Annotated in this window: 42 protein-coding genes and 1 pseudogene; 26 read left to right on the top strand and 17 right to left on the bottom strand. The window is 67.9% G+C overall.

The features are described from left to right. The first annotated feature begins 163 nt into the window (after positions 1-163). Positions 164-1,231: a 3-isopropylmalate dehydrogenase gene (leuB, locus tag BO1_RS22790; RefSeq protein ID WP_028219529.1), complete on the top strand. Its 1,068-nt coding sequence runs from the start codon at positions 164-166 to the stop codon at positions 1,229-1,231. Between the two features lie 32 nt (positions 1,232-1,263). On the opposite strand, the gene BO1_RS22795 is transcribed toward leuB, so the two are convergent. Beyond that, positions 1,264-1,524 carry a hypothetical protein gene (locus tag BO1_RS22795; RefSeq protein WP_156992366.1) on the bottom strand — a complete coding sequence of 87 codons (261 nt, stop codon included), beginning with the start codon at positions 1,522-1,524 and terminating at the stop codon, positions 1,264-1,266. 89 nt (positions 1,525-1,613) lie between these two features. On the opposite strand from BO1_RS22795, the gene asd reads away from it, so the two are divergent. The 14 genes from asd to BO1_RS22865 all read left to right on the top strand — a co-directional run bounded on the left by asd (position 1,614) and on the right by BO1_RS22865 (position 18,345). Next, a complete protein-coding gene (gene asd, locus BO1_RS22800) occupies positions 1,614-2,735 on the top strand; it encodes an aspartate-semialdehyde dehydrogenase (RefSeq protein ID WP_028219531.1) in 1,122 nt (373 codons plus the stop codon). Between the two features lie 261 nt (positions 2,736-2,996). Next, positions 2,997-5,453, top strand: coding sequence for a FimV/HubP family polar landmark protein (locus BO1_RS52275; RefSeq protein WP_043286006.1), 2,457 nt, complete (start codon positions 2,997-2,999; stop codon positions 5,451-5,453). 16 nt (positions 5,454-5,469) lie between these two features. Further along, on the top strand, positions 5,470-6,273 hold the full coding sequence (gene truA / locus BO1_RS22810; RefSeq protein ID WP_028219532.1) for a tRNA pseudouridine(38-40) synthase TruA: 804 nt from the start codon (positions 5,470-5,472) through the stop codon (positions 6,271-6,273). 140 nt (positions 6,274-6,413) lie between these two features. Then, positions 6,414-7,100 carry a phosphoribosylanthranilate isomerase gene (locus tag BO1_RS22815; protein WP_028219533.1) on the top strand — a complete coding sequence of 229 codons (687 nt, stop codon included), beginning with the start codon at positions 6,414-6,416 and terminating at the stop codon, positions 7,098-7,100. A 59-nt stretch (positions 7,101-7,159) separates the two neighbouring features. After that, the gene (gene trpB / locus BO1_RS22820) at positions 7,160-8,353 is read left to right on the top strand and encodes a tryptophan synthase subunit beta (RefSeq protein WP_028219534.1); all 1,194 of its coding nucleotides are present in this window, start codon (positions 7,160-7,162) and stop codon (positions 8,351-8,353) included. 21 nt (positions 8,354-8,374) lie between these two features. After that, complete coding sequence (locus BO1_RS22825) at positions 8,375-9,295, top strand: DNA-methyltransferase (protein ID WP_028219535.1); 921 nt, start codon at positions 8,375-8,377, stop codon at positions 9,293-9,295. A 58-nt stretch (positions 9,296-9,353) separates the two neighbouring features. Further along, a complete protein-coding gene (trpA, locus tag BO1_RS22830) occupies positions 9,354-10,169 on the top strand; it encodes a tryptophan synthase subunit alpha (protein ID WP_028219536.1) in 816 nt (271 codons plus the stop codon). A 161-nt stretch (positions 10,170-10,330) separates the two neighbouring features. Then, positions 10,331-11,203, top strand: a complete 873-nt coding sequence (gene accD / locus BO1_RS22835; RefSeq protein WP_028219537.1) for an acetyl-CoA carboxylase, carboxyltransferase subunit beta — start codon at positions 10,331-10,333, stop codon at positions 11,201-11,203. 238 nt (positions 11,204-11,441) lie between these two features. Next, positions 11,442-12,752 carry a bifunctional tetrahydrofolate synthase/dihydrofolate synthase gene (gene folC, locus BO1_RS22840; protein ID WP_028219538.1) on the top strand — a complete coding sequence of 437 codons (1,311 nt, stop codon included), beginning with the start codon at positions 11,442-11,444 and terminating at the stop codon, positions 12,750-12,752. 48 nt (positions 12,753-12,800) lie between these two features. Next, a complete protein-coding gene (locus BO1_RS22845; RefSeq protein WP_028219539.1) occupies positions 12,801-13,736 on the top strand; it encodes an SPOR domain-containing protein in 936 nt (311 codons plus the stop codon). 9 nt (positions 13,737-13,745) lie between these two features. Next, the gene (locus BO1_RS22850; RefSeq protein WP_028219540.1) at positions 13,746-14,240 is read left to right on the top strand and encodes a CvpA family protein; all 495 of its coding nucleotides are present in this window, start codon (positions 13,746-13,748) and stop codon (positions 14,238-14,240) included. 168 nt (positions 14,241-14,408) lie between these two features. Next, entirely contained in the window at positions 14,409-15,953 is a 1,545-nt protein-coding gene (purF, locus tag BO1_RS22855; RefSeq protein ID WP_028219541.1) for an amidophosphoribosyltransferase, read from the top strand. A gap of 303 nt (positions 15,954-16,256) precedes the next feature. Beyond that, positions 16,257-17,453: an O-succinylhomoserine sulfhydrylase gene (locus BO1_RS22860; RefSeq protein WP_028219542.1), complete on the top strand. Its 1,197-nt coding sequence runs from the start codon at positions 16,257-16,259 to the stop codon at positions 17,451-17,453. 7 nt (positions 17,454-17,460) lie between these two features. Continuing rightward, entirely contained in the window at positions 17,461-18,345 is an 885-nt protein-coding gene (locus tag BO1_RS22865; protein WP_028219543.1) for an MOSC domain-containing protein, read from the top strand. A 15-nt stretch (positions 18,346-18,360) separates the two neighbouring features. Here BO1_RS22865 and BO1_RS22870 read toward each other — a convergent pair whose 3' ends face one another. After that, on the bottom strand, positions 18,361-19,197 hold the full coding sequence (locus BO1_RS22870; protein ID WP_028219544.1) for an AraC family transcriptional regulator: 837 nt from the start codon (positions 19,195-19,197) through the stop codon (positions 18,361-18,363). 57 nt (positions 19,198-19,254) lie between these two features. Next, a complete protein-coding gene (locus BO1_RS22875; protein ID WP_028219545.1) occupies positions 19,255-19,596 on the bottom strand; it encodes an FKBP-type peptidyl-prolyl cis-trans isomerase in 342 nt (113 codons plus the stop codon). A gap of 312 nt (positions 19,597-19,908) precedes the next feature. On the opposite strand from BO1_RS22875, the gene BO1_RS22880 reads away from it, so the two are divergent. Both BO1_RS22880 and BO1_RS22885 read left to right on the top strand, forming a co-directional pair. Next, positions 19,909-20,670, top strand: coding sequence for a sensor histidine kinase (locus BO1_RS22880; protein ID WP_028219546.1), 762 nt, complete (start codon positions 19,909-19,911; stop codon positions 20,668-20,670). Positions 20,671-20,795: 125 nt separating this feature from the next. Next, positions 20,796-22,283 carry a hemolysin family protein gene (locus BO1_RS22885; protein WP_028219547.1) on the top strand — a complete coding sequence of 496 codons (1,488 nt, stop codon included), beginning with the start codon at positions 20,796-20,798 and terminating at the stop codon, positions 22,281-22,283. Positions 22,284-22,338: 55 nt separating this feature from the next. Here BO1_RS22885 and treY read toward each other — a convergent pair whose 3' ends face one another. The 8 genes and pseudogenes from treY to BO1_RS52295 form a co-directional block, all read right to left on the bottom strand. Further along, complete coding sequence (gene treY / locus BO1_RS22890; RefSeq protein WP_028219548.1) at positions 22,339-25,257, bottom strand: malto-oligosyltrehalose synthase; 2,919 nt, start codon at positions 25,255-25,257, stop codon at positions 22,339-22,341. Next, on the bottom strand, positions 25,254-27,581 hold the full coding sequence (gene malQ, locus BO1_RS52280; RefSeq protein WP_063744700.1) for a 4-alpha-glucanotransferase: 2,328 nt from the start codon (positions 27,579-27,581) through the stop codon (positions 25,254-25,256). The genes treY and malQ overlap by 4 nt, the downstream gene beginning before the upstream one ends. Further along, positions 27,578-29,476 carry a malto-oligosyltrehalose trehalohydrolase gene (gene treZ, locus BO1_RS22900; protein WP_028219549.1) on the bottom strand — a complete coding sequence of 633 codons (1,899 nt, stop codon included), beginning with the start codon at positions 29,474-29,476 and terminating at the stop codon, positions 27,578-27,580. The genes malQ and treZ overlap by 4 nt, the downstream gene beginning before the upstream one ends. A gap of 21 nt (positions 29,477-29,497) precedes the next feature. Continuing rightward, a complete protein-coding gene (glgX, locus tag BO1_RS52285) occupies positions 29,498-31,753 on the bottom strand; it encodes a glycogen debranching protein GlgX (RefSeq protein WP_084688124.1) in 2,256 nt (751 codons plus the stop codon). A gap of 69 nt (positions 31,754-31,822) precedes the next feature. After that, a complete protein-coding gene (gene glgB, locus BO1_RS22910; RefSeq protein WP_028219550.1) occupies positions 31,823-34,039 on the bottom strand; it encodes a 1,4-alpha-glucan branching protein GlgB in 2,217 nt (738 codons plus the stop codon). Further along, positions 34,032-37,508 carry a maltose alpha-D-glucosyltransferase gene (treS, locus tag BO1_RS22915; protein ID WP_028219551.1) on the bottom strand — a complete coding sequence of 1,159 codons (3,477 nt, stop codon included), beginning with the start codon at positions 37,506-37,508 and terminating at the stop codon, positions 34,032-34,034. Before treS ends, glgB begins: the two co-directional genes overlap by 8 nt. Next, positions 37,505-41,068, bottom strand: coding sequence for an alpha-1,4-glucan--maltose-1-phosphate maltosyltransferase (locus BO1_RS52290; protein ID WP_043285979.1), 3,564 nt, complete (start codon positions 41,066-41,068; stop codon positions 37,505-37,507). The genes treS and BO1_RS52290 overlap by 4 nt, the downstream gene beginning before the upstream one ends. A gap of 246 nt (positions 41,069-41,314) precedes the next feature. Further along, positions 41,315-41,536 (bottom strand): annotated as a pseudogene (locus tag BO1_RS52295) (DUF1345 domain-containing protein); the annotation flags it as partial. Between the two features lie 313 nt (positions 41,537-41,849). On the opposite strand from BO1_RS52295, the gene BO1_RS52300 reads away from it, so the two are divergent. The 4 genes from BO1_RS52300 (at position 41,850) to BO1_RS22945 (ending at position 46,699) form a co-directional block, all read left to right on the top strand. Next, complete coding sequence (locus BO1_RS52300; protein WP_084688125.1) at positions 41,850-42,593, top strand: sugar dehydrogenase complex small subunit; 744 nt, start codon at positions 41,850-41,852, stop codon at positions 42,591-42,593. A 244-nt stretch (positions 42,594-42,837) separates the two neighbouring features. Then, the gene (locus BO1_RS22935; RefSeq protein WP_028219552.1) at positions 42,838-44,442 is read left to right on the top strand and encodes a GMC family oxidoreductase; all 1,605 of its coding nucleotides are present in this window, start codon (positions 42,838-42,840) and stop codon (positions 44,440-44,442) included. Positions 44,443-44,464: 22 nt separating this feature from the next. After that, positions 44,465-45,868, top strand: a complete 1,404-nt coding sequence (locus BO1_RS22940) for a c-type cytochrome (RefSeq protein ID WP_174490606.1) — start codon at positions 44,465-44,467, stop codon at positions 45,866-45,868. A 96-nt stretch (positions 45,869-45,964) separates the two neighbouring features. Next, positions 45,965-46,699 (top strand): metallophosphoesterase, encoded by a 735-nt coding sequence (locus BO1_RS22945; protein WP_028219554.1) that lies wholly within the window; start codon positions 45,965-45,967, stop codon positions 46,697-46,699. Between the two features lie 162 nt (positions 46,700-46,861). On the opposite strand, the gene BO1_RS52305 is transcribed toward BO1_RS22945, so the two are convergent. From BO1_RS52305 to BO1_RS22960, 3 genes are all read right to left on the bottom strand, one after another. Further along, positions 46,862-47,572 (bottom strand): RES family NAD+ phosphorylase, encoded by a 711-nt coding sequence (locus tag BO1_RS52305; RefSeq protein WP_043286023.1) that lies wholly within the window; start codon positions 47,570-47,572, stop codon positions 46,862-46,864. A gap of 101 nt (positions 47,573-47,673) precedes the next feature. After that, on the bottom strand, positions 47,674-48,108 hold the full coding sequence (locus tag BO1_RS22955) for an MbcA/ParS/Xre antitoxin family protein (RefSeq protein ID WP_028219555.1): 435 nt from the start codon (positions 48,106-48,108) through the stop codon (positions 47,674-47,676). 1,081 nt (positions 48,109-49,189) lie between these two features. Next, complete coding sequence (locus BO1_RS22960; protein ID WP_028219556.1) at positions 49,190-50,041, bottom strand: LysR family transcriptional regulator; 852 nt, start codon at positions 50,039-50,041, stop codon at positions 49,190-49,192. Between the two features lie 115 nt (positions 50,042-50,156). Here BO1_RS22960 and BO1_RS22965 point away from each other — a divergent pair, with 115 nt between their 5' ends. Continuing rightward, the gene (locus tag BO1_RS22965) at positions 50,157-50,540 is read left to right on the top strand and encodes a tautomerase family protein (RefSeq protein WP_028219557.1); all 384 of its coding nucleotides are present in this window, start codon (positions 50,157-50,159) and stop codon (positions 50,538-50,540) included. A 96-nt stretch (positions 50,541-50,636) separates the two neighbouring features. Here the strand turns inward: BO1_RS22965 and ppk2 are convergent, their stop codons facing one another. Both ppk2 and BO1_RS22975 read right to left on the bottom strand, forming a co-directional pair. After that, complete coding sequence (ppk2, locus tag BO1_RS22970; RefSeq protein WP_043285986.1) at positions 50,637-51,767, bottom strand: polyphosphate kinase 2; 1,131 nt, start codon at positions 51,765-51,767, stop codon at positions 50,637-50,639. A gap of 204 nt (positions 51,768-51,971) precedes the next feature. Then, complete coding sequence (locus BO1_RS22975; protein ID WP_028219559.1) at positions 51,972-52,190, bottom strand: YdcH family protein; 219 nt, start codon at positions 52,188-52,190, stop codon at positions 51,972-51,974. Positions 52,191-52,433: 243 nt separating this feature from the next. Between BO1_RS22975 and BO1_RS52310 the strand changes: the two genes are divergently transcribed. Next, complete coding sequence (locus tag BO1_RS52310; RefSeq protein ID WP_052409561.1) at positions 52,434-54,005, top strand: CHAD domain-containing protein; 1,572 nt, start codon at positions 52,434-52,436, stop codon at positions 54,003-54,005. 90 nt (positions 54,006-54,095) lie between these two features. Continuing rightward, positions 54,096-55,061 carry a TOBE domain-containing protein gene (locus BO1_RS22985; RefSeq protein WP_028219560.1) on the top strand — a complete coding sequence of 322 codons (966 nt, stop codon included), beginning with the start codon at positions 54,096-54,098 and terminating at the stop codon, positions 55,059-55,061. Positions 55,062-55,115: 54 nt separating this feature from the next. Here the strand turns inward: BO1_RS22985 and BO1_RS22990 are convergent, their stop codons facing one another. Then, the gene (locus BO1_RS22990) at positions 55,116-55,826 is read right to left on the bottom strand and encodes a phosphatase PAP2 family protein (protein ID WP_028219561.1); all 711 of its coding nucleotides are present in this window, start codon (positions 55,824-55,826) and stop codon (positions 55,116-55,118) included. Positions 55,827-56,100: 274 nt separating this feature from the next. Here BO1_RS22990 and BO1_RS52315 point away from each other — a divergent pair, with 274 nt between their 5' ends. Both BO1_RS52315 and BO1_RS23000 read left to right on the top strand, forming a co-directional pair. After that, entirely contained in the window at positions 56,101-57,306 is a 1,206-nt protein-coding gene (locus tag BO1_RS52315; protein WP_043285988.1) for an extracellular catalytic domain type 1 short-chain-length polyhydroxyalkanoate depolymerase, read from the top strand. A 139-nt stretch (positions 57,307-57,445) separates the two neighbouring features. Next, positions 57,446-57,625 carry a DUF3563 family protein gene (locus BO1_RS23000; protein ID WP_028219562.1) on the top strand — a complete coding sequence of 60 codons (180 nt, stop codon included), beginning with the start codon at positions 57,446-57,448 and terminating at the stop codon, positions 57,623-57,625. Positions 57,626-57,671: the final 46 nt, after the last annotated feature.

Genomic DNA, 57,671 nt, shown 5'->3' on the forward strand with positions numbered 1-57,671 from the left:
CTTGCGGCCCGCCGCGAAAACAAGTTAAGGCCAAAGAGCAATAGCACCGAAGTCCCGAGCGCAAGACCCCAGGCGCGAGCCTGTCCAAACAACCCAAATCGAGCATCGGCGCGCAAAGCGCACCCCACCCCACCCAACACAACCCCTATCGAGGAATCAAGAGATGAAGATTGCAGTGTTGCCGGGCGACGGCATCGGTCCCGAGATCATCAAGGAAGCCGTCAAGGTCCTCAACGCCCTCGGCGAGAAGTTCGAGCTCGAAGAAGCGCCCGTAGGCGGCGCAGGCTACGAAGCAAGCGGCCATCCGCTGCCCGAAGCGACACTCGCGCTCGCAAAGGCCGCGGACGCGATCCTCTTCGGCGCCGTGGGCGACTGGAAGTACGACAAGCTCGAGCGCGCGCTGCGCCCGGAGCAAGCCATTCTGGGCCTGCGCAAGCACCTGGAGCTCTTCGCGAACTTCCGCCCGGCGATCTGCTACCCGCAACTCACGGGCGCTTCGTCGCTGAAGCCGGAAATCGTCTCGGGCCTCGACATCCTGATCGTGCGCGAACTCAACGGCGATATCTACTTCGGCCAGCCGCGCGGCACGCGCGAGGCGCCGGACGGCAACTTCAAGGGCGCGCGCGAAGGCTTCGACACCATGCGCTACGCGGAGCCCGAAGTGCGCCGCATCGCCCACGTGGCCTTCCAGGCCGCCCAAAAGCGCCAGAAGAAGCTCACCTCGGTCGACAAGGCCAACGTGCTCGAAACCTCGCAGTTCTGGAAAGACATCATGATCGATGTCTCGAAGGAGTACCCGGACGTCGAGCTCTCGCACATGTACGTCGATAACGCAGCCATGCAGCTCGTGAAGGCGCCCAAGGCGTTCGACGTGGTCGTCACCGGCAACATGTTCGGCGATATCCTCTCCGATGAAGCCGCCATGCTCACGGGCTCGATCGGCATGCTGCCCTCGGCCTCGCTCGACAAGAACAACAAGGGCCTGTACGAGCCCTCGCACGGCTCGGCACCCGACATCGCGGGCAAGGGCATCGCCAATCCGCTCGCGACCATCCTCTCGGCCGCCATGATGCTGCGCTATTCGCTCGGCCGCGCCGAGCAGGCGGAGCGCATCGAGAACGCGGTGAAGAAGGTGCTCGAACAAGGCTATCGCACTGGCGACATCATCACACCGGACTGCAAGCAGGTCGGCACGGCAGCAATGGGCGACGCAGTGGTCGCGGCGCTGTAAAGCTGTCGTAAAAGGGTACGCTTGGGCAGTATTCAGGCGTGCCCTTTTTTCAGATGTCCCGAGCAATGTTTTGAGATGCGCGCGGATGCAAGGCGCGCAGCGGCGGCGCGGCCAAGGCCCGTCGCAAATAACGGAAAATGCGGGTAAGCCCCGCGCGAAATTACGGTTTTCGTGTATATTGTCCCGATGGCGACGATCCCCCAGATCACTTCTGTTTCGAATATCCACGGCACGGCCCGTGTGATTACGCTCGCCATCACCACGAAAACGATTATTACCAAAACGATCATCACTCGTTGATCGCTCGTCGTGCCCGCTCATCTTCCCCGCGCGGCCACGCCGGGCGAGCGAAGCGGGGAAGTGTCCATTTCAAGGGTTAATCATGAACGTAGGTCTCGTAGGTTGGCGCGGCATGGTCGGCAGCGTGCTGATGCAGCGCATGCAGGAAGAACGCGATTTCGACCTGATCGAACCGGTGTTTTTCAGCACCAGTAACGCAGGCGGCGCAGCGCCGTCGTTCGCCAAAAACGAGACGAAGCTCAAGGACGCCAACAGCGTCGACGAGCTCAAGAAGTGCGACATCATCATTACCTGCCAGGGCGGCGACTACACCAACGAGGTGTATCCGAAGCTGCGCGCGGCAGGCTGGAACGGCTACTGGATCGACGCGGCCTCGGCGCTGCGCATGAAGGACGACGCGGTCATCATCCTCGACCCGGTCAACCTCGACGTCATCAAGGACGCGCTCGTCAAGGGCCAGAAGGATTTCATCGGCGGCAACTGCACGGTCAGCCTCATGCTGATGGCGCTCGGCGGCCTGTTCCGCGAGAACCTCGTCGACTGGATGACGGCCATGACCTATCAGGCCGCTTCGGGCGCGGGCGCGCAGAACATGCGCGAGCTGCTCGCGCAAATGGGCGCGCTCAATGCGGCGGTCGCGACCGACCTCGCGAACCCGTCGTCGGCGATTCTCGACATCGACCGCAAGGTGCTCGCCACCATGAACAGCGACGCCATGCCGACCGCCCATTTCGGCGTGCCGCTCGCGGGCTCGCTGATCCCCTGGATCGACAAGGACCTCGGCAACGGCATGTCGAAGGAAGAGTGGAAGGGCGGCGCCGAAACCAACAAGATCCTCGGCAAGCCGGCCATGGGCGAGCCGGGCTCGATTCCGGTCGACGGTCTGTGCGTGCGCATCGGCGCGATGCGCTGCCACTCGCAGGCGCTCACCATCAAGCTCAAGAAGGACGTGCCGCTCGACGAGATCGACGGCATCCTCGCCTCGGCCAACGACTGGGTCAAGGTCGTGCCGAACCAGCGCGAAGTCTCGATGCGCGAACTGTCGCCGGCAGTCGTCACGGGCACCCTCTCGGTGCCGGTCGGCCGCCTGCGCAAGCTCGCGATGGGCGGCGAGTATCTGTCCGCCTTCACGGTCGGCGACCAGCTGCTGTGGGGCGCCGCCGAGCCATTGCGCCGCATGCTGCGCATTCTGCTCGACAAGTGAATGAATTAAACTACGCGCCTGATGACGCGTAGACAGGGTGATAAAAGCGCCGCGCCTGTCGCGGCGCTTTTTTATTTCCGGTTGATTTCCGGAAACTGGCGATGGCCAGTGCGCCCGCACGCAACGAATTTCCGTTTCATCGACTGCCGCGCGAGCGGTGTGCCAGGGCATCTGATGATCGTTCGATTTGATTCCGTTAACAACCTGAATTTGAAGGCGCGGCGTATCGCCGTTGCCGTTTCTGCCGCGGCGATGGCCGCCATGGCCGGTACCGCCGGCGTGGCGCACGCGCAAGGCGGCGCCAAGACGGCAACAACCGCGGCAACAACCGCTGCGCCTGCAGCGGCTCAAGCAATGGCGCAAGCAGCGACGAGCGGTGCGGCCGCTGCCGCTGCCGCGTCGGGCGCTTCCGCCGCCGCCGCGGCGCTGCCCGTGATCGGCCAGTACACCGTCCGCGCGGGGCAGTCGCTGCACGATGTGGCCGTCGATGTCACGCAGTCGCACGACAAGACGGTGCTCGCGCGCGCGAGCCAGGCGCTGTTCGAAGCGAATCCCGCGGCGTTCATGAAACACGATCCGAGCCGCCTCCGGGTGGGCGCCGTGCTGAACGTGCCGGGCACGCCCGATATGGCCAGCGCCGCTGCCGCTGCTTCGGCGCCTGCGGCAGGAGCTTCGGCAGTGGCGCCTGCCGCTGCGGCGAGTGCTCCGGCTGCGGCGCCTGGCGCTGCCCTGGCTTCTGGTGCCATGGGCGCCAGTTCCGCGATCCATGCCGCGGCCACTGCGGCTGCTTCCGCTAGCGCTGCAGCAGGCGCAAGCGCCGGCACGGCAGCGAATGCCGGCGCGGTCGCGGCGAGCGCTGCGGCTGCTGCGTCGGCGTCCATGGAGGCCGGTGCGAGCGCGGCGAATGCGGTGGCGGCGTCCGGCGCTTCGGCCGCAGCGAACGCGAGCGCGGCGCCCGCATCAGCTAGTGACGCCCATTCGTGGAGCGGCGCCATCCAGGCCGCACCGGCCGCAGGCGCGGCATCGGGTGCATCCGCCACGCCGGGCGCGGCGGCATCGGCGCCCGTCAAGGTGTCGAGCCTGCAGCAGTTGCTCGCGCTCAAGAATCGCGTGCTGATGGCGTTGCAGCAGCACGGCATCGGCAAGCAGGCGCCAGTGGCCGGCGCTCCGGCCGGGACGGCGGGTGCGCAGGGCGGTGCCGCCGCGGGTGGCGCGGCGCTGGGCGCAAATGGCGCGCAGCCTGAAGTCTCGCCGGTGACGCTGGGCGTTGTGGCTGCGCTCGTGCTGGCTTTCGTCGCGCTGATCGTGCGCCTGCTCATGCGCAAGCGCCGCAAGCTGGCGCCTGCGGCCGATGCCGCCAACGCGCGGGCGCTGGACGTGCCGCCTTCGTCCGCCGTCTCGACCGCCACGCCAACCCCCGCGCCCCCGCCGGCGCGCGAGGATGCACCGGTGCCGCCCGAATCGTTCGCGCAGCCGGCTGCGCCGTTGTCGGCCGGCGCGGTTGCAGCCACCGCAGCCGCCATGGAAGCCGCCAAGGCCGCCGAGGCGGCCAGGGTACAAGCCGAGGCGCCCCCGCACGACGCCGCGCTCGACCGCGCCACGGATGCCGCGAGCCTGTCGGCCGCCGCCGAACTGGGCGGCGAGGCGCTGCCTCCGCTGGGGTTCGAGGCGCCGCACGGCGCCGCGCAGGACGGTCCCGCGGAACTGCGCGCGGACCGCGTGGAGCACGGCACGCACCCGCACGGCGTCGAGCCCGGCGAGCCGCAATCGCTCGCCGACGCAACCGATGCCGCGAGCTTTGCCGCCGCAGCGGAGCTGGGCGCGTCCGCATTGCCGCCCGAAGGGCTGGCGGGGCTGCGCACCGTGGGCGAAATGGAGGAGCTGGCCCGCCAGGCCGAAGCGCAGGACCAGGCCGAAGCGGAGGACCAGGCCAAGGCCAAGGCTGATGCCGCACACGAGGCAGCCAATGCCGAACCACGCCCGATCGAACTGACGATCCCGGGCGCCCCGGCCGAACCGCACGTGCCCGTCGCCCACGAGCCCCCGGCGCCCGACGCGCCGACCGAACCTGAGGCGCCTGCTGAGACCGCAGCGCCGCATCTGCACGCGCCCGCGATCCCGGGCGACGAGGCCGCGCCCGAAGCGTCGCCAGAAGCGTTTGCAGCACCCGCTGTCCCACTAGAACAAAAAGTAGAAATGCCCCATCAGGAAGTACCGAAGCTGGAAGTCCCGCAGGAGTTTCCGAAGTCCGCCGTCGACGCCCTTGGCGGCCTCGACATGCCGCTGCCGCCGCGCGTCGAAACGCCCGAGCCCATGCCCGGCATGCCGATCTCGACGGAGCCGGTCGCGACGCCCGAGACCATCGCGCGTCAATCGCTGCCATTTGTCCTGCCGCCCGTGCCGCCGGCCGGCGAGGCCATCGAAGCAGGCACCGCGGGCGCAGGGGCGATCGCGGGCCTGGGCGCGCCGCGCTTCGGCGCGCTCACGCTCGATTTCGACCTGAATCTGCCGGCCGATTCGGCCGAGCCACTGCCGGTCTTCACGCCCGATCAGCTCTCGCGCATCGCCCGCAACAAGCTCGACCTCGCGCACGAGTACATCGCGCTTGGCGACCTGTCGGGCGCCCGCACGCTGATCAACGAAGTGATCGAGTCGAACGACCACGCCACGCGCGCCGACGCGCAGGCGCTGCTGTCGACGCTCTCGCCGCTGTCCTGACGCCGACGCCCGCCATATGCGTATCGCGCTAGGAATCCAGTACGACGGGGCCGCGTTCTGCGGCTGGCAATCGCAACCGCACGGCAAGACGGTGCAGGACGCGCTCGAACGCGCGCTGCGCGAGTTCGCGACCGTGCCGCTGCCCACGGTCGTGGCGGGCCGCACCGACACGGGCGTGCACGGCCTCGGCCAGGTCGTGCACTTCGACACCGATCTCGACCGCGCGCCGTTTTCGTGGGTGCGCGGCACCAACGCGTTTCTGCCATCGACGGTAGCCGTGCAGTGGGCGCAGCCGATGCCCGAGGCGTTCCACGCGCGTTTTTCGGCGTTCGAGCGCACGTACTATTACGCGCTCTACGTGAACGCGGTGCGCTCGCCGATGCTGGCGGGCCGTGCGGGCTGGATCCACACGCCGCTCGACGTCGACGCGATGTGCGAGGCCGCTGCCTGCCTGATCGGCGAGCATGATTTTTCGGCGTTCCGCTCGTCCGAATGCCAGTCGAAGACGCCCGTGAAGCACCTGTATCAGATCGACATCCGGCCCCTCGGCGATTTCATTCACTTTCGCTTCCGCGCGAACGCCTTTCTTCACCACATGGTGCGCAACCTGATGGGCTGCCTCGTGGCGGTGGGGCGGGGCCGTTATCCGGCCGCGTGGATGGCCGAGGTACTGGCCGGGCTCGATCGCACGAAGGCCGCGCCGACCTTCATGCCGGATGGCCTGTATCTCGCGCAAGTAGGCTATCCTGATGAGTTCGCAGTACCTGCGGCGCATACGGCGAGTGTGCCGTGGAGCACGGTCTGGACCGACGCCCCCTGACGTCGCCCGCATCCGGTTCCAAAATTACGCAATTGCGCCGTAAAGCGGCGCGAAGATCGTGCAAAAAGCGTCGTGCAGCGCCGAGCAAAAGCCGCCGCGCAAAACCTGAAACAGCCAGACAAGCCATCGAGCCTCAACCCATGACGCCAGCCGAGCAACCTGCCACCGCCGCCACGCACCGCACGCGCATCAAGCTGTGCGGGCTTTCGACGCCCGAGGCGGTTGCGCACGCCATCGACCTGGGCGCCGATGCCATCGGGCTCGTGTTCTATCCGCCGAGTTCGCGCTCGGTGAGCGTGGCCCAGGCCGTCGAGCTCACCCACGACATTCCGCCCTTCGTCTCGGTCGTGGGCCTCTTCGTGAACGCCACGCCGCAATGGATCGGCGAGGTGGCGAGCAACGTCTCGCTCACGCTGCTGCAGTTCCACGGCGACGAAACGCCCGAGCAGTGCGAGTCGCTGGCCTCGGTTGCCGGTTTGCCCTGGTTGCGCGCATTGCGGGTGGCGGCCGATACTCGCGAGGCCGATTTGATAGAATCGGCAAACCGTTATTCATCAGCCAGCGGCCTGCTTTTCGACACCCATGTCGAAGGCTACGGCGGCGGCGGGAAGGTCTTCGATTGGTCACTTATCCCCGCAGGGCTCGCGCGTCGGGCCGTTTTGAGTGGTGGCTTGAACGCGCAAAACGTCAGTGATGCGATTCGCCAGGTGCGTCCGTTCGCCGTCGATGTCTCCAGTGGCATCGAGGTACCGGGCGCCAGGGGCGTGAAAGATCACGCCCGCATGGCGGCGTTCGTGCGCGCAGTGCGCGAAGCGGACGCGGGATAATTTCTTGGGCCAGCCAGCCTTTGCGCAACGCAAGGCGCCCTGGCCTCAGCGAGTGACTTATGTACAATTTGCCCGATGAACGTGGCCATTTCGGCCCTTATGGCGGCGTGTTCGCTGCCGAAACCCTCATGCAGGCGATCGACGAACTGCGCGACGCCTACGCGAAATTCAAGGACGATCCCGACTTCCGCGCCGAATATGAGCGCGAGTTGAAGCATTTTGTCGGCCGTCCGTCGCCGATTTATCACGCGCAGCGCTGGAGCGAGCTGCTGGGCGGCGCGCAGGTCTATCTGAAGCGCGAAGACCTGAATCACACCGGCGCGCACAAGGTGAACAACGTGATTGGCCAGGCGTTGCTCGCCAAGCGCATGGGCAAGCCGCGCGTGATCGCGGAAACCGGCGCTGGCCAGCACGGCGTGGCCACCGCGACCATCGCGGCGCGCTTCGGCATGGAGTGCGTGGTCTACATGGGCGCCGAGGACGTGCGCCGCCAGGCCGCCAACGTCTACCGCATGAAGCTGCTGGGCGCGACCGTGGTTCCGGTCGAATCAGGCTCGCGCACGCTCAAGGACGCGCTCAACGAAGCCATGCGCGACTGGGTCACCAACGTCGAAAACACCTTCTACATCATCGGCACCGTGGCGGGCCCGCACCCGTACCCGATGATGGTGCGCGACTTCCAGCGCGTGATCGGCGACGAATGCCGCGTGCAGATGCCGGAAATGACGGGTCGCCAGCCCGACGCCGTGATCGCGTGCGTGGGCGGCGGTTCGAACGCGATGGGCATCTTTTACCCGTATATCGAGGATAGTTCGGTGCAGTTGATCGGTGTCGAGCCCGCCGGCGACGGCATGGAGACGGGCCGTCACGCGGCCTCGCTCGCGGCCGGCACGCCGGGCGTGCTGCACGGCAACCGCACCTATCTGCTGCAGGACGAGAACGGCCAGATCATCGAGACGCACTCGGTCTCGGCGGGCCTCGACTACCCCGGCGTCGGTCCCGAGCACGCGTGGCTCAAGGACAGCGGCCGCGCGCAGTACGTGACCATCGACGACGAGGAAGCGCTCAAGGCGTTCCACGACTGCTGCCGCATCGAAGGCATCATTCCGGCGCTCGAATCGAGCCACGCGCTCGCGTACGCGGCGAAGCTCGCGCCTACGCTGCCCAAGGACAGGGTTCTGCTGGTGAACCTGTCGGGCCGCGGCGACAAGGACATGCACACGGTCGCCGAGCGATCGGGCATCCAGTTCTGAGCGCCCGGAGCGACACAAGCGATGCGTGACGAGTTCGACGAGCCGCAGATGCCGGTGCCCGTGGGCGAGGCCGGTGCCGAGGCGACCGCTTCCGTAGCGGCCGCCGAAGCGCCAGCCGAGGTGCCCCCGGTGCCTGCCGTGCCCGATGGCATCCGGCTCCTGAACCGCGATTTTCTGACCGATGCGGCGAACCTGCCCGACGCCTCGATCGATTTGATCGTCGCCGACCCGCCTTATGGGCTCGGCAAGGACTACGGCAACGACTCCGACATGCGCTCGGGCGAGGACTTCCTCACCTGGACGTACGAGTGGCTCGACCTGGCAATTCCAAAGCTCAAGGCGAGCGGCTCGCTCTATGTGTTCTGCACCTGGCAATACGCGCCCGAGATCTTCGTTTATCTGAAGTCGAAGATGACGATGATTAACGAGATCGTCTGGGATCGCCGCGTACCCAGCATGGGCGGCACGACCCGCCGCTTTACCTCGGTGCATGACAACATCGGTTTCTTCGCGGTCTCGAAGGATTATTACTTCGATCTCGATCCCGTCCGCATCCCGTACGATGCCGCCACGAAGAAGGCGCGTTCGCGCAAGTTGTTCGAAGGCAGCAAGTGGCTCGAGCTCGGCTACAACCCCAAGGACGTCTGGTCCGTCTCGCGGCTGCACCGGCAGCACGCCGAGCGCGTGGATCATCCCACCCAGAAGCCCCTTGAGATCGTCGAGCGCATGGTGCTCGCGAGCTGCCCGCCGGGCGGCCGCGTGCTGGACCCGTTCATGGGCAGCGGCACCACGGCAGTTGCTTGCGCACGTCACAAGCGCGAATTCGTCGGCTATGAAATTAACGAAAGTTACTGCGCGATCGCGCGCGAACGTGTGAGCGCGGCCGCAATGGCTGCCGCCACGCACGCCGCCGCGGCCGTGATCGATGCGGCAGGCGCATGACGCGCCCCCGCCGCCGGCTCGCGCCGCGCGGTAACGACCGAATCTGAGGACCCTTGTTATGTCCCGCATCAAAACCACGTTCGAGGCGCTCGCCGCCGCCAACAAGAAAGGCCTGATCCCGTTCATGACCGCCGGCGACCCCGATCCGGCGCGCACGGTCGAATTCATGCATGCGCTCGCCGCCGGCGGCGCCGACGTGATCGAACTCGGCGTGCCGTTCTCGGACCCGATGGCTGACGGCCCGGTGATCCAGCAATCCTCCGAGCGCGCGCTCGAGAAGGGCGTGACGCTCAAGAGCGTGCTCGCCGACGTCAAGCGTTTCCGCGAAACCGACAACCAGACGCCCGTCGTGCTGATGGGCTACGCGAACCCGATCGAGCGCATGGGCGCTGACGCATTCGCCACGGCCGCGAAGGCCGCGGGCGTGGATGGCGTGCTGGTGGTCGACTATCCGCCCGAGGAGTCGACGGAATTTGCCGCGAAGATGAAGGCCGCCGACATCGACCCGATCTTCCTGCTCGCGCCCACTTCCACCGACGAGCGCATCGCCGAAGTGGGCCGCGCCGCGAGCGGCTATGTCTATTACGTCTCGCTCAAGGGCGTGACGGGCGCCGCGAACCTCGACGTCGCGAGCATCGCGAGTAAAATCCCGGCGATCAAGGCGCGCGTGCCGCTGCCGGTCGGCGTCGGCTTCGGCATTCGCGACGCGCAAACCGCCGCCGCCGTGGCCCAGGTATCCGATGCCGTCGTGATCGGCAGCCGTATCGTGCAACTGCTCGAGCAGGCGCCGGCCGAGACCGCCGCCGAGGCGCTCACGCAATTCGTGAGCGACATTCGGACCGCGCTTGATGCGGTATCGGACAACGCGAAATGAGACTGCTGTAAAATCGCTTTTTCGCCATGCGCGGTCGGGGTCGGAACCCGGTCTATCGAGACCCGATCGAATGACGTCGCCATTGCGCCTGCTGCCATTGCAGGCCGATTTGCAACGACCGTCCGCCGCGCCCGCGCATCACGAACAAGGAATCAATATTCATGAGCTGGCTCGATAAACTGCTGCCGCCCAAGATCAAGCAAACCGATCCGAAAAGCCGCAAGAGCATTCCGGAAGGTCTGTGGATCAAGTGCCCGTCATGCGAAGCGGTCCTCTACCGCAACGACGTGGAAGCGAATTTGCACGTCTGTCCGAAGTGCGATCACCACATGCGCATCAACGCGCGCGAGCGTCTGGACGGTCTGCTCGATCCGGAAGGCCGCTATGAAATCGGCCAGGAAATCGTGCCGGTCGACGCGCTGAAGTTCAAGGACAGCCGCAAGTACCCCGACCGCATCAAGGAAGCGATGGACGACACCGGCGAAACCGACGCCATGGTCGTCATGGGCGGCGCGATCCACACGCTGCCGTGCGTGGTCGCCTGCTTCGAGTTCGCGTTCATGGGCGGCTCGATGGGCTCGGTGGTGGGCGAGCGCTTCGCACGCGGCGCGCAGAACGCGCTCGAGCAGCAAGTGCCGTTCATCTGCTTCACGGCTTCCGGTGGCGCGCGCATGCAGGAAAGCCTGCTCTCGCTCATGCAGATGGCCAAGACCACGGCCATGCTCACGAAGCTCTCGGACGCCAAGCTGCCGTTCATCTCCGTGCTGACCGACCCCACGATGGGCGGCGTCTCGGCAAGCTTCGCGTTCCTCGGCGATGTCGTGATCGCGGAACCGAAGGCGCTGATCGGCTTCGCTGGCCCGCGCGTGATCGAGCAGACGGTGCGCGAGAAGCTGCCCGAAGGCTTCCAGCGCTCGGAATTCCTGCTGCAGAAGGGCGCCATCGACATGATCGTCGACCGCCGCAAGATGCGCGAAGAAATCGCCCAATTGATGGCGTTGCTGCAGCGACAGCCCGCCGACGCGGTGGCCTGAGTCCCCGCAAGCAGCCGTTAGTGCCGCCGTAAAGGCGAAGCAGCAAAGATAATTGCAAACGTGCGGAACTCGCAGCTTCCGCGCCCTGTCAGACGCGCCGCAAGCGAAAGCAAGCGGCGCGTTGTCATTTCCGCGATAATGCCGTTTTTTCGCAGCGGCTCGCGCGCTTGAACGGCGCGCCGAACCCACGCGCCATTGCACGAACGCACGCAGTGCACGGATTTCCTGAATCGTCCCGATGAGTACTTTTCCTACCCTCGACGCGTGGCTCACGCATCTCGAAACTGCGCATCCGGTCGGCATCGACATGGGTCTCGATCGCATCCGCAAGGTCAAGGAGGCGCTGAACCTGAAGTTCGAATGCCCGATGTTCACGGTCGGCGGCACGAACGGGAAGGGCTCCACCTGCGCGATTCTCGAAACCATCCTGCTGAAGGCGGGCTATCACGTCGGCTGTCATACCTCGCCGCACCTGCTGTCGTTCAACGAGCGTGCGCGCATCGACGGCGCAGAAGCCAGCGACGCCGACCTGCTGCCGCACTTCGAGGCCGTGGAAGCCGCGCGCAACGCGTTCGCCACGCCCGTCTCGCTCACCTACTTCGAGTTCACGACGCTCGCGATCATGCATCTGTTCGCCTCGCGCGGGCTCGACGCCGTGATCTTCGAAGTCGGTCTCGGTGGGCGCCTCGACGCCGTGAACGTCCTCGACACCGACTGCGCGGTCATCACCAGCATCGACCTCGACCACACCGAGTATCTCGGCGACACGCGCGAGAAGATCGCCTTCGAAAAGGCCGGCATCTTCCGCGCCGGCAGGCCGGCGATCTGCGCGGACCCGTTGCCGCCGCAGTCGCTCATCGATCATGCACAAGCCATCGGCGCCGACCTGTGGCTGTTCGGCCGCGATTTCCGCTATGAAGGCCAGGCCGGCAGCGAGCGCCAGCAATGGAACTACGTGGGCCGCTCGCAGCGGCGTTCGGCGCTTGCGTACCCCGCGCTGCGCGGCGCGAATCAGCTGATCAATACCTCGGCGGCGCTCGCCGCGCTCGAATCGATGCGCGATCGCCTGCCGGTGTCGGCGCAGGACATTCGCCTCGGCCTCGCCAATGTGGAGTTGCCGGGCCGCTTCCAGGTGTTGCCGGGCAAGCCGCAGATCATCCTCGACGTGGGCCACAATCCGCACGCCGCTGCCGTGCTCGGGCAAAATCTTTCCAGCATGGGGTATTTTCCGTACACGTACGCGGTGTTTGGCGCCATGCGCGACAAGGACATCGCGGGCGTGATCGCGCACCTGAAGGGCGAGATCGACCACTGGTGCGTGACCGACCTGCCGTTGCCGCGTGCGGCTTCGGCGCAACAGCTTGAAGACGTGTTGCGCGATGCGGGCGTGGAAGACGGGCCCGACAGCAGCGTTACGCGTTATGAAACGCCCGCCGCGGCGTTTCAAGATGCGCTAAAACGGGCGACTGAAAATGATAGAATTATCGTTTTCGGAAGTTTTTTGACGGTTGCCGGCGTCATGGCCTGGCGAAAGTCGCAGCAGCACTGATCGCGCGGTCCTCTACAGCCGCTACGCACAGGTCAAAAGCAGCCATACATGGGAATTTTCTCGTTCGGCAAGAAAGACGACGCGCCCAGCCGACGCGACGCCGAAGCCGGCTCCCGCCGCCGGAGCAGTCAGAACACGCGCGTGGAGCGTCGCAGCCGCCGGCCGTCCCGCTCCGGCGACGCCGAGGCGATGCTGCTCGATCCCACCTTGCCGGAAAAGCAGCGCGCGCGCCGGCGCCTCGTCGGCGCGATTGCGCTGGTGCTGGCCGCCATCGTGATCCTGCCGATGGTGCTCGACTCGCACCCCAAACCCGTCACCGACGACATCTCCATCGATATTCCGAGCCGCCCGGCGCCGAAGAGCGCCGCGCGCAGCGACGAGGACACCCAGGCGGGCGTCGCCCCGGACAATCCTGCCTCGACTGACGCCGCAATGGGCGTAGCGACGCCCGGCACCTCCGGTCTCGCGGCGGCGGCCTCGGGCGCCGCGCCGGCGCAGACCGCGCAATCGACTCAGGCGGCGCAATCGTCGCAAGCCAAACCGGCGGCGCCGGCCAACGCCGCGCCGGCCGCTCAAACACAAGCTCAAGCGAATCAATCGACCCAGGCCGCGCAGACGTCGCGCAGCACGGCCGCGAAGCCGGCCGCGCCGGCCACGGCGCTCGCGTCGCGCGGCAAGCCGGCCGACTCCGCGACGGCCAGCGCCAACACCGATGACGACTCCGGCGCTCCCGCCGCGCCGCCGGGCGCGCGCTTCGCCGTGCAGCTGGGCGCGTTCAACAGCGACGCCGCCGCGAACAAATGGGTCGCGAAGTTGAAAGCCGCGGGCGTACCCGCATATACCGAGCAACGCAAGGATGCCGACGGCACGACGCAAACGCTGCTGCGCGCGGGTCCGTTCCCGGACCGCGCGTCGGCCACGGAGGCGATCGCGAAGGTGCGCGGCGCGGGCCTGACGGCCGGCTCGAACGCCAACGCCCAATAAGGGCCGCCGATGTTCACGGCATTCGACTACGCTGTAATGGCGGTGATCGGTTTGTCCGCGCTGCGCGGGGCGTGGCGCGGGTTCATCGGCGAAATTTTCGGGCTGATCGGCTGGATCGCGGCGCTCATCGTGGCGTGCCGCTACGTGGACCGCGTGGTGCCCTTTATCCCGGCAAACTGGCCGGGCGGGGCACTGACCCAGTGGCTGATCGCCTTCGCGCTGATCGTGATCGGCGTGGTGCTCGTGGCCGGGGTGGCGAACGCGCTGCTCGGCCGGCTGGTGCAGGTGAGCGGCTTGTCCGGTGTGGACCGCTCGCTCGGCATGATGTTCGGCCTCGTGCGAGGCGTCGTGCTGGTGCTGATTCTCGTCGTCCTCGCGGGACTGACCGAGCTGCCCCAGCAGGACTTCTGGCGCAAGGCGCTGCTGCGGCCGTATGCCGTGCAGGGCGTGCTCGAACTGAAACCGTTTTTGCCCGAGACGCTCGCGGCCTACGTTCACGTCTGATCAGAAGCTGATCGCGTGACGAGAGGCGCAGCCGAACGGCAGTACAGGGCCTGTTATGGGTGTGAACAGGCCCTCGGTACTTCCCGATCATGCGGCGCATTCCGCCGGCCCGGCTGGCCGTCGCGAGCGCACCGTCACTGCTGATTTCGCTTTTTTGAAGGACCTGCCATGTGCGGCATCGTAGGTGTAGTTTCCCGCTCTCCCGTCAATCAGCTCCTCTATGACGCGCTGCTGCTCCTGCAGCACCGTGGTCAGGACGCGGCCGGCATCGCCACCGCGAACGGCAGCACGTTCCACATGCACAAGGCCAACGGCATGGTGCGCGACGTGTTCCGCACGCGCAACATGCGAAGCCTGCCCGGCACCAGCGGCATCGGCCAGGTGCGCTACCCGACGGCCGGCTCGGCATCGAGCGAAGAAGAGGCCCAGCCGTTCTACGTGAACGCGCCGTTCGGCATCGTCCTCGCGCACAACGGCAATCTCACGAACTGGCAACAGCTCAAGGAAGAGATGTTCCGTGTGGACCGCCGCCACATCAACACCCATTCCGACACCGAAGTGCTGCTCAACGTGCTCGCGCACGAAGTGCAGCTCGCGAGCTCGGGCCTCGAGCTCGACCCGGCCGCGCTCTTCAAGGCGGTCTCGGGCGTGCACCGCCGCCTGCGCGGCTCGTACGCGATCGTCTCGCTGATCTCCGGCTACGGCCTGCTCGCGTTCCGCGACCCGTTCGGCATCCGCCCGCTGTGCATCGGCAAGATGGAAACGCCGGAAGGCATCGAGTGGATGGTGGCGTCGGAATCGGTGGCGCTCGAAGGCATCGGCTTCGAGTTCGTGCGCGACGTGCGGCCCGGCGAGGCGGTGTTCATCGACTTCGAGGGCAACTTCCACGCGCAGCAATGTGCCACGGCGCCGAAGCTCAACCCCTGCATTTTTGAACTCGTCTATCTCGCGCGTCCGGACTCGGTGCTCGACGGCGTGCCCGTGTACAACGTGCGTCTGCGCATGGGCGACTACCTCGCCGAGAAGATCCGGCGCGAGCTGCCCGACGTGAAGATCGATGTCGTGATGCCGATTCCCGACTCGTCGCGCCCCGCCGCGATGCAGGTCGCGAAGAAGCTCGGCGTGGAATACCGCGAGGGCTTCTTCAAGAACCGCTACGTGGGCCGCACCTTCATCATGCCGGGCCAGGCCATGCGCAAGAAGTCGGTGCGCCAGAAGCTCAACGCGATGGGCATCGAGTTCAAGGGCAAGAACGTCCTGATCATCGACGACTCGATCGTGCGCGGCACCACCTCGCAGGAAATCGTGCAGATGGCGCGCGACGCCGGCGCGACCAACGTGATCTTCGCTTCGGCGGCGCCGCCCGTGAAGTATCCGAACGTCTACGGCATCGACATGCCCACGCGCGGCGAGCTCGTCGCGCATGGCCGCACGGATGAGGAAGTGGCGCGCATCATCGGCGCGGATCACCTCGTGTATCAGGACGTGGAAGCGCTCAAGCAGGCGGTGCGCGACATCAATCCGGAGCTCACCGGGTTCGAGGCTTCGTGCTTCGACGGCGACTACATCACCGGCGACATCACGAGCGCGTACCTCGACAACATCGAGCTGGCGCGTCTCGCGCCCCAGGCGCAGTCGGACCGCGACGCCGCGAGCGACGCGATGGACGGCGGCACGCGCTCGCAGCTGCACCTGCAGCTCTCGGTGGAGTGAGAGACGGTCGGGGAGCGCGTGCGTTGCGCGCTTCCCGTGCTAGCATGGGGGCTTGCGTCGATTTGATCTCAGCTTGCGGACGCGGGGCAACCCAAAACAGCTAAAGCGAACGGTGCATGCCCGGCCGCCGCTCATTGGCTGCAACGCCCCCGCCTTCCACGCATTTTCAGAGAGCCCGCTTCTGCCGACGCAAAGCGGGCTTTTTTGCGCCTGTGCGCCGCGCTTGTATGTGCTCTTGCGTGCGCTTATGTGCGCGTACTTCGCGGCCCAGGCATGACGGTTCAGGAAACGGAAAACACGAACATGGACGAGAACCTCAACTTCGACACGCTGGCGGTCCGCTCGGGCACGCTGCGCAGCGAGTTCAACGAGCATTCGGAAGCGCTCTACCTCACGTCGAGCTTCTGTTTCGGCAGCGCCGCCGAAGCGGCCGAGCGTTTCAAGAATTCGGAAACGGGCTACACGTACGCACGTTTCACGAACCCGACCGTCACCATGTTCCAGGACCGGCTCGCGGCGCTAGAAGGCGGCGAGGCATGCATGGCCACGGCCTCGGGCATGGCCGCGATCATGTCGGTGGTGATGGCCGCGCTGCAGGCCGGCGACCATATCGTCAGCTCGCAGAGCCTGTTCGGCTCGACGCTCGGCATGTTCTCGCAGATCTTCCCGAGGTTCGGCATCACGACCACCTTCGTCGATCCGAACGATCTCGACGCGTGGAAGAACGCCGTGCGCCCCGAGACGAAGCTGTTCTTCCTCGAGACGCCGTCGAACCCGCTCACCGAAGTGGCCGACATCGAGGCGGTGAGCAAGATCGCGAAGGCGGCGGGCGCGCTGTTCGTCGTCGACAACTGCTTCTGCAGCCCGGCGCTGCAGCAGCCGCTCAAGTTCGGCGCCGATGTCGTGATGCATTCGGCCACCAAGTTCCTCGACGGCCAGGGCCGCGTGCTGGGCGGCGCGCTCGTGGGCTCGAAGCAGTTCATCATGGAGAAGGTGTTTCCGTTCGTGCGCAGCGCGGGCCCGACGCTCTCCGCGTTCAACGCCTGGGTGCTGCTCAAGGGCATGGAGACGCTCTCGCTGCGCGTGGAGAAGCAGTCGGCCAACGCGCTCGAAATCGCGCGCTGGCTCGAAGCGCATCCTGCGGTGAAGCGCGTCTTCTATCCGGGGCTCGAATCGCATCCGCAGCACGCGCTCGCGATGCGCCAGCAGAAGTCGGGCGGCGCGATCGTCTCGTTCGAGCTCAAGGGCGATACGCCCGAGGCGCAGCGCGCGAACGCCTGGCGCGTGATCGACGGCACGAAGGTGTGCTCGATCACCGGCAATCTCGGCGACACGCGCACGACCATCACGCATCCGGCCACGACGACGCATGGCCGCATCACGCCCGAGGCGCGCGCGGCGGCGGGCATCACCGAAGGGCTGATCCGCCTTGCGGTGGGCCTTGAAGATCCACGCGACGTGCGCGCCGATCTCGCGCACGGTCTCGATGCGGCACAGTGAGGTTGCCATGGCCATCATTCGCGCATTGTTCGTTTATCCGGTGAAGTCCTGCGGCGCCATCGCGCTCGATCGCGCGCAACTCGACGTGAAAGGGCTGCAATGGGACCGCCACTGGATGGTGGTCGACGCTTCGGGCCGCTTTGTCTCGCAGCGCGAGATCGCGGCGATGGCGCGCATCGTGCCTGCGTTCGTCGAGGGCGGCGTGCGCCTCACGATGACGGGTCCCGACGCGCCGGTCGATTCGCCGCTGCTTTTGCCGTTCATGCCGCGCGGCAACGAAGCCCGCGTGCAGGCCACGGTCTGGAAGGACACGTTCGAAGCGCTCGACGAAGGCGATGAAGCCGCGCAGTGGTTTTCTCGCGCGCTCGGCGAGCCGGTGCGTCTCGTGCGTTTCGCGCAGGACGTCACGCGTCTCGCAAGCAAGACGTGGACGAACGACGAGGACGTGCCCACGCAATTCGCCGATGGCTTTCCGCTGCTCGTCACGAGCGAGTCGTCGCTGGCGGACCTGAACGCGCGCCTCGTGGCGAAAGGCGCGCCGCCGGTGCCGATGAGCCGCTTTCGTCCGAACATCGTCGTGGACGGCCCGGATGCCTTCGACGAAGACTTCATCGACACGCTTTCGATTGCGGGCGAAGCCGGCTCGCTGGAGGTGGTGCTGCGTTTCGCGAAGCCTTGCGCACGCTGCCCGATCACGACGATCGATCAGCTCACGGGTGAGCGCGATGGCGAGTGGCCGACCGAGCCGCTCGACACGCTCGCGGTGTTCCGCGCCGATCCACGCGTGGACGGCGGCCTCACGTTCGGCCAGAACGCGATGGTCGTGGCGGGCGCGGGCGAGCGTCTCGCGGTGGGCGCGCAGGCCCAGTGGGAATACCGCTTCGAGGAATGAGCGCGCGGCGCTTGATCACACGCTGGATGGTGTTTCCTGGTGCGCAGGCAATGCGCGCCACTGCCCGGGCGCCAGCCCGAAACGCCGCGTGAAGGCGTGTGTGAACGCGCTCTGGTCGCCGAAGCCCACATCGAGGGCGATCTGCGTGAGCGAGTGGCGCGGATCGGCGAGCAGCGTGAGCGAGGTGTCGAGGCGCAGGCGCTGCAGATAGCGATGCGGCGTTTCGCCGAACGCTTCGATAAAGAGCTGATGAAAGCGCCGCATGCCAAAGCCGCAATGGGCGGCCAGATCGGCGATGCGCAGCGGCTCTGCCAGATGCGCGCGCAGCCAGCGGTCGATGCGGGCGAAGTCGAGGCCCGCGGCGGCCTCGAAGGCGTCGCTGCCGGCGAGGCCCGCTTGCGCGAGCACGGCGGCACACAGCTGTGTCGAGGCGTCCCAATGAAAGCGCCGCGCGCGCATCGAGCCGGTGCTTTCGCTCGCGCTGGCGGACTGTGCGGCCCATGCGGCCCGCTGCGCGATCTCGCGCACGAGCTGCGTGAGCGCAGGGTCGATGCGCACGGCGCGCGCCGTGTCGAAGAGCCGCTCGGGCACCGCGAGCGCGGCGGCAGGCAAGTCCAGCACGAGCTGGCGATTCTCGCCGATGCCCGCATAGTCGTGCCGTGCGCCGGCCGGGATCAGCCAGGCGGAATGCTGGTCGATGCGCTCGCCGACACCGTCCACCGTCATCACCATCTCGCCGTCGAGCCCGAGCACGATCTGGTGAAAATCGTGCAGATCGGTTTCCTCGATTGCGCCATAGCAACGCAAGGCGACGCCGGGCGCGTTGACGGGAGTGGAGTGCGGGGAATTCATGGCGGACGATGCCTGCGGGACGAAGCGGCGCGAAGCAGCGCGCGAGCGCAGCAACGCTCAGACGTCGAGCAGTTCCACTTCGAACACGAGCGTGGCGTTCGGCGGAATCACGCCGCCCGCGCCGCGCACGCCGTAGCCGAGTTGCGGCGGGATCGTGAGCTTGCGCACGCCGCCGACCTTCATGCCCTGCACGCCTTCGTCCCAGCCCTTGATGACCATGCCGCCGCCCAGCACGAAGGCGAACGGGTCGTTGCGGTCCTTGCTCGAATCGAACTTCTGGCCGTCCGTCAGCCAGCCGGTGTAGTGCACGCTGACGGTCTGGCCGGCCTTCGCCTCGGCGCCGGTGCCTTCGGTCAGGTCCTCGTACTTGAGGCCGGATGCGGTGGTCACGATAGACATGGAACACTCCTGAATCGGAAAGGGGAAAAGCGCTATTGTAGGCGCTTTGCAGGCCGCGCGAGGCGCGCGGGCCGTGTGCGTGGCTGCCGGTCCGGCGTCCCGAAGCGAGCATGCCTGGTGCCCACCGTGTGCTCGCATTGCGCCGGCACCACGCGGGCACGGCGCATGCGCGCGTATCGGCGTCCGGTGGCGCGAGCCGGGGCGAGATGGCGCGCGGCGCGCATGGCTGCCGCCGCAACGTCGCCGCTATTCGCGCCGCTGCCTATAAAATGGGGCCGACCCGCCCGAGGCGGGCGAAAGAAGAGGAATTCGATGTCGTCCACATCACCCACCCCAAGCGAACGCACGGCACGCCTGTGTGCCGAAGCCGCGCTGTTCATGCGCGACCACGTGCTCTCGCGCGTCTCGCACGACTTGCGCAGTCCGCTGAACGCAATCCATAGCTGGGCCTACGTGCTCGAGCGCAAGATCGACAGTGCCGACGCCGCCGCGCAGCGTGCGCTCGCGGGCATCCGCACCGGCGTCGAGCAGCAGGTGCAACTGCTCGAAACGCTCGTCGATACGACGCGCGCCGAGACGCGCAAGCTGCACGTCGAGCGCGCGCCGTTCGCGCTCGACTCGCTCATCGACGAGACCGTGGAGGAGGCGCGCGGCGCGCTCGCCGATGCGCGCGGCGTGAGCGTCGGCGTGCAGGGCACGCCCACCGGCGCGACGCTCGATGCCGCGCGCGAGCGCATCGGGCAGGCGCTCTGGCTCATGCTGGCGTTCGCGACGGAGGCGAGCGCAGCGGGCGCGGCGGTCTCGCTGAACGTGAGCACCACGGCCACGGCTACCCAATTCGACGTGAACTGGCAGGCGAGCCGCGAAGCGCTCACCGACGCGGCGCTGCCGCACCTGCTCGAACCGTTCGCCCGCGCACAGGCGTGCGAGCCGCAGGAGGCGGGCCGCTGCGCGTGGGTGCTCGCGTTGTGCCAGCGCGTGGCCGAGGCGCACGGCGGGCGCTTCGAGGCGCGGCCGCTCGTGGAGGGCGAGGCCGCTTCGCTCACGCTCAGCGTGCCGATCAGCGGGACCTGAGTGAGCGCTCCGCACGCGCAACGCGCGCAGCCCCTGCCGGATGGCGACCTGTCCAGCCCATCCGCGTCTTACGAGATTCTTTCACCCTTATACTGAGGGCTTCGTTTTCTCCGGAGCCCCCTCTCTTGATTCAGGTTATCGCTCTCGCCGGCGCGCTGTTGCTCGTTGCCCTCAACGGTTTCTTCGTCGCGGCGGAGTTCGGTCTCGTCAAGCTGCGCGCGACGCGCGTGCAAAGCCTCGCGACTCAGCACGGCTTGCGCGGGCGTTTGCTCGGCAAGGTCCATGGCCAGCTCGACGCCTATCTTTCCGCGTGCCAGCTCGGCATCACGCTCGCTTCGCTCGGCCTCGGCTGGATTGGCGAGCCGGCCTTCGCGCAGTTGCTCGAGCCGGTCTTCGATCTCGTGGGCGTGCGCTCGCCGGAGCTGATCCACGGCATCTCGCTCGTGTTCGCCTTCACCGCGATCTCGTTCCTGCATATCGTGGTGGGGGAGCTCGCGCCCAAGTCGCTCGCGATTCGCGAAGCCGAGAAGATTTCGCTGTGGGCCGCCGCGCCGCTGTACGGCTTTTACTGGACGATGTACCCGGCCATCTGGGCGCTCAATTCGAGTGCGAACGCTGTGCTTCGGCTGGCCGGTCTCTCGGCGGATCATGGCGCCGAGGCGCATTACTCGACCGACGAACTCAAGCTGATCCTGCGCAGCCGCCGTGCCGCGGCGCAGGAAGAGGCGCTGCACGAGGCACGCGCGCAAGCCGACGCGCGCGCTCTCGCCTACGGCCACGCGGCGGCGGGCGGCGTGGCGCGCGCCAACGGCTCGGCCAGCGCTGCTGCGAACGCTGCGCGTGCGAAGCGCACGGCGCGTATCGCAAGCACGGGCGGCGCGGGAAGCGCCTACAGTGCAGACGAATGGAACGCCCTCGCGCATTCGCTGGACTTCTCGCGCCTGAGCGTCTCGGACCTCATGCGCCCGGCGCACGAGATGGTGGGCCTGCGCCGCGACCTGTCGCTCGCCGAGAACATGCAGATCGTCGCGCGCCACCGCTTCAGCCGCTATCCGCTCTTCGAGGACGCCTCGGGCGAGCGCGTGGCGGGCCTCATTCACCTGAAGGATCTGCTGCTCGCGCGCGAGGCGGGCCACGCGCTCGACGATCTCGGCAAGTTCGTGCGCCCGGTGCAGTACGTGAAACCCGAGGCCCCCGCGCTCGCCCTGTTCCGGCGCTTTCGCAAGGGCGCGCCGCACTTCGCGCTGGTCGGGCGCAAGGGCATGCGGCCAAGCGGCTTCCTCACGCTCGACAATCTGCTCGGCGCGCTGGTGGGCCAGATCCACGACGAATTCCATCAGGCCGATACCGACTGGACCCGCATGGACGACGGCACGCTCATGGGGCGCGGCAGCCTGCCCGTGGTGTCGCTGGAGCAGGCGCTCGGCATCGATATCGACGAAGGGCGCGCGGAGTCGGTGGGCGGCCTCGTGATTCACGCGCTCAACGATCTGCCCACCGAGGGGCAGCGCGTCGAGTTCGACCGTTTCGACATCGTTGTTAAGAAGATGAAGGGGCCGCGCATCGTGCTCGTGCGCGTGTACCCGAAGGATCTGGAGGACGAGGGCGGTTGAGGCTTACTGAGGTCGGACTGATGCCTTGCTCCAGGCGCGGCCCGGTGGGCGCGGTTCAGGCTGGTGTGAGATTCGACAGCACCGCAACAGGCATTGCGCTCAGCACATCGCGCAGATAAAGCACGTTGTCCTGATCATGCTTCGTTGCGGCGCGTTTCGCGTCGCTCAGCCAGTCGTGCAGATCCGCGGCTGGGCACCCCTTCGGCAACACGACCGCCGTATCGTCCCATCGCGTGGACTCGACGAGCGGCAGATCGCCTTCCAGCAGCGCTGCCGCATGCCGCGTGCCGATCACGACGGCCCATGTATTGCCGTGCCGGCGCGCGAAGGCCAGCGCGTGGGCGGCCAGCGCCCCGCGCACTTCCAGCGGCCAGTACTCGCCCTCGCGCAGCAGCTCCGGCGCGCGGGCGCGCAGCGCGAGCAGCCGTGCAATAGAGGCCTGCTTCACGTGCGCGTCGCGCCAGTGCGCAAGCTTGGCGGCGGGCGTGTCTTGATCGAGTGCTGCCGCGCGCAACGCGAAATCCACAGGCCCGCGGTTGTCGGGATCGACGAGGCTGAAATCCCATAGCTCCGTGCCCTGATAGAGATCGGGCACGCCGGGCGAGGTCAGGCGCAGCACGGTCTGCAGCAGCGTATTGACCGCGCCGGCCGGCGCGATGCGCGCCACAAAGGTGGCGAGCGCCTGCAGAAACCCGCCGCGTCGCTGCGGCGCGAGAATGTCGAAGAGAAATGCCTGGCAGTCCGATTCGTAGGCTTCATTGGGCACGAGCCAGTTCGTGCGCAGCTTCGCCTCGCGCAGCGCCTTCAATTGCCATTGCGCGACTCGCTCGGCAAGCTCGCGTACGCGCGCTTCGTCGCCGGCGTCGAGCTCGGGCGGCCAGCAGCCCACGAGCGTTTGATAGAGCATCGCCTCGGCGGCCGGGCCGGGGGCCCATTCCCCCGCCATGCTTCCCGACGATGACGGCGGCGTCGCGTCGTTGCGCCGGTGCGGCTGGTTCAGCGTCGACCACGCGCGCAGCGTCGCGCTCCACTCCGGGGCGATTTCGCTGAGCACCGCGAGCCGCGCCCGCACGTCTTCGCCGCGCTTGTGGTCGTGCGTGGCCGTGGCAAGCATCGCATAGGGGAAACGCCGCTGGCGCAGCGCGTTGCCCGCATGAAATTCTTCGACGCTGCGCGCGAAGTCGTCCGGGTCCGCGCCCACTTCGTTGCGCGAAAGCAGCCGGCCGTAGCGGTAGAGCGCCGTGTCCTCGGTCGCCTTCGCCGCGAGCGGCGCAGTGAGCTGAGAGAAGAGCGTGAGTGCCGTACGCTGCGCGATGAGCGCGTGGCTTAGCGGGGCGGCGGGGGGATTTTGCGCGACGTGCTTTGACGTGCCCGAGCCGTTGCCTGGCCGCGTGCCAGCGTTGGCGCTTGCCTGTGCCGCCCGCGCGGGCTTCGCGCCGTTGCCGCTCTCGGCGTCCGGCGCACGCGCGCCGAGCCACGCATCGACATGATCGAGCGCGGCAAGGCTCGCGCGCGGCAGGGCCTGGCGAGCCGCCTGCAACGCGAGATCGAACCAGGGGTTGTCCTCCGGGCCGCGCAGACCATTGACCGGATAGATGCGATAGACGGGGAAGTGCATGGCAAGCTGCGCCACCACGCGATGCACGCTCGCGTAGGTGAAGTCGCGCGTGGCGGGCTGCTCGCGGGCAATGCGGTGCAGCGCGCGCGCCGCGTGATCGAGCTCCGCCGCGAGATACGCGGCCAGCACCTCGCGGCGCGCGTCGAGCGCGATGCGCGCGAAGGGCCGGTCCTGCCCCGAGATCGCGGCCCAGCTCTCGGCGAGCGGCGCGGCGCCAGCGGGGTCGTGCAGCAGGGCGCCCACGTCGTTCATGAAGTCGTAGCCGGTCGTGCCTTGCACGGGCCAGTCTTCGCGCAACGGCTCGCCGTGCGCGAGAATCTTCTCGACGACGAGGTACGGTGGTTGCGCACGCAACGAAACGAGCCGCTGGCGCAGCCGCTCGCAATACTCGCGCGGGTCGGCGAGTCCATCGATGTGATCGATGCGCAGACCGTCGATCACGCCCTCGGCGTAGAGGCGGAACACGAGCTTGTGCACGGCCTCGAATACGTCATGGCGTTCTACGCGCACGCCCGCGAGTGCGCTTACGTCGAAGAAGCGCCGCCAGTTCACTTCGTCGGTGGCGGTGCGCCACCATGCAAGGCGGAAGTGCTGGCGATCAAGAAGGCGATGCAGGCGCTCGCGCGTGACGGTATCGGCGCCGGACCAGGACTGCAGCGCGGAGTCGATCGCAGCGGTGCCCTCGCGCTCGACGAAGGCGCGCAGCGCATCGCGTGCGATGGCGGCGCGCGCCTGGTCGTCGGGCTGCGTGGTGAGGCCCTGGAACGGCGCGGCGAGCGCGTCGAGACTCGCATGGCTGGCCGACTGCAGCAGCGTCGCGTAATCGATCGGGCAGATCGGGCAGACGTGCGGACCGTACTGCACGAAGAAGCGCGCGAGCGCCGCGTCGAACTTCAGTGCGATGCGGCCCGCCGCGAGTTCCTCGCCGTATTGCGCGCCGAGGAACGGCATCAGCACCTTGCCGCGCAGCACCGGGTCCGGCGAGTGCCAGTCCACGTCGAAGTGGCGCGCGAATGCGCTGTGGCGCCCCCATTCGAGAATATCGAGCCACCACGCGTTGTGCGCGCCGCCCACGCCCATATGGTTGGGCACGAGATCGACGACGAGGCCCATGCCGCGCGCATGCAGCGCGTCGGCGAGGCGCCGAAGCGCTGCTTCGCCGCCGCGTTCTTCGCTTACCGTGCCGTAGTCGACGGTGTCATAGCCGTGCATCGAGCCCGGCTGCGCGGTCGTGATGGGCGAGAGGTAGAGATGGCTCACGCCGAGCGCGGCGAAATAGTCGAGCTGGGCCAGCGCGTCGTCGAACGTGAAGCCCTGATGGAGCTGCAGACGCAGCGTGGCGCGCGGGAAGGTCATGGCGCGGGCCGAACCGGAGACGCTACGGGTGCGGCGGGCGCGCCGCCAGGACTCGCGGGGCCGCCGGCGCCACCGGAGTGACCGGAGCGGCTGGCGGTAGCGGCGCTTGCTTCACTGCCCGCTTGATCTCCTGCTTGGGCTCCCATTTGATCGGCCGCCTCGGCCATCGCCCGCGCCCGCACCACGGTCCCGACGCGCGCGGCGAACGCGGGATCGGCGAACAGGGCGTCGACGGGCAGTGGCAGGCGCCGGCGCCAGTTCGGGTGCTCGTCGATCGAGCCCGGCAGGTTCGGTTGATCGGCGAGGCCGAGCAGGTCTTCGAGCGGGCAGGTCACGAGCGGGCTCGCACTCGCGGCCACGTAGCCGAGCGCGCCCTCCACCGGCGCGTCCTCGGGTGAAGGCTCGGCGGCGTCGCGCGGCGCGAAGCCGGTGTCCTGCAGCGCGAGCCAGAGCGCTGCGCGGTCGGCGGCGCGCTGGGTGTGCTCCAGTGCGACGGGGTCGCGCCCGTCCGCGCGCGCCAGCATCTGCCCGACGCGGTTGCGCCAGTCGATGTCGGTGCCGCGCCACCAGCCCGCGACGGTCGGCAGATCGTGCGTCGTGGTGGTCGCCACGCAGTTCGGGTCGTAGCGCGCGGGCGCGAGAAACGCGCCGTCCTTGCGCTCGAACCACAGCACGCGGATGCCGTAGAGCCCGTGCGCGGCAAGCCGCTCGCGCAAGCCCGGCGGCACGGTGCCGAGATCCTCGCCGATCACGATGGCGCGGTGCCGCCACGACTCGAGTGCGATGAGGCGCACGAGATCGTCGAACGGATAGCGCAGATACGCGCCGTGTTTTGCGCTTTCGCCCGCGGGCACGAGCCACAGGCGCCGCAGGCCGAGGATGTGGTCGATGCGCACGCCGCCCGCATGCGCGAACGCGGCGCGCAGCATGTCGATGAAGGCGCGAAAGCCGGTGTTGTGCATCGCGCGCGGCGAAAAGGTGGTGAGGCCCCAGCTTTGTCCGGCCTGGTTGAAGAGGTCGGGCGGCGCGCCCACCGAGACGCGCTGCAGCATGTCGTCGGGCTGAGCCCATGCCTGCGAGCCGGCGCCGTCACAGCCCACGGCGAGATCCGCGACGAGGCCGACCGCCATGCCGGCTTCGCGCGCCTCGCGTTGGGCGCGCGAGAGGCCCTCGGCCGCGAGCCATTGCAGGAAGCGGTGAAAATCCACTTCACGTCGGTGCGCCGTGGCGAAGCTCGCGACTTCCGCGCTGCGCGGGTCGCGCAAGGGCGCGGGCCAGTCCTGCCAGTGGCGCGCGCCGCCGGGCTCCTCGAGCATGGCCGCCTGGAGCGCCTCGAAGCGCGCGTGGTCTTCGAGCGCCTCGCCGCCGCGCGCGCAGAACGCGTCGAACGCCGCGGCGCGCGGCGAATCGCTCGTGCGCTCGGTGCTGTCGAAACGATCGAAGAGCACGCGCAGCACCGCGAGCTTGAGCCGCACCACGCGCGGCCAGTCGATGAGCGGCAGTGCTTCGAGTTCGCGCGCGATGTCGACGGCGTGGGCGGCGATGCAGGCCTCGTGTGCGGCCTGTGCGCCGAACACGTCCGCTGGATCGATATGCGCGACGTTGAGCCAGAGCCGCGAGGAGGGCGAGTACGGACTGAAGTGGCCCGGCTCGGCGCTGAACATCGCATGCGTGGGGCTCACCGCGAGCGCGTGTGCGCCGTGCCGGGCGTGCTCAGTGGCGAGCGTGGCCAGCGCGCTGTAGTCGCCGATGCCGCCGTCGCCATTGCGTCGGAGTCCATACAATTGAGCGGCGCTGCCCCAGAGCGGCGGCACGCGTGAGCCTGAGCCGCTCGGGCCGGTTTCGTTGCCGTGCCGTGCGCGCCATGCGTCGTCGAGGGTGTGGCAGCGCGGCGGCGCGACGGCGATCGTCAGGCGGTGATCGTGGACGGTGAGCGTGTGATAGCCGGGCTCGGAGAGCGGCGCGAGCAGCGCGGGCGCGTCTCGCGGCGCGGTGAAGCGGCCCTCGATGTGCTCGCCGTTCTCGAGATCGATGCGATAGTGGCTGCCCGTGCGCACCGCCGAAGACGGCAGCTCGATCGCGCTCTCGTATTCGGCGGTGATGAGCGGCGGCAGCCGGCGCGAGGACTGTTCCGCGTTCAGCGTCGAGGCGCTGTGCCGCAACTGGGTCGCGTTCGCGCACGGCAGGCCCGCGCATTCGAGCAGCGCGGCGAGCGTGCTGTCGGGCACGCGCTGCACGGCGCCGCGCGCATCGGTCCACTCGACTTCGAAGCCCGCGCGTTGCGCGAGGCCCGCAAGCGTCTCGCTGCGGCGCGCGGTGCTCATGCGAGCGGCTCCTCGCGCTGCATCACGCGTGCGTCGTGATGCAGCGCGTACTCGGGCACCGCGCCGGTGAGCCACGCCACGCAGGCGCTTTCGGGCAGCACGCCGTTGTCGGTGTAATCGCGCGCGCGCTCGGGCGTTTCGAAGACAACCATGCCTTTGGGTTGCGCATCGAGCCGCACGCCGTCGGGGCTCAGGTTCAGCGCGATCGTCCAGGTTTCGCCGTCGGCGAGGCGCCAGCGCGCGACGAGCGCATTCACGCTGTTGCCGGCGTCGTCGGCGAGCACGCTCGCGCCGAGCGGCCGCGCATCGCGCAGGCGCGGCATCAGCAGACGCGCGCGCACCGTGAGCGCGGACTTGTAGAAATGCATCCATGCGCGCCGTTCGTCGTCGAGCGGTGCATCGGCCGGCGGCGACGAATTCACGAACGTCTGCAAGTCGTTCGGATCGGGAATCTGCGCGCGCTTTGCCGCCTCGTGAAACGCGCTGAACGCCGCGAATTCTTTGCGGCGGCCTTCGCGCACCGCGTCGGCCAACTCGCCTTCGAAGGCGGTGAAGAACTGGAACGGCTGTGTCGAGCCGTACTCCTCCTCCATGAACAGCAGCGGAATCTGCGGCGAGAGCAACAGCAGCGCCGTGGCCGCGCGCAAGGCGCCGTCGTCGCTCAGGGCGCGCAGGCGCTCGCCCAGCGCGCGGTTGCCGATCTGATCATGGTTCTGCAGGAACATCACGAACGAGGTGGGCGGCAGATGCGCGCTTCGCTCGCCGCGCGGTTTGCCCGCATGCACGGGCGAGGGATCGCCCTGGTACGCGAAGCCTTCGCCGAGCACGCGCGCGAGCTGGTGGATGGGCGCGTCGGAGAAGGCGCGGTAATAGCCCTCCGATTCGCCGGTCAGCATGACGTGCAGCGCATGATGCGCGTCGTCGTTCCATTGCGCGTCGAAGTGCGTCTCCAGCAGATTCGCTTCGTTGTGCTCGTTTTCCAGCACGAGATGCACGTGGCGGTCCGGCTCCACGCGCGCATGCACATGATCGGCAAGCTCGCGCAGCCACTCGGGGTTGTCGATGGCGTGGGCCGCGTCGATGCGCAGGCCGTCAAAGCGGTATTCGGTGAGCCAGTAGAGCGCGTTGTCGCTGTAGAAGTCGCGCACCTCGGGCCGCGCGAAATCGAGCGCGTCGCCCCAGGGCGTGCGCTTGCCCGCCTTGAAGAACGGCTTCGCGTAGTGGCCGAGCCAGTTGCCGTCGGGGCCGAAGTGGTTGTACACCACGTCCAGAAACACCTGCAGGCCCAGACCGTGCGCCGCATCGACGAGCGCCTTGAGCTCGTCGGGCGTGCCGTAGGCCGCGTGCGGCGCATAGGGCAGCACCACGTCGTAACCCCAGCCGCGCTCGCCCGGGTAGTCGTTCAGGGGCATCAGCTCGATGGCGGTGATGCCGATGCCGGCGAGCGCGGGCAAGCGCTTCATGACGCCGCGATAGCCGCCCAGCGCCCCCACATGCAATTCGTAGAGCACCGTGTCTTCCCACGGGCGCCCCTGCCAGTGCGCGTGCTGCCAGCCGTAGCCGCGCGCGTCGAGCACCTCGCTCGGCCCGTGCACGCCTTGGGGTTGAAAACGCGAAGCGGGGTCGGGAACGAGTTGCCCGTTGTCGAGGCGATAGCGGTACAGCGTGCCGGAGCTGCACTGTGCCTGGGCTTCATACCAGCCGTTGCCCGTGGGCGTCATGTCCAGTGGCGCGCAGGCGCCGTTTTCGAACACCACCTGCACGGCGTCGCACGAGGGCGCCCAGAATCGAAAGCGCGTGTGCGGCTGCGCGTGCGCGGCGCCCGTCAACTGCGCGCCGAACGGCAGGCAATGCATGTAGTGGCGGACGTGCGGATCATGCGTAAGCGTGGCCATGGCCGGTTCCTGGAGTCCTGTTCAGCGGTCGTCTTGTGCGCCTTTGTCGGCGTTTGCCTGTGCTGCGCCCGGCTGGCGCGGGTCGGGTGGCGGCGTCTCGCCGCCTTTCGGCGCGCCGCTCGCCTCATTGCTTGCCGCGCCGGAAGCCGGCGCGTGCGTCGCGGCGGGCTCGCCGTGGCGCGCTGGCCTCGCGCCCAACACCACGAGCGCGTGCGCGGCGACTTCCAGCTTCACGTCGGGCAATGCGTGCGGCGATTCCTCGGGATGCGCGCTGTCGAGCAGCACGGACCACGTGAAGTGCGGCGCGGCAGCCGTGAACGCCACCGCGTGCGCCGAGGCGTTCAGCATCATCAACAATACTTCGATTTCGCCGTCGAGTCCCGGCCCCGCGCGCCGCACCGCGAACGCGCGCGCCTCGGGGTCCTGCCACGCTTCGGGCGAGAGCGGCTCGCCGTGCTCGTCGAACCAGTCGATGTCGTGCACGCCCGGCAGCACGTCGCGGTCGCCGAACAGAAAATGCGTCTGCCGCAGCACGGGGTGGTCCCGGCGCAGTGCGATTGCGCGCGCGACGAACGCGGTCATCGCCTCGCCTTGCGGCGTTGCGGCAAGCGTCCAGTCGAACCACGAAATCTCGTTGTCCTGGCAGTAGGCGTTGTTGTTGCCGAGCTGCGTGCGGCCGGCCTCGTCGCCGGCGAGCAGCATGGGCGTGCCGAGCGCGATGAACAGCGTCACGAGCATCGAGCGCGCGACGCGCGCGCGCGTGTCGAGGATCGTCGGATCGTCGGTCGGACCTTCCACGCCCCAGTTCGCGCTCCAGTTCTCGTTATGGCCGTCCTGGTTGTCCTCGCCATTTGCTTCGTTATGCTTATGTTCGTACGAGACCAGATCGGCGAGCGTGAAGCCGTCGTGCGAGGTCACGAAATTCAGCGAGGCCCAGGGGCGGCGCGTGCGTTTGTCGAAGAGATCGGCCGACCCCGTGAGGCGCGCGGCGAGATCGGCGCGCTGGCCCGGGTCGCCGCGCCAGTAGCGCCGCACGCTGTCGCGAAAGCGGTCGTTCCATTCCGCGAAGCCCGGCGGATGATTGCCGAGCTGATAGCCGCCCGGCCCCACGTCCCACGGCTCGGAGATCAGCTTGACCTGCGAGAGCACGGGGTCCTGGCGCAGCACGTCGAAAAAGCCGCTGGCCGAATCGAAGCCGTGCGCTTCGCGGCCGAGCGTGACGCCCAGGTCGAAGCGGAAGCCGTCGATGCCGTACGAGCTGACCCAGTAGCGCAGCGAGTCGGCCACCATCTGCAGCACGCGCGGATGCGCGAGATTGAGCGTGTTGCCGCAGCCGGTGTCGTTGATCAGGTAGCGCTCGTCGCCGGGCACGCAGCGGTAGTAGCTGGCGTTGTCGAGCCCGCGCCACGAGACCGTCGGCCCGACTTCGCCGCTCTCGCAGGTGTGGTTGTAAACCACGTCGAGGAACACCTCGATGCCGGCCGCGTGAAGCTGGCGCACGGCGATGCGCATTTCGTCGGGGTCGTGGCCCGAGAGATACGACGGCTCGGGCGCGAAGTACGCTGCCGGGTTGTAGCCCCAGTAGTTGCGCAGGCCGCGCTCGAAGAGGAAGCGTTCCGTGAGCAGGGCCTGCATGGGCAGCAGCTCCACGGCGGTGACGCCCAGCTTGTGCAGATGGTCGATGAAGCGCGGTGCGGCGAGTGCCGCGAAGGTGCCGCGCGTGTGCGAGCGCAGGTCGTGGCGCATCATCGAGATGCCGCGCAGATGCGCTTCGTAGATGACGGTCTTGCCCCACGGCGTATTGGGGCGCACGTCGCGCGACCAGTCGAAGGCGTCGTGGCTGACCACGGCCTTGGGCATGGCGGGCGCCGAATCGCGGCGGTCGAGCGAGAGGTCGCCGCGGTTCGAATGCACGCGGTAGCCGTAGAGCGTGTCGGACCAGCGGAACTGGCCGATGAGCCGCTTCGCGTAGGGGTCGAGCAGCAGCTTGTACGGGTTGAAGCGATGGCCGTGATGCGGCTGATAGGGGCCGTGCGCGCGCAGTCCATAGACGGTGCCGGGGTGCGCGCCCGGCAGATAGCCGTGCCAGACTTCGTCGGTGCATTCGGGCAGCGTGTAGCGCGTGCGCTCCTTGCGCCCGGTCGGGTCGAACAGGCACAGCTCGATGCGCCACGCGTGCGCCGAGAACACCGCGAAGTTCGTGCCGAGCCCGTCCCAGGTCGCGCCCAGCGGGTAGGGCGTGCCGGGCAGCAGCCGCTCGCGCAGGCCGTTAGCCATGTCGATGCTCCTTGTCGTGTTTTTTCTATTGCATCGGATTCCTGATGGTATGCTGGCGCGATCATTTCATCAGCGGCGCAGGCGCAGTATCAGTGTGCCGAGCGGCGGCAGGACGAACGCCGCCGATTGCGGCTTGCCGTGGCTTTGCACGGGCTCCGTGCACACGAGGCCCCCGTTGCCCATGTTCGAGCCGCCGTAGATCTCGGCGTCGGTGTTCAGCGCTTCCTCCCACTGGCCCGGTTGCGGCATGCCGATCCGGTACCCCTGGCGCGGCACCGGCGTGAAATTGCAGACCACCACGATCTCGCGGCCCGAGCCGTCCACGCGCCGCCACGCGAGCACGCTGTTTTCGGCGTCGTCGGAGATGAGCCATTCGAAGCCGCCCGGCTCCGCGTCGAGCGTGTAGAGCGCGCTCTCGCCCGCATAGAGCCGGTTCAGGTCGCGCACCAGCGTTTGCACGCCGCGATGCAGCGGGTCGTCGAGCAGGTCCCAGTGCGGCGTGCCGTCGTGGTCGAACTCCGCCATCTGCCCGAACTCGCCGCCCATGAAGAGCAGCTTCTTGCCCGGATGCCCCCACATGAAGCCGAAGTATGCGCGCAGGTTCGCAAAGCGCTGCCAGCGGTCGCCCGGCATCTTGCCGAGCAGCGAGCCCTTGCCGTGCACGACTTCGTCGTGCGAGAGCGGCAGCACGAAGCGCTCGGACCACGCGTAGACCATCGCGAAGGTCATCTCGTGATGGTGATAGCGGCGGTGAATCGGGTCTTCGTGCATGAAGTGCAGCGTGTCGTGCATCCAGCCCATGTTCCACTTGAACTGGAAGCCGAGGCCGCCGTCCTCGGGGCGCGCGGTGACGCCGGGCCAGGCCGTCGATTCCTCGGCGATGGTGATCACGCCGGGGCGCTGCGGCACGTACTGCGTTTCGTGATTGAGACGCTTGAGGAAGGCGATCGATTCGAGGTTCTCGCGTCCGCCGTGGATATTCGGCACCCATTCGCCCTGCGCGCGCGAGTAGTCGCGGTAGAGCATCGAGGCGACGGCGTCCACGCGCAGGGCGTCGACGTGATAGCGCAGCAGCCACGCGAGCCCCGAGGCGATCAGGAACGCGCTCACCTCGCGGCGCCCGAGGTTGTAGATCATCGTGTTCCAGTCGGGGTGATAGCCCTCGCGCGGGTCCGCGTGCTCGTAGAGCGCGGTGCCGTCGAAGTCGACGAGGCCATGCGCGTCGTTCGGGAAGTGCGCGGGCACCCAGTCGAGGATCACGCCGAGGCCGGCCTCGTGCGCGCGGTCCACGAAGGCCGCGAAATCGAGCGGGGAGCCAAGGCGTGCCGTTGGCGCGAATTGCGAAAGCGGCTGATAGCCCCACGAGCCGCCAAACGGGTGCTCGGCTACCGGCAGCAATTCGAGGTGCGTGAAGCCCATGCCTTGCGCGTAGGGGATCAGGCGCTCGGCAAGCGCCTGCCAGTCGGGCGCGGGAGCGTCCGCGCCGTGCGTGGGGAGCCATGACGGCGCATGTACTTCATAGACCGACATGGCCGCGCGCGCGTTCTGCTTTTGCGCGCGCGACTGCAGCCATTCGCTGTCGTGCCAGGCGAAGTCGTCGAGCGCCTCCACGGGCGCGACCACCGAGGCGGTGGCGGGCGGCGCTTCGGTCTGGAATGCGCACGGATCGGCCTTCAGGGGCAGCACCTCGCCGCGTGCGCCGAGGATCTCGTACTTGTAGCGCGCGCCCGCGGCCACGCGCGGAATGAACAGCTCCCACACGCCGGCTTCGTGGCGCAGCCGCATCGGATGGCGGCGGCCGTCCCATGAATTGAAGTCGCCCACCGCCGAGACGCGCCGCGCATTCGGCGCCCATACCGCAAAGCGCACGCCGGGCACCCCCTCGCAGATGAGCGGTCGTGCGCCGAGACATTCGAGCACGGCGTAGGGGTCGCCGTCGGCGAGCCGGTGCAGCGCGTCGCCGGAAAGCTGCGGGCCGAATGAGTAGGGATCCTCTATTTCCTGCGTGACGCCATGCCAGTCGATTTCGAGCCGGTACGGCACGGCCTCCGCGAGCGGTCCGGCAAAGAGCCCTGCGGGATGCACGAGCGTGAGCCCGGCGAGCGTATGGGCGCGGTCGCGCGCGAGCACGCGAACCTGCGTGGCGTTCGGCAACCACGCGCGCACGTACGGCGCACCATCGACCCAGTGCAGCCCGAGCACCGCGAAAGGATCGGCGTGCCGCCCGTGAAGGAGCGCGTCGATGTCGTTCTGATGCAGGGCGGCGTCGGGCGAGCGTTCAGCCATGTCCGCTTCCTCCCGTATGCGGATGCGCATGCGTTTGCGTTTGTGTGGGCGTGGGACCGAGCACGCGGCTCGCGAGCGCGGCCATCCCACGGATCGGCAGGGCAAGCCAGCTGGGCCGGTTGGCGGCCTCATAGCGGATCTCGTAGGCCGCCTTCTCGATCAGGAACAGGTCGAGCAGCGCCTGCTCGTGGCTGGCGCTCACGAGCGAGAGCGGGGCTTGGGAGACGGCCGCGCGATACTGGCTGAGGAAGGTCTCGGCGGCATGCCCGCGAAACCGTTCGAACAGCGCATGCTTGCGCTCGGCGATCTGCTGCGGCGCGCTTTCCGTGCTCGATTGCGCCGCTGCGCCCGCATAGGAGAGCGAGCGCAGCAGGCCCGCGACGTCGCGCAGCGAGCATTGCTTCGCCCGCCGATAGTCGAGCGATCGCGCGGGTTCGCCCTCGAAGTCGATCAGGTATGCGTCGCCCTGCGAGATCAGTACCTGGCCCAGGTGGAAATCGCCATGAATGCGGATGCGCAACGTCGATGCATCGAGCGGCACGAGTTCTTCGACCTTCGCCATCAGCAGGTCGCGGCGCTCGACCAGACTGCGAGCGAGCTCGCGCGCGTCGTCGTCGAGCGTGTGAACGTTCTCGCCCGTGTGCTGCGCCACGATGTCGAGCGCTGTGGCCAGCATCGTCTTCGTATCGGCGATCCATTGGCCGACGTCCTCGCGCGTCGCGGGTTCGGGCGCGAAGGCCGGGTCGTCGGTCGGCGTGGAGAGCGCAGCATGCAGCTCGCCAAGACGCTTGCCGATCACGCCGATCACCGACGCGTAGTTCTGCATCACTTCCTCTTCGTGCGCCTGGTCGCCGGTGTCGCCATCGTCGGCGGCGAGCGCCAGTTCGTCGACGGTGCGGCGCAGATAGTCGAGCGCCCAGTCCCACGCATTGCCCTGATTGTCGATATAGCCTTGCAGGATCGCGAGCGTATGCGGCACGCCCTGCGGATCCACGCGCACCACTTCGCCATAGAGCGGCGCGGTGTTCGCGTAGCCGAGCGTCGTCAGGTAGCGGCTCATTTCCGCCTCGGGATGCACGCCGGCGATCAGCCGGCGCACGAGCTTGAGCACGATCGTCTCCGCCACGATGAGCGAGCTGTTGCTCTGCTCGGCGGCGAGCCAGCGGACCTCGGGCTCTTCGCCGAGATCGAGTTCGGCGAGGCGCTCGGTGGGCTCGAAGCGGATCGTGCTGCCTTGCACCGTGGGCACGGCCGCGCGCTCGTGCAGCTTGCGCAGCATGCCGTAGGCGAACCACGGCAGCGAGAACGCGTCGGTGAGGTAGCCGATCGTGCGCCCGCGCCGCACGCGCGAGAGCGCGAGCTGGATGTGCAGCGGCGTGGTGGTGTCAGCGCCCCAGGTGATGGCGATGGGCAGCAGGTAGCGCTCGCTCGTGCCGTCGGCGAGCTCGGCCTCGAGCTCGGTGAACGCGAAGCCCGCGCCGTGGATGGTCGTGAGCGCGGCGAGCTTCACGCCGCGCAAGGCCTTGTCCTTCGAGGCGAACCAGCGTCGCCGCGAGAGCCACGAGGGCAGCACCTCGGATTCGAGCAGGCGCACGTTCTCGGGCGTGGCGCCGGTCTGGCCTTCGCGGATCACGACCGTCACGAATTCGGGCAGTTGCTCGGAGGTCGGCTGGCTCCACGAGGGGCGCTCGTTGCTCGGGCACAGCAGGAACCACAGGAAGCCGTACGGCGGGAAGGTGAGCAGATAGGGCAGTTGGCCGATGGGCGGGAACACCGAATCGGCGGTCATTTCCACGGGCGCCGTGCCCGCGAACTCGGAGAGATCGAGCTCGACGGCCTGCGGCGCGCGGGAGAGATTCGCCACGCACAGGATCGCGGGCTCGCCCGGCATCTCGCGCAGATACGCGAGGATCTTGCGGTTGGCGGGCCGCAGGAAGCGGATCGAGCCGCGCCCGAACGCCTGCTTCGCGCGGCGCGTGGCGAGCATGCGGCGCGTCCAGTTGAGCAGCGAATGCGGGTCGCGCGTCTGCGCCTCCACGTTGATGGCGTCGTAGCCGTAGAGCGAGCCCATCAGCGGCGGCAGGACCAGTTGCTCGGGGTCGGCGCGCGAGAAGCCGCCGTTGCGGTCGGACGACCATTGCATCGGCGTGCGCACGCCGTCGCGGTCGCCCAGGTGGATGTTGTCGCCCATGCCGAGCTCGTCGCCGTAATAGATCACGGGCGTGCCCGGCATCGAGAGCAGCAGCGAGTTGATGAGTTCGATGCGGCGGCGGTCGCGTTCCATGAGCGGCGCGAGGCGCCGCCGGATGCCGAGATTCAGGCGCGCGCGCCGGTCGCTCGCATAGGTGTTCCACAGATAATCCCGTTCGGAGTCCGTAACCATTTCGAGCGTGAGCTCGTCGTGGTTGCGCAGGAACACCGCCCACTGGCAGCTCGGCAGCAGGTCCGGCGTCTGCTTCATGATGTCGATGATCGGGAAGCGGTCCTCGCTCGCGATCGCCATATAGAGGCGCGGCATCAGCGGGAAGTGGAACGCCATATGGCATTCGTCTTCCTGGCCGAAGTATTCCTGCACGTCCTCGGGCCACTGGTTCGCTTCGGCCAGCAGCATGCGGTTCGGATAATGCTCGTCGATGGTCGCGCGGATCTGCTTGAGGATCGCGTGCGTCTCGGGCAGGTTCTCGTTGTTGGTCCCTTCGCGCTCGACGAGGTAGGGCACCGCGTCCAGACGCAGCCCGTCGATGCCCATGTCGAGCCAGAAGCGCATCACGTGCAGCACTTCGCGCAGTACGGCGGGGTTGTCGAAATTGAGGTCGGGCTGGTGCGAATAGAAGCGGTGCCAGTAGTAGGCGCCCGCGACGGGATCGTGCGTCCAGTTCGACGGTTCGGTGTCGATGAAGATGATGCGCGTTCCCTGGTACTTCTGATCGGTGTCCGACCACACGTAGTAGTTGCGGTGGTTCGAGCCGGGCTTCGCGCGGCGGGCGCGCTGGAACCAGGGGTGCTGGTCCGACGTGTGATTGATGACGAGCTCGGTGATCACGCGGATGCCGCGGGCGTGCGATTCCTGGATGAAGCGGCGCACGTCGGCGAGCTGGCCGTAGTCGGGGTGCACGTTGCGGTAATCGGCGATGTCGTAGCCGTCGTCGCGGCGCGGCGAGGGATAGAACGGCAGCAGCCAGATCGCCGTCACGCCCAGCGCGGCGATGTAGTCGAGCTTCGCGAGCAGGCCCGGGAAGTCGCCCACGCCGTCGTTGTTCGAGTCGTAGAACGACTTTACGTGCACCTGATAGATGACCGCGTCCTTGTACCAGAGCGGATCGTCGGACAGCAGCGAGGGTTTGCCGCGCCTTTGCGTGCCATGCCGTTCGTGCTCGGCCAGGGCGTCGGTGTCCTCCGCGGTCGGGTCGTGCGTGACGGGCGCTTCAGCCTGCGGCGGCGTCTCATGGGAGGCGGGATCGCGTTTCATGTCGCTCCTCCGGGCGGGAAGTCCTGATCCAGTTCGGGGTGGCCTTCGACATGCAGCTCGTCGGCCGGCTCTGCGGGTGGCACCTCGCGCGGCAGGCCGTCGATGGGCGCGATGCGCCAGATCGCGAACGGCCGCGCGTGCGGATCGAGCCGCACGTGCTGCCAGCGGCCTTGCCATTCGAAGTGCTCGCCGGTCATTTCGTCGACGACAGCAAGGCGTGCGTGATCGTCGATCTGCCAGTGCTGGAAGGTCGTCCACGATAGCTCGAAGTCGGCGCCTTGCTCGGCGAACGGGTCGAGGTTGATCGCGACGACCACGACGTTGTCGCGCGCGGGCGTGGCTTTCTCGAAGCACAGGATGGCGTCGCTGTGCGCGGGCAGGAAAGTGATGCCCAGATGCGTCTGCAGCGCGGGATTCGCGCGGCGGATGCGGTTGAGCGCCGCGATCTCCGGCACGATGTTGCCGGGCCGCTCCCAGTCCCAGGCGCGCAGCTGATACTTTTCGGAGTCCAGATATTCTTCGCTGTTGGGCAATGCGCGCGCTTCACACAGTTCGAAGCCGCTGTAGACGCCCCACAGGCCCGAGAGCAGCGCGGCGAGCGCCGCGCGAATCAAGTGGCTCGAACGCGCGCCGCCCTGCAGATAGCGCGGATTGATATCGGGCGTATTGACGAAGAAGTTGGGCCGATAGAAGTCGCGCACCTCGGTCTGCGTGAGCTCGGTGAGGTAGTCGATGAAGTCGCGCTTGGACTCGCGCCACGTGAAGTACGTGTACGACTGCGAGAAGCCCAGCTTGGCGAGCCGGTACATCAGGCGCGGGCGCGTGAAGGCCTCGGAGAGGAAGATCACGTCGGGGTGCCGCGCACGCACGTCGCCAATCATCCATTCCCAGAACGGCAGCGGTTTCGTATGCGGATTGTCGACGCGGAAGATGCGCACGCCGTGGTCCACCCAGAACAGGATCGCGTCGCGCAGCGCGAGCCACAGGTCGGGCTTCGAATCGTGCGCGTAGAACTCGGGGTTGACGATGTCCTGGTACTTCTTGGGCGGATTCTCCGCGTAGCGCAGCGTGCCGTCGGGCCGCCACGCGAACCAGCCCGGATGCGCCTTGAGCCACGGATGGTCGGGCGAGCATTGGATCGCGAAATCGAGCGCGATTTCGAGGCCGTTTTCATGCGCGGCCGCCACCATGCGACGAAAATCGTCGAGCGTGCCGAGCTGCGGATGCACGGCAGTGTGGCCGCCTTCGGCCGCGCCGATCGCGTAGGGGCTGCCCACCTCGCCGGGCTGCGCGGTGAGCGCGTTGTTGCGGCCCTTGCGGTTGGCGAGCCCGATCGGATGAATGGGCGGGAAGTACAGCACGTCGAAGCCCATGTCGCGGATGCGCGGCATCTTGGCGATCACGTCGTCGAAGGTGCCGTGGCGCGATTCGTCGTCGCTCATCGAGCGCGGGAAGATCTCGTACCAGCTCGCGAAGCGCGCGGCGCTGCGCTCGGCGTCCACGCGCTGCACCTGGGTGTCGCGCGCGAGAAACGGGCGATGGCGCGCGGCGCGCACGGCGGCGGCTGTCGCGGGCGCGGCCAGCAGCGCGCAGCGCGTTTCGGTGTCGGCGCCCACGAAGCGCTTCACGAGCGCATCGAGTGCGTCGCGTGTGCGTGCATGCTCGCCGGACTGGCTCTCGTGCTCGTCGGCGTCCGACGTTTCCGCCGTGGCGAGCACGAGCGCGAGCAGGCGGCTCGCCTCTTCGAGCTCGAGGTCGACCGGCTGATGCGCCGCGCGCTTTTTCTGCAGATGATCGACGAGTGAGGCGAAGTCATCGCGCCAGGCGATCACGACGAACTCGTGGCGGCCCACGCGTTCGAGCGGAAAGTGGCCGCTCCACAGGTCGGTGCCGGCGGGCTGCATCGGCGTCATCGGCGCTTCGTGCCAGGCGTTCTCGTCGCTGGCGCGCCAGAGGAAGGCCGCGTCGATGCGGTCGTGGCCATCGGCGAAGATCGCGGCGTGCACTTCGCAGCGCTCGCCCACCACGCGCTTCACGACGAAGCGGCCATGATCGACCGAGGGCGACACGCTCTCGATGGCGATGCGCGGCGCGGCAATGGCCTCGAGCACGCTCTTGTGGCCGCTCGTGGGCGACTTCGCGAGGTCTTCGGGCGGCGCGAGCGTGACCATCGGACTCGCGAGCGCACTGAACATCCAGCACGCGCCCGCGGGCAGCGTGAAGGTCTCGGGCACGGCGCTCGCGTCGTGAGGCGCGGGCGCGGCCGGGTCGCGCGCGCCGCGCAGCGTCTGCGCGTCGAGCGGCGCGAAGCGCGTGAAAGCGCCGGGCACGCCGTCGAGCAGGCGCGCCATGTTCACGCGCACGGGCGCCGCGAGCGAGGGATTGACGAGCGTGAGCAGCGCTTCGCCGGACTCGCGCAGGTCAGCGCTATCGCCGCGCAGCAGGGCGACCACCGGCGCGCCGGGACCGTTGAGCGCGCGCAGCTCGCCGTTGGTCTGCAGCGTCCACGTCTCGCGCTGCAACGCGTTGGCGTGCGCGATATCGGCGGAAAGATCGAGCGGCGCACGCGCTTTCGCGGCTTCCCATGTGTGCACGCCAGGTGCTTGGCCACCATGGTGCCCGGCGTGCGGATCGCCGCCCGGCGCGCCGTGATGGATCGCTTCGTCCATGCCGTATTCGAAGCCCATCGGCACGAGCCAGCCCGTGCCGAGCGCCGTCGCCGCGCGCAGCATGCGTCGATAGGCGCGCTCGACTGCGCGCGCGTCACCGGCGCCTTCGAGGTCGTGGGCGAGGCGCGGGCCATAGGGTGCCTCGGGAAACGCGATGGGCGAGCCCACGCGCCGCATGACGGCGTGCTCCTCGATGAGCCAGCTCGACGCAAAGTCCCACCAGCGCAAGGAGGTGAAGGCGGCGTCGAAGCCCGCGTCCTCGAGCTGTGCGAGGTCCTCGCGCGCGAGGCCGGGCGTGGCTGCGAGCCAGCGCGTTTGCGGATGGCTCGCCCGCACCGCATCGAAGATCGCGCGTAACACGTTGGCCGGCACGCGATGCGGCGAGTCGATGCGAAAGCCGCCGATGCCCGCATCGGCAAGCCGGCTTGCGAGCTGCGTCCACCACACGGCGAGCGGCGCGCCCGCGCGCGTGAAGTCGGCATAGGCCACGTTCGCGTCGCGATGGCCGTGGCGCGGGTCGAGCCGCGCATCCTCGGGCTCGAACGGATGGAACCATTCGGGATGCCCGGTGTAGAGCCTGCCGTCCGCGGCGCTGCGGTCGAGCGTGAGGTCCGCTAGCAGCGTGATGCCGCGGGTGCGCGCGGCGGCCGCGAGCAGGCGCAACGCGTCGTCCACGCTTTCCTGCGTGCCGAAGGCGGGATGCAAGCGGGTGTGATCGGCGACGATGCGGTCGTCGCCCGAGGCGCCCGGCGCGAACAAGGCGCCGATCAGGACATGGTCGAAGCCGAGCGACGCGGCATGCGCGAATTGCGCAGGCCACGCGTCGAGCGATCCGACGAGAACGGAATGAACGAAATAGATCCGCGGCGCATAGGCGTGGGGAGCTTCCATCGGTCGTATTCCAGATTCGTCGGGCGACGTGGATGCAAGGCCGATATGACACCGGATGCGATCACGTTGCCCGTGGGCTGCCGGAGCGGGCCACGCAAGCAATACGCGCGGCACGCCCTGTTCAGAGTAGTGCAATAGCTGGCCGGAGCCAAACCGGAAGCCACGCAGGCGACACGTGGCGTCCAGGCACGTAGAGGGTCAGCAAGGCATGTGCCCGAGGCCGGGCGCTAGCAGGCGCTCAATGGGTCAGTTGCCCACCATGCTCGCGGCGATGTTCACGCACAGGCCGAGCACGGCAACGTTGAAATAGAACGAGAGAATCGATTGCGCGAGCACGCCGCGCCGCGCGCTGCGTCCGCGCAGGCCGACGTCGGCGGTTCGCGACGCGCACGCGATCGTGAAGGAAAAGTACAGGAAGTCCCAGTAATTCGGCTCGAGCTTGCGGTCGGGGAAGGCGAGCGCGGGCGCGGCGGGATCGGCGCCGTGGCGTGCATGCGTTCATCGCATCGATCGAGAGTTTGGGGGCGCAATGTTGCAGCGATTTTAACGGGCTCGCCGATGTGGCGTTATTTCGGGCATCGGCGCTTACGGTTTGTCGAATCGGGTCAGGAGACGCTATATTGCATGCGCGACGTGTCATCCGCACCTTTCATACGGAAAGGGATTTGACACGTGCATGTTTGAGCAAGATTGCAAACTTTTCCCGTATGCATCGTCGCCGGTCACGGCGGCAAGTGTGTAGTCCCGCTCGCGCGGGATAGACCCTTCGTCAGGAGTATCCATGACCGATGTGACGCAGCAGGACGGGACCGCTCATTCGCCCCATGACCGCCTCGCGCGCGCTCGCTTATCGCACGATCAGGCCGCTTGCCGCGCCGCTCATACGGAGGCGCAGCCGGGCGCCGGCGAGCCCGACGACCCTGTCGAGCACGCGGGCCGCCGCCGTTTCGTGACGCTCGCTTGCGCCACTGCCGCGACGCTCGCCTTCGCGCTGGCCGGCAGGCGCGGTGCACAATCCGCTTTCGGCATTGCCGATGCGTTCGCCGCCACCCCAGCCGCCGACCCGGCCGCCAGCGCCGCGGCCGCGGAAAGCGGCTACGCCGCCTTTATCGCACTCTCCCAGCACCTGACCGGCCGCACGCATTTCGATGCCGTGCTCGGCCAGCGCATCTACGCCGCGCTCGCGCGCGCGAGCAGCCAGTTCGAGCAGAACGTGGGCGCGCTCAACGCATGGCTCAAATCGCACGGCGGCGTGCCTTCGGACACCGTCACGGCCGCGCTCAAGGCCGATCAGCCGGAGCTCGCCTCGAGCGTCGGCGACATCATGCGCGCGTGGTACCTCGGGCTCGCAGGCGAGATGCCGAACGTGCAGGTGCTGGCCTACGAGAAAGCGCTGATGTTCGATCCGGTCAGCGACGTGCTGACGATTCCGTCGTATTGCCGCGACGTGCCGTTCTACTGGACAAAGAAACCTGCGGACATGCCGGCCACGACGGTGGCTGCGATGTCCGCGGCCAGGAACTAAAGCAGTTGGCGGGGCGGCTCGCGCGCGGCGCGGGCTGGCCGGGGCCGCGTGCGAACCTCGTGCACGCGTCCACCGGCCGGCCGACAGCGGCGCGTGAACGCTTCCGCGAGACCTTGCGCGTGCCGCCTCTCGCACCGCCGCCGTCGTGCGCCGCCGCAACCGCGGCGCGCGGCGGCAGCGGATCCCGGCAGGCCGCGCCCGGTCCTCACACTACGCAAGCAAGCCAGAATAACGAGGGACGACAATGGCGATCAAGCAATCTGCCGACGTAGTCGTAGTCGGCTCCGGCGTGGCGGGCAGTCTGGTGGCGTACCAGATGGCCCAGGCCGGCGCATCGGTGATCCTGCTCGAAGCAGGGCCGCGTCTTGCGCGCTGGCAGATCGTCGAGAACTTCCGCAATTCGCCGGCCAAGGCCGACTTCGCGACGCCGTATCCTTCCGCGCCGTTCGCGCCGCATCCCGAATACTCGCCGGCCAACGACTACCTCGTGCAGAAGGGCGACTATCCGTACAACTCGCAATATCTGCGGCTCGTGGGCGGCACCACGTGGCACTGGGCGGCGGCGGCCTGGCGCCTCCTGCCCGCCGACTTTCGCCTGAAGACGCAGTACGGCGTGGGCCGCGACTGGCCGTATCCGTACGAGACGCTCGAGCCGTGGTACCTGGCCGCCGAAACCGAGCTGGGCGTCTCGGGACCGGATCCCGCGCAGCACGACCTGGGCTCGCCGCGCTCGAAGCCCTATCCGATGAGCATGTTGCCGCTCTCGTACATGGATCAGCGCTTTAGCGACGTGCTCAATGCCAACGGCTTTCGCGTGGTGCCCGAGCCGGTCGCGCGCAACAGCCGCCCCTACGATGCGCGCCCGACTTGCTGTGGCAACAACAATTGCATGCCCATTTGCCCGATCGCCGCGATGTACAACGGCGTCGTGCACGCCGACAAGGCCGAGCGCGCCGGCGCCCAGCTCGTGCCCGAGGCGGTGGTGTACCGTATCGAGGCCGACAACAAAGGTCTCATCACCGCGGTGCATTACAAGGACCCGCACGGCAACAGCACGCGCGTGACGGGCAAGCTCTTCGTGCTGGCCGCCAACGGCATCGAAACGCCGAAGCTCATGCTGATGTCCACGAGCGATCCTTTCCCGCATGGCATCGGCAACAGCTCGGACCAGGTGGGCCGCAATCTGATGGATCACCCGGGCACGGGCGTCACGTTCCTCGCCGACGAGCCGCTGTGGCCGGGGCGCGGGCCGATGGAAATGACATCGGTGGTGAATTTCCGCGACGGCGCATTCCGTTCCGACTACGCCGCGAAGAAGCTGCATCTCTCGAACGGCGTGGGCACGCCGGCCGTGACCGCCGCGCTCATCAAGAACGGCGTGACGGGCGCCGAGCTCGACCGCGAGATCCGCGACCGCGCCTCGCGCACGCTCAACATCAACAGCTTCCACGAGCATCTGCCGGAGCCGCAGAACCGCGTGCTGCCATCGGGCGAGCACAAGGACGCGCTCGGCATCCCGCAGCCCGAGATTTACTACTCGATCAACGACTACGTGAAAAAGAGCGCCGCCAACACGCACGAGCTCTACGCGCAGATCGCGGCGCTCTTCGGCGGCACGGAGGTCGCCTTCGACGATACCTTCGCGCCCAACAACCACATCATGGGCACGACGATCATGGGCGCGAACCCGGCCGATTCGGTCGTCGATGCCGACTGCCGCACGCACGACCATTCGAACCTGTTCGTCGCCAGCAGCGCGGTGATGCCGACGGCTGCCTCCGTGAACTGCACGCTGACCATTGCCGCGCTGGCGCTCAAGCTGGCCGACAAGCTGCGTCGCGAGCTTTGACGCAATGAGCCCGAGACCGACGATGAACACAAGACCGTCCCCCGCGCCTCGCACCCATCGCACACAGCGCACACAGCGCACACGCACCACGCTCGCCACGCTGCTGTTCTGCACGTTCGCGCTCTACGTGGCGTGGCACGCCGCGCACGACGGCGAGATGCGCCCCGTCGACGAAGTCCCGCTGCCCGCCGCGCACGGCGAAGGCCCGGCCGCGCCCGGCGACGCCACCGCGCAGCCGGAGATCGTCAAGCGCGGCGAATACCTCGCGCGCATGGGCGACTGCGCCGCGTGCCACACCGCCGACAAGAGCCGGCCGTTCGCGGGCGGCCTCGCGATCAACACGCCGTTCGGCAAGATCTACACGCCCAACATCACGCCCGACCCCGACACCGGCATCGGCCAGTGGACCGAGTCCGACTTCATGCGCGCGATGCACGAGGGCGTGGGCAAGAGCGGCGAGCGGCTCTATCCGGCGTTTCCGTACGTGGAGTTCACGCGCGTGACGGAGCAGGACGTGCTCGCGATCCGCGCGTACCTGAACACGGTCGCGCCGATCCACTACAAGCCGCCCGCCAACGAGCTGCGGTTCCCGTTCAATCAGCGCTGGCTGATGATTATCTGGAACCTCTTCAATTTCGACGAAGGGCGCTTCGTGCCCGATCCGCAAAAGAGCGCCGAGTACAACCGCGGCGCCTATCTGGTCGAAGGGCTCGCGCATTGCGAGGAGTGCCACACGCCGCGCAACTTCATGCAGGGCCTGAAGTCGAGCGGCCGCTTCTCGGGCGCGACGCAGGCGGGCTGGCAGGCGTACAACATCACGCCGGATCGCGCGGGCGGGATCGGTGGCTGGAGCGACGACGCGCTCATGAGCTATCTCGCCACCGGCGTGGCTCCCGGCCACGCGAACGCCGCCGGGCCGATGGCCGAGGTCGTGCAGAACTCCACGCAATACCTGAGCGCCGAGGACCAGCGCTCGATCACCGCGTATTTGCGCGGGCAACCGCCGGTTGCGGGCGGCGTGACGCGCTCGCGCGATTCGTACGGCCAGCCCGCCAACGACGACATCACCGCGCTGCGCGGCACCGTTATCACGAGCGTGAATGGCGCGCAGCTATTCGTGGCGAACTGCGCGAGCTGCCATAACTGGACCGGCGCGGGCGTGGGGGCGAGCGCGCCAGGCGCGTATCCGTCGCTCATTCACAACAGCGTGGCGGGCGCGGCGAGCCCGGACAACCTGACGATGACGATCCTGCACGGCGTGAGGCGCCAGACCAAAGACTCCGACGTGCTGATGCCGGCATTCGCTGACGCGCTCAGCAACGACCAGGTGGCGGCCATTGCGAACTACGTGACGAAGCAGTTCGGCAACCCGCAGGCGAGCATCACGCCTGACCAGGTTGCGGCACTGCGCGCGCAGGCACAATAGCGCGCCGCCGCACGTTTCGCTCGAGCTGGCTGCAAGCTGCGCGAAAAGATGTTTGGCGCGCATACGTGGCGCCGCGGCCGGCGCTATGATGAAACGATGACGCTAACTCTCGCTCCTGACGTCCAGCATCACGCGGCCAATGCGGCCGGTCGCGATTTCGTGATCGGCGACCTGCACGGCTGCGTGGACGCCTTGCGCTATCTGCTTCATAAAGTGGGATTCGACGCCGCGCACGACCGCCTGTTTTCGGTGGGCGATCTCGTCGACCGTGGCGACCAGTGCGAGGAGGCGCTCGCGCTGCTCGACAAGCCCTGGTTCTACGCCGTGCTCGGCAATCACGAAGACGCGCTGTGCGCGGTCGCGGAAGGGCGCCTCGCGCGGCATCGCTGGTATGCCATCGGCGGGGGCTGGGCGCAGGGGCTGTCCGACCACGCGCTGGCCACGTATGCAAAGCGGCTGCGGGAGCTGCCGCTCGTGCGCGTGGTGGGCGAGGGCGAGACGCGCTTTAACGTGCTGCACGCGGAGTTCTTCGGCGACGATGCCGATCTCGACGCTGGCCGGTTCGATGCCGAGGTGCGCGAACGCATGATGTGGGGGCGCGAGCTGGCCTTCAACGCGGCCAGGCTGCCGCATTACGCGCTTTCGCCCACTTACTGCGGGCACACTCCCGTGCGCGAGCTGCGCCAGATCGGCTCGCAGACGTTCATCGATACTGGCGCGTTCATTCCTGAAGGACGCCTGACGATGGTCGAGGCGCTCACGTCCCGGCAGTGGTCGATCTCCGTGCAGGCGGCGCGTGCGATGGGCGCGGCCGAGATGACGCTGCCCTAAAAGCGCTTCCTGCGTTTCTTCCTGCATTTCTTCCGCGCGCTACCCGCGAACTTCCGGGGCACTGCCTGCGCGCTTGCCGGGTGCTTTCGGGCGTGTGGATCGTTACGAGCGCCTCCACCGCTTGCCCCAGCGCTGGCGCTGGCCCTGGCCCGCTTGCGGGCCTTAAACGCCCTCCTGGCCGTACGCGGCGGTCAATTCGAACACCATGTCGATGGCTTCGCCGTTCCAGTTGTATTCGAGGTAGGCGGCGTGATGGCATGCGTGCAGCAGTGTCGTGCGCAACGCGGCGAGGCATTCGCCGCCCGCATCGCGCACCGATGGATAGACGATGCCGGGCGCGCCTGCCGCCCGCAGCGCGCGGCCCAACGCCTGACCCGCCGTGTAGTCGTCCGGCGCGAGCACGGCCGGATCGGCCAGATTGGCGGGCCCTTGAGCGGCTGTATGCGCGGCCGCGGAGCCGCGCAGATCGACGACCGTGCCTTGCGCGATCACCGTATAGAGCCGCATCTGCTGCCGCAGCGGCGGCTCGCGCGTCGCGGCGAGAAAGCGGCCCGCGTGATAGCGCGTCTCGGCGATGGCCGTCTCGCGCGTGCGCGCGCAGTAGAACACGCCATAGGTGCCGTCGGAAAACCGGCTGCCCTGCGGGTTCAGATGCGTGAATGCGGCCATGATCGGACCATAGCCGGGGCCGAAGCGGCGCTCCTCGCGCGGCACGAGATCGAGGTCGCCGGTCTCCGTGCGCAGGCGGTCGTTGGTCAGCGCTTCGAGCGCATAGAGCGCCTCGAAGTCCTCAGGCGTGGCCACCCGGTCGAACAGGCTCACAGCGGGAAAGCGCGTGGGGGTCACGCGGAACGCGGGCGACCAGTCGAGCAGCGCGCTGCGCCAGTGTGCCTGCCAGGACGTGTCCGCCGGGCCAGCGGCGGGCGTGGCACCCTGGGGCGACGCTTGTGCCGTGTCTCGTGTCGTGTGTTTTTTCACGCCCATCCGCCCCGCATCGCGTCGAGGTACTGACGCACCGCCACGAGGTCGCTGATATTGCCTGCGAGCATGCGGTCGAGCGCGCGCCGGCCGCCGAACGGCGGCGCGCTGTTGGGGCGCTTGACCCAGGCATCGGCGGCGGCGGGGGGCGGCAGGAGGATCTGCAAGGACTTGTAGATGCCGAGCAGCAGCGAAAGGCGCTCGAGCGTGTCGCGGCCCAGGCGCGCGGATTGGGGCGCCTGCTTCCACTTGAAGAACGTCGACCGGCCCGGTGAGCCGAGCAGGACGATCTGCTCTTCCACCGAGAGATCCCAGTCGCGGGCGATGTTGAAAAAGGCGCGCAGGCCGGCCGCCGACATCTCGGCGGTTGAGGGCTCGGCGCCGGGACGCCGCGTGGGCGCGGCGGACGGGGAGATGGGCGCATGGGGCATGGTCTAGTCTTTATATGAACTTTTTTATGATGCTAGTCCATGTCTGGATTTTTGCAAATTTTGGTTGGGTATAATCGCCGGCCGATCGAATCGGGACAAGAACGGCTATTCGAGGGAGGAGCGGCGTGCGGGCAGTAGCGGTGATGGTCGCAGCATGGTGGATGTCGACGACGATGGCATGGGCGGTCGCGCCGGCGGCCGCGGCGCAGCGTGGCGGATATGACGGCCATGGCGGGGCGGCGGTGCATGGGGCGGGAGGCGGTGGCGCTGCGCATCGAAGTGGGGCGCATGGCGCGCATAGTGCCCATAGCGCCCGTGACGGGAACGCCCAGGCGAGCTCGCGCAAGGGTGGCAAAGAAGATAAGCCCGCCGGTGCCGAGGCGCAGCACGGCGTGAAGCACGCGAAGTCTGGCGCCGCTGCGACACATGCTTCACGATCCGCGAAATCCGCGAAGCCAATGAAAGCCGGGAACGTGCAAGCCCATGCACAGCGTCGAGCCATTGCTCCGACAAAGTCGGCGGCACACGATGCACCGCGGACCTCACGTCAAGCGAGCGCCCACACACACTCGTTAACGTCAGCCGCACACACTCAGGCTGCACCCAAGCCAGCCGTGCACAGGCAGGCTGTATCCAAGCCAGCCGTGCACAGGCAGGCTGTATCCAAGCCATCCGCACCCAGGCAGGCCGCACCTAAGCCGCCCGTACCTAAGATGGCCGCCTCTAGACCGGCCGCACCTAAGCCATCCGCACCCAGACAGGTCGCACCTAAGACGGCCGCACTTGGACCAGCCGTAACTAAGCCGGCCGCACCTGGACCGGCCGTACCGAAGCACGCGCCGGCCAGGCCCATAGCGGTTCACCCGGCGCCGCATCACAAGCTCGTGGTCGAGGCACCTGCGGCGCAGGGACAGCGCGCAATCCCGCAGCCGCGCCAACTCCCGCCGATGCTGGGCTGATCCCGTCTGACCCGGGCGGGGTCGTGCGGCGTATCGGCATGCCCGCGCCTCACGCACGGCTGCCTTGCCCGGAGACCGGCGGCTTCCCGGCCGCGCAGCTACCCGCTCACGCAGCTTTGCCCTCAGGCCGTGCCGAGACTCGACGCAAGCAACTGCAGCGTCGCCGCCGAGCGCGGCTCGCGCACGCGCGAATGCAGCGTCACCCGCGAGACCGGCAATGGCGGCAGGCCGTGCTTCGCCCCAACATCGACGAGCGCTCTCGGTGCCACGCGCCGCGCCAGCGCCGACACCGCGAGCCCCGCCTCCAGCGCCGCGCCAACCGCGGCCACCCCGCCGCCCACGAACACCTCCTGCCACGCGATGCCCGCCGCGTCGAGCGCAGCGATCGCCGCCGCGCGCACCGCGCAAGGCCCCTCGAGCAGCGCGAGCGGCAGCGGCGTACCCGGCTCCCACTGCCAATCGGGCGAGGCGAGCCAGACCAGCGGCTCGTCGAAGAGCAACCGTGCGTCGCCGCGCGGCGCCTCGTCGGCTTCTTGACGGACGATGACGGCGTCGAGCCGCCGCTCGTCGAATTGCGCGAGCAACTGCGCCGAAAGCCCCAGATGCAGCGCGATCACGAGTCCCGGATCGTGAGCGCGCAAGAGCGCGAGCTGGCGGGCGAGTTGTGCATCGGCTACGTGCTCGCTCAATCCCAGCACGAGCCGCCGCGCCTCGCCGGTCAGCGTGCCGAGTGCGCGCTCATGCGCTCCCAGCAGCTCGCGCGCGGCGCCAAGAAATGCGCGCCCGTCCAGCGAGAGCCGCACGACGCGCGGCGTGCGTTCGAGCAACTGCCGGCCAAGATGGGCTTCGAGGCGCTTCAGCTTGAGGCTGACGGCGGATTGCGTGGTATCGAGCGCATCGGCGGCACGCGTGAAACTATGCAGTTCGGCGACCAGAACGAACGCGCGCACGGCATCGAGATCGAGCGGTTTCATTTCGAATGAAAATAAATGAAATATCTAGCAATATCTGTTTATTATGATAGCGCGCGCCTAAGCTGTTGTCGTGGTCGTTCACTCGTCACCCCATGCAACGCTGAAGGAGCCCGACATGCCATTCACCCGTATCGCCGTCCGCGCAGGCAAGCCCGCAGCCTATAGAAAGGCGCTCACGCAGGGCGTGCATCTTGCACTCATGGAAGTCTTCAAGGCGCCGGAAGACGACCAGTTCATGATCGTCACCGAGCACGATGCCGACAATTTCGTCTTTGGCCGCCACTACCTCGGCATCGAACGCAGCGACGATCTCGTGATGATTCAGATTGCCGTGAGCAATACGCGCGGGCAGGATCAGAAGAAGGCGCTGTTCGCCCAGATCGCCGAAAACCTTGCGCGGGATCCCGGCGTGAGGCGCGAGGATGTATTCGTCAACCTCGTGGACGTCGCGCGCGAGAACTGGTCGTTCGGCAATGGGGTGGCGCAGTACGCCACTTGATCTCGCCGCGCAACGCCAAACGCGCCGTAGCCGCGCCGCAATCCGCTTGCGGCGCGGGACATTGCAGGCGTACAGGTCTGGCCGGTCTCCCGGCGCTTAAAGCGCACGGCTCACCAGCAGTGGGTCGACGGGCCCGATCGCCGTGACGTCGCGGCTCGAGTAAGGCAGCTTGTGCAGGATGTGGCGCATGGCGTTCAGCCGCGCGCGCTTCTTGCAATCCGAGCGCACCACGGTCCAGGGGGCGTCGGCCGTATCGGTCTGGGAGAACATCGCCTCTTTGGCCAGCGTGTATTCGTCCCATTTGTCGAGCGAGGCGAGATCGACGGGGCTCAGCTTCCACTGCTTGAGTGGATGCACGCTGCGCTCCTTGAAGCGGCGCCGCTGCTCCGCGCGGCTCACCGAGAACCAGAACTTGATCAGGTGAATGCCGCTGCGGATCAACTGATGCTCGAATTCCGGCACCTGCTGCATGAAGTCCGTGTATTCCCCGCGCGAGCAAAAGCCCATGACGCGCTCGACGCCCGCACGGTTGTACCAGGAACGGTCGAACAGCACGATCTCGCCCGCCGAGGGCAGATGCTGAACGTAGCGCTGAAAGTACCACTGGCCGCGTTCGACCTCGGTGGGCTTTTCGAGCGCCACGACACGCGCGCCGCGCGGATTCAGATGCTCCATGAAGCGCTTGATCGTGCCGCCTTTGCCCGCCGCGTCGCGCCCCTCGAAGAGGATGACTACGCGCTGCCCGGTCTCGCGCACCCACGCCTGAAGCTTCAGCAATTCGACCTGCAGGCGATATTTCTGCCGCTCGTAGGCACGCCGCGACATCAGATTGCGGTAGGGATAGGCGCCGTCGCGCCAACCCGCGGCAAGCTCTTCGTCAGGATGGCGTGCTCGCGTTTTGCGCCAGTCCGCGGGGTTGCCTTCCAGGATCACGCTGCGCAGTTGCGCGGCCTCGTCGGGGGACAAGCCACGCATGAGCGCAGCGATCGATTCGAGCAACGAGTCGGGCGATTCGCCGTGTGCCGCGCCATTGGCGTCGACGAGATCGTGCATCGCGCCGGCAATGACCTCGCTGGCCGCTTCGATGGCGGCATCGACGGCGTGCAGCTCGGCGCTATGCGGCGTGAGCTCGGTCCGGTGCGCGGGCGCGTCGCGGTGGCGAGGCGGGTCTTGAAGCGCGCTTTGAGCGGCGGGTGCGGATTTCGGGGAGGCAGGATGAGTGGCCATCTTGGGGATAGGAATTGTTTTCGCTACGACAGGTTTTCGCTACGACAACGGCCGGACCCCGGTTGAACCGGGCGGCCTGCGGCAGTGGGGAGAGAGGGGGCCCAGCGACGCGGGCGGCACCGGGATCATGGCCAGGGCGATGCGGACCGGCGCCGCATCGCGCGGCCCGCGTGATGCGGCATGTTTCGGTATAAGCGCTGGTGCTTACACGCTTTCGGCCTTGCGCAGGATCTGGTAAAGCGAATCCTTGAGCTGCAGCTTTTCCTTCTTGAGCTGCTCGATGGCCATGCCGTTCGCGGGGACGATGCCCGCTTCCATGTTTTTGATCTGTTGATCCAGTTCGTTGTGACGATGGAAAAGCCGCGCGAAATGCTCGTCATGGGTTTTGAGCCGCGAGATCAGGTCTCTGTATTCTGGGAACACTCAATACTCCTTACAGAAGTGCAACACATCAGGTCGATGTGCAAGTATTTTTCCACTTTCGTCAGGCTGGGGTCTTGATCGTCGTCATTCCGCGTAAGCGGGTTGGGGCCGCTACGGAGAGCACCGCTGCGGTAGCGCGTGTACCATCAGGTGCGACAACAGCGTCGTTGTCAGATTAATCTCACCCGTTCATATTGGCCGTTTTCACCGCTTTCTGCCGCCCCAACGCCCCTCGGAGCGTCCATGAACCGCGTTCTGGAAATCGTGCTGGATGTCGTGAGTGCCACGCCACAGGCTTCGTCCGGGGCTGGCGTCACGCCCGCGCAGATTCCATCCGATTTCGCCGCGGCCATGTGCGCCGCTTTGCCGCAGCTCGAATCCCAGGCCGATTCGGCCGAGCCGGTCACGACTACCGTGTTCGATAGTGCTGGCGCACTCGCCAGGGCCGGCTGGCGGATCGGCGTTCAAACGCGCGGCACGGCGCATTGCGTCGTCGTTTCCAGCCGGCGCGCATGGACGCCGGGCATCGTCGTCGTCGAGCCGATTTTCGAGGCGCATCTCGAAGCGGACGGCCTTGAAACCGCACTCTTCGATGCCGCGCCCGAGGTGTTTCGCGAGGCGCTGGCGGCAAGCGGGCCGCTCGAACCGTCGGCGACGTTGTCGGCGGTGCGCAGCCGCTGGCGCTGGGAGCGCGACGGCATTAGCGCGGACCTCGTGCTCGATGCCGACGTGCGCGCGCCACAGGACGAAGGCGCGAGCCTGCATGAGTTGCGCGTGAGCGTGCCGTGGGCCGAAGGCGAGGACCATGCGCCGCTCGTCGATGCGCTGTTCGCCTGCGCGCTCGAACTGGCCGACGCGCTGCCCGCGTTCGTGCGCCTGGGCGACGCGCTCGAGCGCGCGGCGGCCGGCAGCCTCGCCGGCGACGCGTGCGCGGTGCGTGCGGAGCCGGTCGATCTGTGCGGCGCATGCACTGCCGAGGCCGCGCTGGTCGCGATCGGCGCCAACATCAGCGCGCACTGGCTCGGCAACGACTGGGGCGTGCGCGATTCCGTGGACATCGAATTCATTCACCAGATGCGCGTGGCACAGCGGCGTCTGCGCACCGCGATGCGGATTTTTTCGTATTGGCAGGATGAGACCTGGCACGCGCGCATCAAACCCGAGCTCAGCTGGCTGGGCGGGCTGCTCGGCGACGCGCGCGATCGCGACGTGTTCGTCGAAGACACACTGCCCGCGCTCGCCGCAGCCGACGACGAGCCCGCGCGCTGGCGCGCCGTGCTCGACGAGGCCGAGGCGCAGCGGCTCGTGGCGCGCGCGCGGCTGCGCGAGGCATTGGCGTCGCCGCGCTACGCGCATGCCGCACTGGCGTGGTTGCAGTGGCTGGAGGCGCTCGCGCGTCGCGTGCGCGCCGACGGCGCCGACGCACGCTCGCTGCACCGGCACGCGAAGAAACGCGTGCGCCGCTATTACCAGCAACTCGCGCAGGCCCAAAAGCTCACGGCCATCGACGACGCAGGCCGCCATCGCGTGCGCATCAGCGCGAAGTATCTGCGCTATACGCTCGAGTTTTTCGCACCGATCACGACGCGCCGCACACGCGCCGACACGACGCGCTCGCTCGCGCGCCTGCAGGGCGTGCTGGGCGACGGCAACGACGCGGCGGTCGCCTTGCGCTATCTCGAGCGCATGGATGCGGAGCCTTATCAGCTTGGCTTCGCACGGGGGTGGTGCGAGGCCATGAAGCGCTACACGGCGAAAGAGGGTGAGCGGCTTCTGCGCGAATTGCGCCAGCCGAAGGTCAAGCGTGGTGCCTGACCCCTGCATGCGCGCGAGCGCGGGGCAAATCTCGCGCGCCCCGTCTCTATAATCGACGCCAACGCTTGCCTACGACGACAGCCCCGCGCGATGACGACCTCCTCTTCTTCGACTCCCTCCCCAAGCGGGCCGGCTGCCGGCGGCGAAAGCGCGGGCGCCGAAGCCGGCGGGCCGCCGCGCGCGGCATCGCCCGAGCTGGGCGTAGGCGGCTCGGTCTGGTTTCAGGCCGGCCCGCAGATGCTCGGTGGCGCGGCTCGCATCGCGCTGCTTGCGGCGATCCGCGAAACCGGTTCGATCACGGGCGCCGCGAAGGCGGTCGGCATGAGCTACAAGGGCGCCTGGGATGCCATCGACGCCATGAACAATCTCGCCGGCGAGCCGCTCGTCGTGCGCGCGACGGGCGGCAAGGGCGGCGGCGGGACCACGCTCACGCCGCGCGCGCAACGCCTGATCGCCACGTTTGGTGCGATCGAGCGCGAGCATCGGCACTTTCTCGAGCGCGCCGCCGCAGCGGTGCGCGCGCTCGGCGGCGAGGCAGACCCGGACACCGACGCGGACGCGGGCGCCGCAGGCAGTCTCGGCATGGATCTCGCCGTGCTCGGCCGCTTCGCTCTACGCACCAGCGCGCGCAATCAGCTCTACGGCACGGTCGCGGCGCTCGTGCGCGGCGCCGTCAACGACGAAGTGTCGATCGCGCTGCCGGGCGGTCAGCAGCTCGTCGCAGTCGTGACGCGCGAGAGCGCCGAGGCGCTGGGTCTCGCCGTTGGCGGGGCAGTGGTGGCGCTCGTCAAGGCGTCGTCGGTCGTGCTGGTGGGGGGCGGAGCGCTTTCGGCGGACCACGCCGCGCGGCTTTCGGCGCGCAACCGCTTGAGCGGGGTGGTGAGCGGCGTGCGCCGCGGCGAGGTCAACGCGGAGGTGACGCTCGAATTGCCGGGCGGCACGGTGATTGCCGCGGTCGTGACGGACGCGAGCGTCGACGCGCTCAGCCTCGAAACGGGCGCGAGCGCGACGGCGGTGTTCAAGGCGTCGAGCGTGCTGCTTGGGGTGGGTGGCTGAGCGGTGCGGCAGGCGCACTCAGGTGCACGGTGCCGGCCTGGGCCGCGGCTGGTCTCAGGCGTGCCGCTGGGGAGGCTGCGCAAGCGTGTTGCGGGTCTGCGAGACCGGCGCGCTGAGCGTGCCGGGCTTGTGTAACGGCCGGTTGGCCTTCCACTTGGCGCGAATATAGGGTTGATCGTGCCCCGAGACGGTGAGCGCGAGATTCGTGACCCAGCGATGGGTGGGCAGGCGCACGTCGTGCAATCCAAAGGTGAGCGCCGCGAGGCTTATCGTGACCACGGCCGCGGAGAGCCGGCCCGATTGCGCCTCCCACCAGTAGCGCACGAACACGAGCGCGGTCAGCGCGCCGACGATGCAGCCGGTGACCGCTTCCGACGGCGAATGCGCGTCGAGCACGACGCGCGAGAGTCCGACCGCGATGCCAACGACGAGCCCGATGACGACGCCCGTGATGCGCAGTGCGGGCCGCACACCCTGCAGCATCAGGAAGAACGCCACCGGATAAACCGCCGTGGACAGCATGGCGTGGCCGCTCAGGCCCGTGAAATCATACGAACGCACGCCGACACCCCAGCCCAGGAACGCGATCTTCGTGACTGTGACGAGACCAATTGCCGCACCCAGGAGCAACAGCCAGCTTGCCGCCATGCGCCAGGAATAGCCCGTCGCGAGCCACAGCGCGATGGCCAGCGCGAGCGGGAGCGTGAGACCGGCGCCGCCGAGGTTGGTGATCGAATACCAGAGATGAAGGGGTAAATCAGGCATAACTTGGCGCCGCAGTGGCACATTCCAAAAGGCATATTCGACTAACGCTCGAGCACCCGTAAAGGGTGACACGAACACCGTCCGATCTTCCAGTATAGCCGCGTTCGGGGGCGATTATTGCGATGCGCCGTACATGGCGGTCCGATTTATAACTCGTTACAGCAGCGAGAACTCGTTACAGCAGTGATCGATGAATGGTGTTATTGTGCATCGCACAATGAAGAGCCGCGGCTTATCGCCTCGGCGTATTCGACCCCCTTTCACGAGGCCACTGATGACGAAAAATCTGACGAAGCTGTGGGCGGGTGGCATGCGACGTCTGCTCGCCATCCAGAACCGTGCTGCGCGCGAAGCGCTGCACGAAGCCGGCCGGCGCGCGCCCGACGCGCAGGCCATGTGGCGCAACGCCCAGAGCGCCGTGGCGCAGGCCGCTGCCGCCGCGGCGGCAGCGTCTGCCGCAAGCGAAGCGCCAGTAAGCCCCGCACCCGCTGCGCGCAGCGGGGCGCCGCTGCGCGAGTCGCGCGTGGGGCCGCGGGCCGCCGCGTGGGCGGCCGGCGAATGGCAACGCGCGGAGCATCTGGCGCCCGGCGCGTCGCGTGCGCTCGCCTATGGGCTCTATGTGCCGCCGGGCTTGCCCACGGCGGGCATGCCGCTCGTCGTGATGCTGCACGGCTGCAAGCAAACGATGGATTCGTTCGCGGAGGGCACGCGCATGAACCTGCTCGCTGACAAGCACGGCTTTGCCGTGGTCTATCCGGAGCAATCGGTCCACGGGCATCCGCACCAATGCTGGCACTGGTACGACGCACGCCAGCCGGCGGGCGGCGGCGAAGCCGCGGCGATCGTTTCGCTCGTCGACACGCTCGTGCACGAGCGCGGCTTCGATCGTTCGCGCGTCTATCTGGCCGGTCTCTCGGCGGGCGCGGGCCTTGCCGCGCTGCTGGCAGTGAACGCGCCGGGCCATTTCGCGGCTGTCGCGCTCCATTCCGGGCCGGCGTTCGGCGAGGCGCGCTCGGGTGTTTCGGCACTCGACGTCATGCGGCGCGGGCTGCACCATGACCCGGTGGCGCTCGTCGACGGTCAGCTGGCCGGCCGTTCGCATCCCGGCATGCCGGCGCTCATCGTGCACGGCGGCGCCGACGCGGTGGTCGCGCCGGTCAATGCGGAGCAGCTCGCCACGCAGTTCCTGCGCCTGAACGATCTCGCCGATGCTCACGGCGTGCGCCAGGGCGTGGTTTCGCACGAGCACGACGGCGAGGGCTACACGGTGCAAGACTACTGGCACGACGGCGCAAGCGTGGTACGCCTGTGCCGGGTGAGCACGCTGGATCACGCCTGGAGCGGCGGCGACGATACGGTGCCGTTCCATTCGGCGACCGGTCCCGACGCCAGCGCGATGGTCTGGGACTTTTTCGAGCCACGGCGGCGCGACGCGATCGACGACGCTTTCGACGGCGAGCTGGCGGCTGGCGCGGGCTGAGCGCGCGATGGGGTGTGGCGTGCGCGCCGGCAGGCGCCGCGACAATCCGCATCAATTCAAGGGTTTACCATGATGAGGGTTTACCCTATAATGGCTCTGTTCATTCCGAGGGCATGTGCCCGATTACCGGAGCCAGACCATGTACCTGCTCAGCCGCCTTTTCCTGTTCCTCACGAAGTCGTACGAAACCGCTCAAAAGGAGCGTGAGGAAGCCTACCTGGCCGAATCGGCCGACATCTACGACCTCGAATTCCGCATGCGCAAGCTCGACCGCGAGAAGGCCGGCCGCAACCCGTCGTGGATGAACCACTACGGCTAAACCGCCAGGCATTCGCGCCGGTCTGAAGTTTCAGAAACGCAATGGG

It is taken from the genome of Paraburkholderia oxyphila NBRC 105797 (assembly GCF_000685075.1).
Classification (GTDB): Bacteria; Pseudomonadota; Gammaproteobacteria; order Burkholderiales; family Burkholderiaceae; genus Paraburkholderia; species Paraburkholderia oxyphila.

Coding starts and splice junctions, on each gene's coding strand:
- BO1_RS22875 (WP_028219545.1), bottom strand. CDS start 19,596: ATGTCTATCGTGACCACCGCATCCGGCCTCAAGTACGAGGACCTGACC.
- BO1_RS22860 (WP_028219542.1), top strand. CDS start 16,257: ATGGACGAGAACCTCAACTTCGACACGCTGGCGGTCCGCTCGGGCACG.
- BO1_RS22880 (WP_028219546.1), top strand. CDS start 19,909: ATGTCGTCCACATCACCCACCCCAAGCGAACGCACGGCACGCCTGTGT.
- malQ (WP_063744700.1), bottom strand. CDS start 27,581: ATGAGCACCGCGCGCCGCAGCGAGACGCTTGCGGGCCTCGCGCAACGC.
- purF (WP_028219541.1), top strand. CDS start 14,409: ATGTGCGGCATCGTAGGTGTAGTTTCCCGCTCTCCCGTCAATCAGCTC.
- BO1_RS22990 (WP_028219561.1), bottom strand. CDS start 55,826: ATGCCTGATTTACCCCTTCATCTCTGGTATTCGATCACCAACCTCGGC.
- BO1_RS22960 (WP_028219556.1), bottom strand. CDS start 50,041: ATGAAACCGCTCGATCTCGATGCCGTGCGCGCGTTCGTTCTGGTCGCC.
- treY (WP_028219548.1), bottom strand. CDS start 25,257: ATGACCTTCCCGCGCGCCACGCTGCGTCTGCAGCTCCATCAGGGCTTC.
- BO1_RS22965 (WP_028219557.1), top strand. CDS start 50,157: ATGCCATTCACCCGTATCGCCGTCCGCGCAGGCAAGCCCGCAGCCTAT.
- BO1_RS22865 (WP_028219543.1), top strand. CDS start 17,461: ATGGCCATCATTCGCGCATTGTTCGTTTATCCGGTGAAGTCCTGCGGC.
- BO1_RS22935 (WP_028219552.1), top strand. CDS start 42,838: ATGGCGATCAAGCAATCTGCCGACGTAGTCGTAGTCGGCTCCGGCGTG.
- ppk2 (WP_043285986.1), bottom strand. CDS start 51,767: ATGGCCACTCATCCTGCCTCCCCGAAATCCGCACCCGCCGCTCAAAGC.
- treZ (WP_028219549.1), bottom strand. CDS start 29,476: ATGGCCACGCTTACGCATGATCCGCACGTCCGCCACTACATGCATTGC.
- trpA (WP_028219536.1), top strand. CDS start 9,354: ATGTCCCGCATCAAAACCACGTTCGAGGCGCTCGCCGCCGCCAACAAG.
- BO1_RS22955 (WP_028219555.1), bottom strand. CDS start 48,108: ATGCCCCATGCGCCCATCTCCCCGTCCGCCGCGCCCACGCGGCGTCCC.
- glgX (WP_084688124.1), bottom strand. CDS start 31,753: ATGGCTAACGGCCTGCGCGAGCGGCTGCTGCCCGGCACGCCCTACCCG.
- leuB (WP_028219529.1), top strand. CDS start 164: ATGAAGATTGCAGTGTTGCCGGGCGACGGCATCGGTCCCGAGATCATC.
- trpB (WP_028219534.1), top strand. CDS start 7,160: ATGTACAATTTGCCCGATGAACGTGGCCATTTCGGCCCTTATGGCGGC.
- BO1_RS22940 (WP_174490606.1), top strand. CDS start 44,465: ATGAACACAAGACCGTCCCCCGCGCCTCGCACCCATCGCACACAGCGC.
- truA (WP_028219532.1), top strand. CDS start 5,470: ATGCGTATCGCGCTAGGAATCCAGTACGACGGGGCCGCGTTCTGCGGC.
- BO1_RS22870 (WP_028219544.1), bottom strand. CDS start 19,197: ATGAATTCCCCGCACTCCACTCCCGTCAACGCGCCCGGCGTCGCCTTG.
- glgB (WP_028219550.1), bottom strand. CDS start 34,039: ATGGCTGAACGCTCGCCCGACGCCGCCCTGCATCAGAACGACATCGAC.
- BO1_RS52315 (WP_043285988.1), top strand. CDS start 56,101: ATGACGAAAAATCTGACGAAGCTGTGGGCGGGTGGCATGCGACGTCTG.
- BO1_RS22825 (WP_028219535.1), top strand. CDS start 8,375: ATGCGTGACGAGTTCGACGAGCCGCAGATGCCGGTGCCCGTGGGCGAG.
- BO1_RS52290 (WP_043285979.1), bottom strand. CDS start 41,068: ATGGAAGCTCCCCACGCCTATGCGCCGCGGATCTATTTCGTTCATTCC.
- BO1_RS52310 (WP_052409561.1), top strand. CDS start 52,434: ATGAACCGCGTTCTGGAAATCGTGCTGGATGTCGTGAGTGCCACGCCA.
- BO1_RS52300 (WP_084688125.1), top strand. CDS start 41,850: ATGACCGATGTGACGCAGCAGGACGGGACCGCTCATTCGCCCCATGAC.
- BO1_RS23000 (WP_028219562.1), top strand. CDS start 57,446: ATGTACCTGCTCAGCCGCCTTTTCCTGTTCCTCACGAAGTCGTACGAA.
- BO1_RS22815 (WP_028219533.1), top strand. CDS start 6,414: ATGACGCCAGCCGAGCAACCTGCCACCGCCGCCACGCACCGCACGCGC.
- accD (WP_028219537.1), top strand. CDS start 10,331: ATGAGCTGGCTCGATAAACTGCTGCCGCCCAAGATCAAGCAAACCGAT.
- BO1_RS52275 (WP_043286006.1), top strand. CDS start 2,997: ATGGCCGGTACCGCCGGCGTGGCGCACGCGCAAGGCGGCGCCAAGACG.
- treS (WP_028219551.1), bottom strand. CDS start 37,508: ATGAAACGCGATCCCGCCTCCCATGAGACGCCGCCGCAGGCTGAAGCG.
- BO1_RS22945 (WP_028219554.1), top strand. CDS start 45,965: ATGACGCTAACTCTCGCTCCTGACGTCCAGCATCACGCGGCCAATGCG.
- folC (WP_028219538.1), top strand. CDS start 11,442: ATGAGTACTTTTCCTACCCTCGACGCGTGGCTCACGCATCTCGAAACT.
- asd (WP_028219531.1), top strand. CDS start 1,614: ATGAACGTAGGTCTCGTAGGTTGGCGCGGCATGGTCGGCAGCGTGCTG.
- BO1_RS22850 (WP_028219540.1), top strand. CDS start 13,746: ATGTTCACGGCATTCGACTACGCTGTAATGGCGGTGATCGGTTTGTCC.
- BO1_RS22845 (WP_028219539.1), top strand. CDS start 12,801: ATGGGAATTTTCTCGTTCGGCAAGAAAGACGACGCGCCCAGCCGACGC.
- BO1_RS22985 (WP_028219560.1), top strand. CDS start 54,096: ATGACGACCTCCTCTTCTTCGACTCCCTCCCCAAGCGGGCCGGCTGCC.